Source organism: Vibrio sp. 10N.286.52.C3, from assembly GCF_041468865.1.
Classification (GTDB): Bacteria; Pseudomonadota; Gammaproteobacteria; order Enterobacterales; family Vibrionaceae; genus Vibrio; species Vibrio crassostreae_C.
The window spans coordinates 1-57671 of sequence record NZ_JBFRJM010000003.1 but is presented as its reverse complement, the minus strand read 5'-3'; the positions used below and the strand labels follow the sequence as shown (position 1 = coordinate 57671).

Sequence of the window (57671 nt, the reverse complement as noted above, 5' to 3'; positions counted from 1 at the left end):
TCTGTTACCCACGGGATGGATGCGGCATCAAATTCAGGTGAGCCGTAAGCCCCCAGTTTAAGAATCACCACGGAACAAGCCCAGTACACTAACCCCGCAATAAAACAGCCTGCAATGATGGCGATTGGGAAGTCACGTTGTGGATTTTTGAACTCCTCTCCCATGTGAGCAAAAGCTTCTATTCCGACAAAGCACCAAAACATAACAGCCAAAGCTGCGCCGATAGACCACATCGAATCGGACGAGATAGCAGGAAGAGCAACATCGGCTATCGTGATATCGGCTTTCCAAACAAAAGTGCTAACTAAGGCGAAAATCGACAACGCGATTACGGTTTGTAGGCGGCCAGAAGATTTACTGCCCATCAAGTTGACGGCAATCAGCAGGGCTACGGTAAAGGACTGAGCACCAAGCGGTGTGTCGAGTGGAGAAGGAAATAGTTGTTGAGCAAAGCCGCCAGCCAGTGCAATGGCCGCTGGAATACCGACAGGAATAACACTCACAAACAACCACGCCACGCTTGTTTCTAATCGCTCGCTAAACGCCTGGCGCACAAAATAGGCAGTACCACCTGCATTCGGGTAGCGTTTTCCTAATGATGCGAAGGTCAGTGCAATCGGGCAAATAGCGATAAACAGGATTAACCAAGCGAGAAGAGACAACTGTCCTGCAATGCCTGCTGCGATCGCAGGGATCATAAATAATCCAGTGCCTAGCAAGGTCGTCGAGAGTTGTCCGATTCCTGAAATAAGCGTGATTTCTTGTTTGAGTTGTGTCATTCGCTCTCCTAGCTATTTGATTCTGGTCACGGTCTTCCAGTAACTTTCTTCTGGTGTGTGAGAAGTTATGATTGAGAGCATACATTGTTGACATCAATAATACAGCTAGCGAAACGTCGTAAGACACCGTCATTTTAACGGTATTAATCCGATTCAGTGTGAAAGTGTCGGCTGTCAGAATGGCTGTTATAAGTAGGAAAGTTGTGTCAAATTAGGCGTTATAAATAGAACAATAAATGAAAAGAATCAGAAGCATGGATAAATTTGATCGCCAGATTTTGGATATTCTCAAAACCAATGCACGATGCTCAGTGAGCGATATCGCCCGAGATGTCAGCCTCTCGCGCTCAGCGGTGAACGCCAGAATCAAGAAACTGGAAAGCGACAAAGTGATTACGGGCTACTGCGCTCAAGTGGCAGAACCCAACCAAACGAAGAATGTGTGCGCTTATATTTTGCTGAAATTCGACATGTCGAGTAGTGACCATAGTTGTGAGTCTTACGCGAAACAAATCCAGAGTATTGATGAGGTGCAATGGTGCCACTCTATTAGCGGTGAGACAGATATGATGTTGTACGTGGAAGTGGAAAGCATGGAGAGCTTGAACCTAGTTCGCGATCAGCTGCAAAGTTACCCGGATCTTCGCCACTTAATGACTCATACGGTTTTGACCGAGTTTTTCAACAAACAGAATGCGACGGTGCATTCATGTTAGGCAATATCAACTTAAACCTACTGCGTTCACTGCATGTACTTCTTGAAGAGTGTCATGTGAGCCGTGCCGCCCAACGTTTGCATATCACACAATCCGCGGTGAGCCGTCAGCTCAGCCAGTTACGAGATTTGTGTGGTGACCCTTTACTGGTCCGTGATGGCAACAAACTGGTGCCGACCAACCGCGCACTTCTGCTTAAAGGCAAACTCGACGACCTGCTTGGCGAGTTTGACCACCTGTTAGATGATAAACCCTTCGAGCCGCAAGACTGGCAAGGTGAATTGGTGTTGTCCTCGAGTGATTATGTCGCTCAGTATATTCTTCCTGTGATTGTGGCAGAGGTGTCTGCTGAAGCGCCGAACATCAATTTGGCTTATCGCCTGTGGCAGCCAAACTACCTTGAAGCACTGAACGAGTCGGGTATTCACTTGGCTTCCAGTATGTTTCCCACAAAGCCTGAACATGTTTCAAGCATCAAACTTGGCGAAGATAAGTCGGTGTGTTTGATGCGCAAGTCGCACCCATTGGCTCAGCAAGCGGTTTTAAGTGCAGAAGATATTGTTCACTACTCTCACATCAAAGTGACGGGTGGTGGAGATAAAGACAGCTACGCGGACATAGCATTGAAGAAGCAAGGGCTGAAGCGAAGAGTAGCTTTGCAGGTCCCGTTCTTTTCATCCGCAGGTACTGTGTTAATGCAAGACGACTACTTGATGATCGTGCCAGAACATATCGCCTATAACCTAGGTCGACACCTCGATACTACCTACTTTTCGTTGCCATTTGATACGGAAATGCATACCTATTGGTTAATGTGGCACCCTAAATATGACAACGACTCTGCCCACAAATGGGCGCGAGAAAAAGCATTCCAAGCCATGCAAAAGTCGAGTTACAATATCAGTATGACTTGAAATCATAGGTGTGATGATAATCTTTGATTTCAAATAATACCTCCTGCGAATTATGGTAAGTGCCAAGTATTGAGTATTAAGCGTAGAGCGTGCAGCTGGAACGCTTTATTTTATTAGGAATGGAATGATGACAGTAACAATTTGGTTTTCTTTATTAGCGATTTGCTTGTTGGGTGCAATGTCTCCGGGCCCAAGCTTGGCGATGATCGCTAAACACAGTTTGGCTGGTGGACGTATGAACGGGCTTATCGCAGCTTGGTCACACGCTGCTGGCATCGGTATTTATGCGTTCGCAACCATTGTTGGTTTAGCTGTTGTGCTTGAGCAATCCCCAATGTTGTTTAAAGGTATTAGTTTAGCGGGTGCTGCTTATCTGCTTTATCTCGGCGTAAACGCGTTGCGTTCGAAAGGTGGTGTTGCCGCGAAATTAGAAGCAGGTGAGAAGATGAGTTACATGCAGTCTGCTCGTGAGGCTTTCTTGATCTCTATCTTGAGCCCAAAGATCGCGTTGTTCTTCATCGCTCTGTTTAGCCAATTTGTTGCGCTAGGTAATGAACTGACCAATCAGGTTATCATTGTCTCAACACCGCTGATTGTCGACGGTCTTTGGTACACCTTTATCACCTTGGTACTGTCTAGCCCGTTGATTGTTGAACGTATTCGCTCGAAAGCTCAGTTGATTGATCGACTATCTGGCGTGGTGTTGATCTTGCTTGCTGTTCGCGTGGTGTGGACGATATAGCAGTGCGTGATAAGAATAAGTAACTAGGGTCTGTTAACTTTTAGTGGTTAAATTTTGTTCGAGATAGAATCGTTTTAGGCGCAGCAAGGAGTATGTAGCCTAGTCATTCTAAGTTAATACTTCTTAACAAAGCATAAAACGATTCTAGCCGAACCCTTCGGGCAGCCTTTGTGGTTCATTTCTACTGCGTTATCGGCTTCTCATATAGGCTAGCTACACTTCAAAGCCTCTGCCTTGTAGAAATTTCCCACAAAGTGCTGCAAAAATCAGCTCTAAAGGTCAACAGACCCTAGACGTTCACCAGAAACGACACTCATTAAAAAAGGCTCACTAGACGTTATCTAGTGAGCCTTTTTGATTTCTCTGGATTAGCTTTTGGAAGACTTGAGCTTATTAGCCTTCAGAGTTCAGTACGGCATCTAGCTTCGCCATCGAGTCTGAGAAGTAGGGGTTGTAGGTCAAACGCGCATGGTTCTTCCCTTCTTCACGATAGCCCCAAGCTGAGTACCAAACCTCACTGGTTGCATTGCATTGTTCTTCAAACCCTTCTGCCTGACCATTGGAGCAAATCTTCTCGCTACCATTGATTCCGTAATAAGGGTTGTTTGGTGAGAACAGTAAGCCCATGTGAGAGCCGTTCGAGATGCGTTGCTCTGGGATCTTCATGCTGTACTGAACAGCGCGAGGATCCTCGAGAGTCGTCTCTCCTTGCCAGATCAACACATTGTTTGGGTTGGGCATCGATTCAGTAAACGCTTGTTGAACGAAACTGGTGTCAATCACGCTGTCGCCTTCACTCATCATAATAAAAACTGGTTTATCGAAGTGTTTATCTTGTAAGTCACCACGTACGACTTCTGATGTCTCGTAGTAAACCGATGCACCATTCATTGGCAACGAGTTGTAACGCAACACATTGTCTTCAGGATCTTGATCCGCCCAAGTGACAAAGTAGCTTGCTAGTCCCGCGTATTGAACGGCAGACGAGCTCGGTTGAAACGCAGGTGAGAACAGCAGTAACCCAGAGATCTTTGGATCGTTCATCGCCTGAGAAGTCACGAGGTTCGCGCCGGTTGAATAGCCGCCTAGCCAAACAGAATCATACTCTTGCTCAAGTAACTTCGTATGATGAGCCACCACACCTTGCCAATCTTCTAGGCTCGGCTGCATTAAATCACCCACGCGACTGCCGTGACCCGGAAGTAATACGGTTCTCACTAAGTAACCTTGCTCTGCCAAATGGGTAGCGATGTCTTTAAATGAGTAAGGTGAGTCGCCTAATCCATGAACCAATAATACCGCCTTGCCGTTTGGCGAGGTTGGTTGATACTCGGTTGGTGAATTGAGTTGGATCTCGAGTTGCTTGTCTTCCGTCATGAACACGCGGTTTTTCAATAACCAATCTTGTGTGTCATTGACGTAGGCATCAAAGCTGTCTTGCTGATAGCTAGGCAAGTCTGGAGATGTTTCGTAAGCGGGTATCGGTGTCTCGTTGGAACAACCAACGAGACTTAAAGTCGTTAAGGCCAGCAATGCTAGGAGGGGCTTTCTTTGCATTATGTAATCTTGTCTCTGTTGTGCTTTCACTATGTCTGAAACTAAAGTTTAGGTTACTTTTTGCTTGAAAGGTCTTCGTATTCACCTTCAATAACACCGGCATCATTGGTTGATGACTGACGAGTGTTCATATGAGCTGCGAAACCTTGTTTCTTCATTTGATTCTGAATGCGCTTGCCAGTAATTAAAGCTGCAATAGCTAAAGGAATAGCAAGGATCAAGCTTGTGAATAACGCCAAAAGGCCAGTAAACAATGCAACAATCGTAACTAATATATTTTTCATATTCATTCCTCTTTTTCTATGTTGTTACTTTATCGCTTCTATTCTGAACGAAACATGAACGCCGTTAATAAATCTCTGAGAGTCACTATGACACGGATGTGTGCTGTTAGGGAGTTTATATGTAGTCATAATCACGCACTAAAAACATGGAATAAAACTAAGTTTAATAAAATCAATATGTTAAAAGTTGGCACGCTTGATGCTCTATAGGGGTTGGAATAAGTCACTGTAAGCAAAGTACTTACAGTTAATAAAAATTACTGGAGCCCTTATATGTTCTGTATTCAATGTGAACAAACAATTCAAACCCCAACCGTAAAAGGCTGTTCTTTCGCACAAGGTATGTGTGGTAAAACTTCGGAAGTATCCGACCTTCAAGACGTGTTGGTGCATTCTCTTCAAGGTGTTTCTTTTTGGGCCAATTTGGGCCGTGCGTGTGATGTTATTGATACTGAAATCGACGAGTGGGCGCCAAAAGCGTTTTTCGCAACACTAACCAACGTTAACTTCGACCCTGCTCGTATCATCGAATTCGCACAACAGTCCCATGAATTCAAGCAGCGTTTAGAGCAACAGGTTCGCGCGGCAGCGACATTGATTGGTTTTGAGATCCCAGCGCTTTCTGCTGCTGCTCAATTCGACCTTCCAACGGACTCTTCAGAGCTATTGGCGCTTGCCCCTCAAGCGGCGGTAAACCGTGGTCACGACTCTCAACACGAAGATGTGATTGGTCTTCGCCTTCTTTGCCTATACGGTCTAAAAGGTGCAGCAGCTTACATGGAGCACGCACGTGTTCTTGGTCAAACTGATAATGCTATTTTCGCTGAATACCATGAAATCATGGCGTTCCTAGGTACAGATCCATCAGACCTAAAACAACTGTTAGATACGTCTATGCAGATCGGCTTAATGAACTACAAGGTCATGGAAATGTTGGATAAAGGCGAGACAGATACCTTCGGTCACCCTCAACCAACAACCGTGAATGTGAAGACGAAGCGAGGTCACTGTATCCTTGTTTCTGGTCACGACCTGCATGATCTAGAAAAGATCCTTCAACAAACGGAAGGCAAGGGCATTAACGTTTACACCAACGGTGAGATGCTACCTGCACACGGCTACCCTGAACTAAACAAGTACCCACACCTTGCGGGTAACTACGGCAGCGCTTGGCAGAACCAGCAAAAAGAATTTGCGAACTTCCCAGGTGCGATCGTAATGACATCTAACTGTCTGCTTAACCCAGATGTGGGCTCGTACGCTGACCGCCTATTTACGCGTAGCATCGTAGGCTGGCCGGGTGTTGCTCACCTTGAAGGTGACGATTTCAGTGCAGTGATCGATTGTGCTCTTGCGCAAGAAGGCTTTAAGCATGACGAGATCGAGCAAATGATCACTGTCGGTTTTGGTCGTAACGCCTTGATGGAAGCAGCGCCTGCGGTTGTTGAACAAGTGAAAGAAGGCAACATCAAACACTTCTTCCTAGTGGGTGGTTGTGACGGCGACAAATCTGAACGTAGCTACTACACAGATTTCACAGCTCAAGCGCCAGAAGATTCAGTAATCCTGACATTGGCATGTGGTAAATTCCGTTTCAACAAAAACCAATTCGGCGACATTAACGGTATTCCACGTCTGCTCGATGTTGGCCAATGTAACGATGCATACTCAGCGATTCAGCTTGCTCTTGCGCTGTCTCAAGAGTTTGATTGTGGCATCAACGAACTACCACTAACACTTGTTCTTTCTTGGTTCGAGCAAAAAGCGATCGTTATCCTGCTTACTCTGTTCGCACTGGGTGTGAAAGGTATCTACACAGGCCCAACAGCGCCTGCATTCCTAACTGAAAACCTACTAAAGATTATTCAAGACGAGTTCGATATGCGTTCTATCTCAACGCCAGAGCAAGATCTTAAAACAATCTTAGCGGCTTAATCTAAGCCCACTCCCAAGCTCCGTTGTTGCTGTTCTCTAGGAACGTGCAGCGGCGGGGCTTTTTAGATTTAATTCTTTAGTATCAGTGAGGTGTGTGAACTATGTATGCATGGTCGGATAGCGATTCAATCAATTTAGTGTGTTTAAAGAAATGGCACGAGACGCCAGATACGGTCAGCTTTGAGCTTGGCAGTATTCCACAAGATTTACATTTCAATTTTAAGCCCGGTCAGTTCATCACCTTGGGTTTAGATATGCCGACGAAAACGGATTACCGTGCTTATTCCGTGGCTTCTTGCCCCGAAGATAACCGCCTGAAGTTGACGGTCAAGCGTGTGGAAGGTGGCTTGGTTTCGAACTTTATTGTTGATGAGCTTGATGAAGGTGACGAGGTTTCTGTGTTGAAGCCGGCAGGTTCGTTTAACTGTATTGATTGCATGCCAACGGCAACAAAGAAAGTAACGCTAGTGAGTGCGGGCTGTGGCATTACACCCGTAATGGCGATGGTAAAATATTGGCTGTCTCAAGACAGTGACAGTGACATTGAGATTGATTTCGTCCACATGGCACGCAACAAGCTTGAGACTATCTACTTTCAAGAACTTCATCAGCTCGATGAATCACATGCGAATTTCAACTTAAAACTGCTGTTAAAAGACAACGAAGGAACAACCGCCCCTCAAGGTCGTTTAGATAAAAACTGGTTGGTGAAACTGAGCCCAGATATCTTAGATAGAACGGTTTACCTGTGTGGGCCTGTCGGCTTCATGCAAGATATTGAGAGTTATCTGAAAGAGCTTGAGTTCAACATGGATAACTTCTATCAAGAGAGCTTTACTCCTGCTACTCAGGATGCTCAATCAGAAGCGTCAAACGCCGAAATTGCTGACGATACGAATAGTGCTGTTAAGGTATTTGTGCCTGCGTTCGGCGCTGAAGTTGAAGCGGAAACTGGCACACCATTGGCGGATTCATTAGAAAAAGCAGGCGTTCCAATTATTATCGCTTGTCGTAGTGGGATTTGTGGTTCGTGTAAATGCAAAGTGACCAAAGGATCTGTGGAATCAAGCAGCCAAGAAACATTGACGCCAGAGCAGATTGAACAGGGCTACGTGCTTGCATGTTCAAGCTCGATTCAGTCAGATGTTGAGGTTGAGTTATAACAGACGTAAAGCTGTGCAAGAGTGATGAAGACAAGATCTTATTATAGCGATAAAAGTTAGGGCGCTAGATGTAAAAAGGCCACCTAGATCAGTTAGAGAGAGCAGATCTAAGTGGCAACCCTCTTGTTTATACGGGGGAGTAAAACAAAAGGGGTTGCGAAGTCCATACAGACTTCGCAGATATAGTTATTATGTTGTGGAGCTTGTTGCGATGGACGTATCTACAAGAGCGAAGTTAATTAAACTTCTGGGTATGTCTTGTAGCGTACACCCATCATCTGTTCCATACAGTGAACAACTTGGCAGCTGTAGCCAAACTCGTTATCGTACCAAATGTACAGCACGGCACGGTTGTCTTGTGCGATAGTCGCCACACCGTCAACCACACCTGGGTGACGAGAGCCAACCAAGTCGGTAGATACAATCTCAGTCGAGTCTGTGTAATCAATTTGTGCAGACAAAGCAGAAGACAGCGCCATTTTACGCAGGTACTCGTTCAACTCTTCTTTGTTTGTGCCTTTCTCAAGGTTTAGGTTCGCAACTGCCATTGAAACGTTTGGCGTAGGAACGCGAATCGCATTACCTGTTAGCTTACCTTCCATTTCCGGCATCGCTTTTGATACTGCTTTAGCAGCGCCAGTCGATGTCAGTACCATGTTCAATGATGCAGCACGACCACGACGATCACCCGAGTGGAAGTTATCGATTAGGTTTTGATCATTGGTAAATGAGTGCACCGTTTCGATGTGACCAGACAGCACGCCAAACTTGTCGTGAACCGCTTTCAATACTGGCGTGATTGCGTTAGTAGTACAGCTTGCTGCAGAGATGATGGTGTCTTCTGGCTGAATAACATTTTCATTCACACCAAATACCACGTTCTTGATGTCGCCTTTACCAGGTGCAGTCAGTAGCACTTTCTTCGCACCGTTACACGCAACGTGTTGGCTCAGGCCTTCCGCGTCACGCCATACGCCTGTGTTATCAACCACAAGTGCATTTTCAACACCGTAAGCCGTGTAATCCACTTCTTCTGGTTTGTTTGCGTAGATAACTTGGATGAAGTTACCGTTAACGATGATCGCTTTGCGTTCTTGGTCTACAACAATGCTGCCGTTGAATTGGCCGTGTACAGAGTCACGACGAAGCAGGCTTGCACGTTTTTCTAGGTCGCCATCTTTGCCGCCGCGTACAACGATTGCACGTAAACGCAGTGGGTACCCCGGGCCACTTTTCTCGATCAACAGACGAGTTAGCAGTCGGCCAATACGACCAAAACCGTACAATACAACGTCACGAGGTTCTGTCATTGCATCGCCTTGAAGCGATTCTACAAGTGCAGTTTGTAGGAAATCATCCAACCCGTGAGTGTCTTCGCGATCTTGCCAGAATGCATGGGCAAGGCGACCAACATCAATACGACATGGAGACAAGTCCATAGAGAGAAGGTGTTGAATGATTGGTTGAGTCTGTTCTGCTGTAAGAGGAGAACCAGTGTAACGTTTTGCGATACGGTGAGCTTTGATGATGTCGATAGTTGTCGCGTTAACCAGGGTCTTACCAAAGAGGATAACTTCTACGCCTTTTTGACGGTATAACTGACCTAAAGTTGGAGCGATGGATTCAGCAATAGTTTGACTAGTTTGCCAGTCTAGGAGGTGCTTTTCGGGACTCATCTTTACTCGGGACCTTTCACGTTAAGTTTCTGCATTCATGGCGGTTGTAGGGAAGCCAATCAGCATAGGGGATTTGAGGCATCAGGCTGTGGTCTATATTGCCACTTAAATGTGCTTGATATGCCTTGTGTGCAACTTGTAATTTTTATGTGGCAGGATTGTAAGGTACGACGGGTTATTCTGCTAGGAAAAATAAATGCAGACAAATTATCTGTAAGTTGGCTTTATATTAGCCATAAATCAAGTTTTTAGTGTCGATAAAGACTATTGACTTTAACAATCTGTAGCACTTATTTTTCGCCAAAAAATACTCAAATCAAAATATTATATGTAATAAAAGTCATAGTGTTCATTAAAGGTGTGATCGTTAGCTCAAGTTACACGTAAACAGTAAACGATAAATAAGGGAATTAACGAGTATTGATGTTTGACCTTTGAATAAGCCTAGCTTGAGTGTGAAAAGTGCATCACGCAAACGATTGGATGTCACAATTTTAACCTAACTATCCACTTTGTTAGCACGCAGAGTCATTATTCACAGTCTAGTTGAGCCGCAGAATGTGGATGTGTACTTGTTATGCCGGTGATAATAACTGGATAAAACGTCTTTTGTTTACATTTTGCTCACTAAAACCTCGCTTGCTTACATCTCATTTGTAGAAACCTCCTCGAGTAGACCTCTCTCACGTAACGTTCACTTGTCTAAAATCGGCTTGTCTCAATCTCACTTAGTAAAGCAGACTCCTCCGCTTTAAAGCCCTGTTTTGGATGCCTGTTGATTCTAATTTTTCGTTCTGGGCTCAGAGTATCATTTGTTCATATCCAATTTGATCAATAACCCCCTGTTAATGTCCTATTCTTAATTTGGGCTAGGTAAATTACTTTCGGGAAGGGAGTCGTTATAAAAATGATAAATATGTCAATTAGATGGCGTCTTATTTTTCTTTCCACGGTTTCTGTACTCATTATGTTCGGGTTTACAGTGAATGAAGTGCTTAAGAACGATGAGAAGATGAATCACCTTGAAACAACGCGTATTAAGGTCGAAGCGCTTCAATTTTTTAATACGGTTTCAAGTGATGCTTATCGATGGTTGGTGCTGTCTAATGATTCCCCTGAGAAAGGTCAGTTGCTTTTAACACTGCAATCAGAACTGGATAGACTGACTCAGTATGGAATGCGACTTCAACGGTTCGACAGCAATTGGAGTATTGACCCTCAGTTAGCTGAATTGAAAAAGTTGTTGATGATCCTAGCTAGTACACCTGAAACGACAGACAGCAGAAAATTGACAGAGCGCGCTTTCGACTTGTTAAAAGACGTGCTGATGGAGCTGTCCGAATATCGCATGGCTTTAGTCGATGCCAATATTGGTCAAGCGGAAGCGATGTTTATCAATCTTACGCATTATGTGTTTTGGACTCAGAGAGAAGCGTGGTTAAGCTTCAGTTTGTATCGCTCGCCCGAGCTAAGAAATCAATATTTATTGAGCTATGTAGGTGCGCTAGAGAGGCAGCAACAGTTGCTTGATACATTTTTCCGCTCTGATACTCGTTCACCTGAAATTAGGCAACTGCTAAACGCGGTCGCCAAAGATGATTTTCAAGACAAATTTATATCTCGAATCCTCAAAGGGGACTTTTCATCACCCGAAATATATCAACACTTGAAAAGCTTAGAGGTTAAAAAACGGGCTATTTCAAACGCGATTGGCGCTTACACCAATCAAATACAGTTTGAACTGACCAAGAATATCGCGTTGCAGAAAAGGCAAACCTTGGTCATGACGTTGCTTATACTCATCGCTTCTGGTGTTTTGATGTGGCTTGGGGTTGCGACATCTCTGCGCTTAAACAGAAACCTGTCGATTATCTTGAAAGGTGTGTCGGAATGCGCTGATAGCTACGGCCAGCCAAAGGTGATTCGTATCCAAGGGAACGATGAGCTTGCCGAGTTCACTGAAACCCTAAATCGAGTGATGGAACGCAACTATCTGCACAACAAAGAGTTGATAACAGCAAAAGAAGACGCGATTTCGGCTAACAAAGCCAAAAGCGCATTCTTAGCAAATATGTCACATGAAATACGCACGCCACTTAACGGGATCATTGGCATGGCTGAGATCTTATCTCAAAGCCAACTGAGCCCAAATCAACAAGAAGTACTGGGGGATATCGAATCGTCCTCTCACTCTTTACTGGTGCTGCTGAATGACATACTCGACCTGTCTAAAATCGAGTCGGGTAACTTGATGTTGTCACCACACAATGCTGATTTGCGAGAAGCGGTTTATGACTCTGTGAGTGTGATTCAGTCGAAAGCGATAAGTAAGGATATTGAGCTCGACATCAATATCGATTATCAAACGCCGTCACAACTGTTTTTCGATGAGTACCGCGTGAGACAGGTGCTGACCAATCTGCTTTCTAATGCCATCAAATTTACGTCTAAGGGCACAATTACAACTGACATTGCTTATACACCTATGTCTATGGGCAGGGGCAAGCTTGAATGCAGCGTGTCTGATACCGGGATTGGGATTGAGCCCGAGAAGTTAGAGTCCATATTTGAACCTTTCACTCAAGAAGATGGCAGCATTACCCGTCAATTTGGCGGTACGGGGTTAGGGCTTGCGATTTGTCGACAGCTTGTTGATCTGATGGGTGGTTACATTACCGCGCGTTCAGTGAAAGGAGAGGGCTCTACATTCACTTTTTGTTTGTATGTCGATGTTGTAGAAGCGCCTGTTCAAACTTTCGATAACCTGAGCCGAGCGACCATCATCTCGAACTCTTTCAATTACCTCGATCAGCTCGTTAAAGAGTGTGAGCGTTTGAATGTTCGAGCCAATGTGGTGTCATCCATTGCTGCCCTTAGTGAAAGTGTAAAAGAAAGTGACTTCATACTTTATTGTCATACCTTGCACCACTCTATGGAAAAAGATCTTGCGACGTTGAAGGTGATATATCCTCTTGCTCGCGTCATCGTTTGTCAGCATCACCTATTTAAAACCAACCTAATCAGAGAAACGGTCCACTCGACTCATACCTTGCCATTCTTGGGCCGACGTTTCTTAACCAGCTTACAATCTCTCGATGTGGGCGAAGAGCAAACGCCTCAAGTGGAAGCAAAAGATGAAGAAGTTCGCTCTCTGAATCGACGCATTTTGATCGTTGAAGACAATCTGATGAATCAAAAAATAGCGAGCTTCTTCCTTGAGCAAGCGGGTTATGAATATTTGATTGCCAGTAATGGCCAAGAAGCGGTGGATGTCATCACCCAGGGTGCTCAGTTTGATGCAGTCTTAATGGACTGCATGATGCCTGTTATGGATGGCATAACGGCGACTCGTGCGATACGTCAGTGGGAAGCCGATCAACAAGTCACACCATTACCCATCATAGCTTTAACCGCCAGTGTTCTAGAAGAAGACATCAAAGATTGTTTTGAAGCCGGTATGAACGCCTACTTACCTAAACCCTATAAATCTCACCAGCTGTACGATCTTTTCAGTAGCCTTGATATTGTCTAGGGCTCCCGTATCAAGGCTAGCGCGGCGCTACTTAACGAACTTCCAATCCAAGGTTGTATTGTGCAAGGCAACGACCGACATAGCTGATGTTCAGCAAGGCTGCGACTAAGATCGTGCTGATGTGGGCGACGATTTGAATTGGCAGTGAGAAGTGATCGGCCATTGGATAAGCAACAATAATACTGAGAAGCATAAGCAAGGTTGTGATAGCTAGACTGAAGTTTGAAACAGAAAGCAGAGTTTGAAAGCGTTGAGTCATCGTCTTCATATTGAATTCCTAATTGCTATTAATAATTATGATACTTGTTATTAATATCAATTAGCGTTCCAGTTTTAATTTACATTTAAAATCATAATCTTATGTAATTTCGCTTGTTTTTAGAGTCTAAGTGACACGTGCGAATTGCAGGTCTTTATGACTCGATCGTGTTTCTTTACCATTGTCTAAACCCACAAGTATCGATGTGGAATCGAACACCTGAATATAAACCAAGCCCAACATTATTTTTTTGCCCGAATTCCGAATGAATATTTTTAAGTTTCACGTGTAGATCTTCGCGAGTAATGTCATTTGCAGGCACTAGGTCTAAGGCACAAAACTCTAAGTGCTTACTTCGCAGTGCACCACCAGCTTGTTGATTGTAGATATCGGTTCGCTCTCCAGATACTGGTATAACAACACCGATTTCAGGCTCAATATATTGTTGTATGTACTTCAGGGTATTGATCATGTTTGGCACATGTTTCTTATTTGGGAGGGTAAACAAGGTTGTATTACTCATTGCCCAATCCGTCCCTTGCAATAGAACGAGATGCAGAGGCATGCTCTGAGTAACGCCATTGTCCTTGAGTTGTTGTCCGATTGCTCTCACTTGGTCTTGAGCGTGATTGAGGAGCATCCAACCTCGAAATGCTGATCGGGTCGGAACCTTGTAGCCATGAACATCGACCACGAGATCGTCATAAGTGATTTCGGTTTGTTCGGTATAAAGTTTCTCAAATTTTTCAGGGTAAGGTTGTGTCGTTGATAACGCCAAGGTTATCAGAATACTTCCGTACATAAAGTCTCTCCATCGCTAGTGTACACTCGTTATTTAGTTTGATACTGCTGTTGAGTTTCATTCATTTTGCTTAGGTACGCTTAAGCCTAGACGGTTAGGTTTAGATGCTTAAGTATAGACGCTGGAGTTTAGGTAAAAAAACCCACTACTAAGAGTGGGTTACTAACATTGTTACAAGTAAATTAGCGAGGTTAGATTACTTCTTACCTTGGATTTGCTTGTCTTCTTCTGTCAGTTCACGAATGCGACGGCTGATGTCACGGCGAGCTTTAGAAATCTCAGCGCTCTTGATGATGTGGTCATCAACACGGTCTTCGTAGTCAGCTTTCATATTTTTGATAATGCCTAGGATCTCGTCGTGGGTCATCTCTGGCTTGATGTAATCAAGTAGGTTATCAAGAAGGTCGACACGCTTACGGTTGTCACGAACTTTCTTTTCGTTGTCTAAAAGTTCACGCTTAAGTTTGTTCTTACGTCGTGCTTGGTTAACAATTTCAAATACGCTGCTCATAGATTCCTTTTCCTATTCGTCAAATACGTTGTCTGCTTCTGATTAAAGCACATCAATTGATGATGTAACAGTCTTTAGATCAAAGCAAAAGTAAGGTTGTTTAATTATTCGTCACTCTCGCTGATGTGTGATTGTTTTTATCTTACCGTTCAAGTTAATATCCCATGTAGATACTGCATTGATACGAAATGTGAAATGAATCAACAACAATTGGAAAACGAAGAATTGGACGACAATGTCACTGAATCTTCAGCAGAACAAAACAAGCTTCGTGATGCGTATGTACAAGAGCGTACTTATTTGGAAGTCGTGGAAATAGAGCTAAACCGTTCTAAGATCATAATGATTGATGAACAGGGCAGAAAGAAACGAGTACCAATTTTGTCTGAACACTAGTTACTGCATTGTTAGGTGTTGAGATGGAATTATCAAAATAATAAAAAGGAAAAACGATGAACACAGTACTTTCCCCAATTGAAGCGAGAATTATCGGTTGTTTGATCGAGAAAGAAGTCACTACTCCCGATCATTACCCACTGACACTGAACAGTTTAACCACGGCATGCAATCAAAAGAGTAACCGTGAACCTGTTCTCTCTCTTTCTGAGTCAGATGTTTTAGATGCAGTTGATGGTTTAATCGGACGTCGCATGGTGAGTGATGAGAGCAGCTTCAATAGCCGTGTTAATAAGTATCAGCATCGTTTCTGCAACACTGAGTTCGGCGATCTGCAATTTACAGAGCAAGAGCGTGCAATCATCTGCTGTATGTTACTGCGCGGTGCGCAAACACCCGGTGAACTTCGTACTCGAACGGGTCGCCTTGCAAACTTTAGTGATGTGAAAGAAGTAGAAGCAACATTAGACAAACTCGCTGCAAGAGAAGCAGGTGCCTTGGTTGTGAAGCTGCCACGCGAAGCGGGTAAACGTGAATCACGCTACCAGCATTTGTTGAGCGGTGAAGTGGACGTTGAAGCGTTTGCGATGGCATCAGTAAGCGCGGCTGCCCCCTCTGCAACGAGTGAAAAGTTTGAAGAGCTTGAGTCTGAAGTTGCAAGCCTACGAGCAGAAGTGGCAGAGCTTAAGGCTCTGGTTGAATCACTGCTTTAAATGTCAGATGCTGATAAAAATGCGGATTGGGTCGTGTACTTGATCCGCAATCGTCACAATGCCCTTTATTGTGGCGTGACGAACAATCTAGAACGTCGATTTGAACAACATCAAACCGGTAAAGGCGCCAAAGCTTTAAAAGGTAAAGGCCCACTTAAGCTGGTTTGGAGCTTTGGTGTTGGCTCAAAAAGTGAGGCGTTGAAAACCGAATACGCGATCAAGCAGTTGCCCAAATCCCGCAAAGAAAAACTGGTATCACTCAAACTGATTATTGAGTGGCAAAAAGACAAAATTCAATATATCGAAGTCTCATAATTCATAGCTAAAATGTTTGTTATTGATTAAATCTTAATAGTGTAAGGAGCTATATCGGCTCTAGCTAAGCTTATGAATTTAAATGGTAATTACTCTTACCGTGAATGGGCTGAAATCATAATTTAACTCGTTGTTCTTAATCTCCATTCCAAATTAACATATTGCTCATTTAGAATGTCGTTCTAATTAGTGTTAGACGCTATCATTTATCATCGTTGTCCTACATAATATCCATTAGCCATACAAAGAGATGGTGTCATGCTAGGTTAAAAAATGAGCCAAAGTAGCTCATATAAAACGAGAAAAATATGAAACGTTTATTGATGTTGTTTGGACTTGCCGTATTTTCTGCGTCCGCTCTTTCCCATGGTACTCATGTCCTCAATAGGTACTGGGAATACCAAGATTATCTTTCCACTTTTCCAGAACAAAGAGCATTGACCGATAAAATGGTCGAGGCTGTACAAAATCACCCTGTGCCACTGAGAAGAATCCAAGACGAACCAATTACGATTTCCGTGGTGTATCCGGGCCAACAGATCTCGGATTACTGGGTTCGTAATATTCAAGCTTTTGAGAAGCGTCTCGATAGGCTGAAGATCCGCTACCAAATAAATCAAGTATTTACCCGTATTAATGCCGATCTCGCGCAGCAGAGTATTTCGTTGCAAGAAGCGATTGAAAACAAGACGGATTATTTGATTTTCACGCTAGATACCACGCGCCACCGCAAGTTTATCGAGCACGTGTTGACCTCTACAGACACCAAACTGATTCTTCAAAATATCACGACGCCAGTGCGAGCTTGGGCAGATAGACAGCCATTTATGTATGTGGGTTTTGACCATGCGACAGGCAGCTTAAAACTGGCGGACTATTTTAAACAAGTAAGTCCGCCAGACAGTAAGTATTCTGTTTTGTATTACTCACAAGGCTATATCAGTGATGCGCGTGGAGATACTTTTATCCATGAAGTGAATACGGTTACCAACTTTACCCTTAAGTCTTCGTTTTACACAAAATCAAACAAAGACAGTGGCTACCAAGCGGCTAAAATCAGCATAGAGAACGATAAGGATCTAGACTTTATCTATGCATGTTCAACGGATGTCGCTCTCGGTGCAATGGAAGCGATTCGTGAATCGGGCCAAGACATCTTAGTGAATGGTTGGGGAGGCGGCTCTGCTGAACTTGAAGCCATTGCAAGGGGCGACCTAGATGTTACTGTCATGCGTATGAACGACGATACAGGCATTGCAATGGCAGAGGCGATCAAGTGGGATCTAGCCGGTTTGGAAGTGCCTACCGTTTACTCTGGTGAATTTGAAATTGTCACCAAGGAAGATTCCCCAGAACGTATTTCAGAACTTAAACAGCGAGCATTTAGGTACTCAGGTCACTAATGAAGAAAAGTTACGCCAGTACACCTAGAAACACTTTAGCTAGACTCATTACGCGTATCGTTATTTTGGTGATAGGCGTGATGGCACTTGGCGTGCTTATTCATAATTATGAAACCAGCAGTAATATCGTACAGCAAGAGACGAATAGAACGGTACAGCAAACCTCAAGCCTGATCCAAAACATGTTTGATTATCGTTTGTCGGTGCTGCAAATCCATCAAGACAGTAGCTCACACAGTGAAACTCTCAGAGAGTACTTTGATACGGGTAATGACGAGACTCTGAGCTACTTTTTCTTTGGTGTTGACCAACGTGAACCGGATCATGCACCAGATTTACGCTTTGTCTCAACCCACGATGGTTTGGCTTGGGAAGACGGCAACAGTCAATTTTATGGTTTGGATGAGTCCAACTTAAAGCATATTTCTGATGAGGTTTCGTTCAGCAGTAATTGGCATTTTATTAAACTGAGGACAGATATAGGTAAGCGTCACTTGTTGGCTCGCCGTACCCCTATTGTTGATAACGCTACTGGGGAAGTCCTTGGTCAACTCTATATCGCCATTGTGCTTGACAACAACTTCTCTTTGGCTGAGTCAATCCAACAGGGCAGTAATAGCGAAAATATCGTGATTGAAGCGCACGGTACACCGGTGACATCGACATTCAGTGGTGATGAAAGCTACACCATTACTGACATCCTCAATTACCAAATGTACGAACAGTTGCCGCGTCATTTCGTTACCATCGCAACCATTAAGATTAATGCTGTTGAAACTCCTTTAATCATTCGAGCTGTTCAAAAAAATAATAATTTCATTGCGTTAGAAGAGAATTATCAGCGTGCGATCATCGTGGTGATTGTGGTGATTGTGGTGATCATATTGATGTCTTTTTTTGCTCGAACTTGGATTCAAAAGAGAGTCTCAGCCGAGCTTGATAAGCTAATGGACTTTACTCGTTCGGCAAGTGCTAGCGAAAAGTACAACAAGTTCGATGGCTCTAACATTTTCGAATTTCATCATATTGGTTGTACTCTTGAAGACACCTTTGAGCGCTTATCTGAACAGAATCAAAAATTCCAAGATCTCTTTAACTTTGCTCATTCGCCTATCTTAGTTTGGTCTGAAAAAGGCGATTTGATTCAGATGAACCCCGCCGCTCGCATGGCGTTGTTCGATGCTGATGACAATTATGGTCCAATTGCCCAAGAGTTTGAGCAGCGAATGCTGCCTAATATTCAAATGGTGGTTCAGGGTTCTAAACTGACGGGTATTAACGTACCCATTGGTGAAAAGGTGTTTCGTTGGAACATGTCTGCTATTCGCGTGGAACACGGCATCACAGGAGTGGTGGTACAAGGGCAAGATATTACTAAGCTAATCGAGGCGGAAAGACAGGCTGATCGAGCAAGAGAAGAAGCTGAGCATCTTGCGAATGTGCGAGCAGACTTCTTAGCTAAGATGAGTCATGAGATTCGCACGCCGCTCAACGGTATTCTCGGTGTGTCTCAGCTGCTCAAGCGCTCTATGCACAATGAAGATAATCGCGAGCAGGTGGATGTACTGTGTAATAGTGCGGAACATTTACTGGCGGTACTTAACGATATCTTGGACTTCTCAAAGATTGAGCAAGGGCAGTTTAATATTCAAAAGAAAGACTTCCGTTTAGGGGAGTTAGTTAATACCTTAGACAGCATCTATCGACCGCTGTGTGAAGATAAATCCGTCGAATTTACCATTGTGAATCACTTGGTTGATGACATTGAAATCAATACCGACCAAGTACGCCTCAATCAGATCATGTTTAATCTGTTGAGTAATGCTTTTAAATTCACTCATCAAGGCGGTATCTCCGTCAGCTTTGAGCTCGAGAGTATCTTTAACTCCGATCACGCCAGCTTGATCGTTCGAGTGAAAGATTCTGGCATTGGTATTGATGAAAGCAAAATTGATGCTGTTTTTGAACCCTTTGTTCAAGCCGAAGAGACCACCACTCGTGAATATGGTGGCACTGGTTTAGGACTTACAATTGTAAAAAATCTGGTCGATATGCTGGAAGGGGACATTCAAGTCCGCAGCGTGATAGGTCAAGGCTCAGAGTTCACGATAGAAATTCCTGTAGTCGTACACGCCAAGCCGCTATTAGTCGATGCTAAGCAACAAGCTGAGGTTGAGCCAGAGGCGTTGTTTAGTCGACCTTTGAATGTGTTGCTGGTGGAAGACAATCACACCAACGCCTTTATTGCTCAGGCTTTCTGTAAGAAATATGGCATGGTCGTCACCTGGGTAAAAGATGGCTTAGAAGCGATTGAGATGGCTAAGACGATTACCTATGACTTGATCTTGATGGATAACCAACTCCCTAATCTCGGTGGTGTTGAAACCACTCAGCAGCTAAGAGGTGAGATTGGTGTGTCAGCCCCTATTTATGCGTGTACCGCTGATGCTCAAGAGTCAACTAGAGACAGCTTTATGGCCGCAGGGGCGAATTACGTGATTGTAAAGCCGATTAAAGAAGAGTCGCTCCACCAAGCGTTTGTTCATTTCAAAAACTCATACTGGAATGACACAGAGCACTAGGCTTTAACTTAGTGCTCTTTAATGGAGTCTGTTGAAGAGAAGTAACTAATTTTCTGCCTTTATATCGAGCCAGCGACAAAGGCTTGTTCCAATAGCAGCGTTTTCAACTCATCACTCATATCTAGGTGTTCAGGGAATTGGATACCTAGCAGCCAGCCTTGTCTTTGCCTTTTCTTACTTACCACCTTGTAGACAAGATCGTCATCTAAGTACTCATTTAAGTCAGAATTAACTTTTATCTTCCAGCCGACATCAATATCTGATTGCTGGGTAAGATAGATACCGCACCCTGACGCTGAAAAGTCGACTAGTGTGGCATCCAGCGACAAGGTATCAAAAGTGACTTCACAGCTGAGACGTACTTTATACCTTTCGTGTTCACGAATAGGCTTGGTTGCAAAGTTTGAGGGTGGGCGAAGGAAGATTAGATGTGCTGGAGAGGTGATATGAGCCAGTACATTGGTTTTGAACGCGACAATGTGCCCAAGTTCGGTGTCGGTAATCGCACGAACAATAATATCAACGTTTGTGAGCTTTCTCAGCGTCAGTGCTTCTGTCGCTTTTTGCGTAAGCTCTAGGATGAGGTACTGATCTTCTTTGTGTCCGATATAAAGTGTACTGATCTGGATTGAGTCGTCTGGGCCAAATTCCAATACACCTGCTGTTTTTGTACCTGGCTTTAGGTATCTGAACAGTTCTAAGTTTTTATCTTTATGCATATTCGTTACTGAACAATGTTAATCGTTTGATAAAATAATATAACGCCCTGATAAAACTATGTCATTAGTTTCATTGAAGTAATTAGCAGCGTACAACAAAAAAGTGAATCGCTATCTCAAGTAAACAACGGCTTACTCTTGTCGTAAAACAAGATACACTGCTGACAGATATATACTTGATGGAGAAATAGTAAATGGAACTGGAAACCTTATTGAATACTCTGGCTGAAACCCCAGAGGCCGTGCAATTTGAAGATACAATGCAAGTGATCGAAGCTCACTATGATTTTTCTGAGCGCGAATTTCGCAATGGTGAGGTAGTGAACGCTGCAGGGCAGAATAATGGTTCGTGTAAGATTTTTGCTTTTGGTTTAGAGCAAGGCCTATCAGCAGAGCAAACACTTGCTTGTTTTGGTCAATTTTATCGTAACGACGTGCTAGGTTTTCCTGAGAACAGCGACCATCAAAATATTCGTAACTTTATGGTTCATGGCTGGAATGGTATCCAGTTTTCTCAGCCTGCGCTGGTTGCAAAAGTGAAGTAGACACTAACCAGGTAACGATTAGGTCGAAATTTAATCTCAGTATTTTGAAGCGAGAAAACAACCTCTCGCTTTTTTTGTCTATGTTGAACTGGCTAGTAACTTGCTATCCAGTAACTTACTAAATGGGCTCTAAACTACTGAACGGGCAGGGCAGACAAGCACTTACGACACATACAAACTCCAGCCTTTGGAATATCGCTAGTATCTCGTTTTTCTAACTCAAAACACCAACACGTCTCTTTGCCCGCACTGATATCGCATTGAGCTGGCTCATTACACTGTGGACATTGGTGAGTCGAACTCGCGCCACTAAGATTATCCATAACCGACGTTTGCTCTTCTTCAGATAAGCCTTTCCAACCTATAATTTCATCCATTGTTCGAAAGCAGCCACTACACATTCCGCCATTATTTTTACAAGCCGCTCGGCAAGGTGTTTTCATTTCTCTAACCTGTGATTCATTTGGGCTGAAATGTAGCATATTTGTTTCTTCTTGAAGAGCCGTTAAGCTAAGAAATTACTCAGTTAAATTTAGAAATGACCTCGTAATTTTTAGGCTTTTCATGTAGCATCTCGCCCCTTTTGTTGAGTGGGGGGATATTATGTTTATTGGATTTGATTATGGAACAGCGAACTGTTCTGTCGCGGCGATGGTTAATGGAGATCCAAGCCTGTTACCGCTAGAAGGTAACAACCACTATATTCCCTCAACCGTGTTTGCGCCTACTCGTGAGAGTGTTTCTGAACATCTATTCCGCCACTTGAATATCAAGCCGAGTGATGCGATCGGTGAGCAAGTACTACGACGTGCGATTGCGCTGAACAGAGAAGAGAGTATCGACTTAGTGCCAGAAGACATGGCATTTGGTCAGGCTGCGTTGGACTTATATTTAGAAGACCCTCGCGATGTTTATTATGTTAAGTCCCCTAAATCTTTCCTTGGCGCGAGTGGACTGCATGATGTGCAGGTGAGCTTTTTCGAAGATTTAGTGTGCGCCATGATGGCAAATATCAAGAATCAAGCCGAACTCACGACTCAAGAGCAGATCAAGCAAGCTGTTATCGGCCGACCAATTAACTTCCACGGTCGAGGTGGTGAAGAGGCGAACAGACAAGCTGAAGACATACTGTCTCGCGCAGCTAAGCGTGCCGGTTTCCTTGATATCGCTTTTCAATTTGAGCCCGTAGCCGCAGGCCTTGATTACGAAAGCACATTAACTGAAAACCAAACAGTATTGGTTGTTGATATTGGCGGTGGTACCACCGATTGCTCATTATTAGAAATGGGACCAACGTGGTCTGGTAAAGCGGATCGTACCCAGAGCTTGTTGGCACACAGTGGGCAAAGGGTAGGGGGGAATGACCTCGATATCTATCTTGCATTCAAACAACTGATGTCACCTTTTGGTATGGGCAGCAAAGGCATTTCGGGTATTGATATGCCACTGACTCAATTCTGGAACCCAATTGCGATTAATAATGTTGAAGCTCAAAAGAACTTCTATTCAAGAGAAAACCTAGCGGCATTAAAATTACTTCGTAAAGAAGCGTCAGAGCCTCAAAAGCTAGAACGTTTGATGAAGGTTTATCACGACACTTTGGGTTACGGTATTGTGCGTAGAGCGGAAGAGGCCAAGATTGCGCTGGCAGAATCCCCTCAATATCGTGCTGCGATTAATGTTGCCTCTGAACTGGTCGAGGTAGCTATCTCAGTCGAACAGATGGTTGAAGCGATTGAAACACCAAAGTCTAAGATGATTGAGTTGGTTAAAGAAGCGATTCAACAAGGCCAGAAAAAGCCAGACGTAATCTACATGACGGGTGGTTCCGCTCGATCACCGATACTTCGTGAAGCCGTACAACAAGCTGTGCCGAATGTACCGATTGTGAGTGGTAATTACTTCGGTTCAGTAACTGCAGGTTTAGCTCGTTGGGCTGAGGTTTGCTTCAAATAAGAGTTCAATGATGAGTTATGAAGGGCAACCAGTCGCTGATTGGTTGCCCTTTTTTTGTTTTTCTCTAATGAACTTTCTATTGAACGATTTTTCCTAGCTCATATTGGGATTTGTTTCACAAAGCTAAATATTTCAGCTGAGCTCTACGTGTTACAAAATGTTTCAAAGGCAAAGGCGAGCCTCTCGATGGTCTGATGAGTTACCTTGGGTTTAGATTTTTAATGCTTTTTTAGTGATTATAAAATCAAAAATAATCAAAGTATTTATCTCAAAGAATGAAAGGAGATCTCAGCAATTGTCGTGTTAATCAACTGTTTTAAAGGGTATTTTTGTTTTTTATAGTGCGATTTTTTTTATTTTATATATTTTAATGCAACTTTCTTGTCATTCGTATATTAGGGTTTGCCTACTTGTTAAATGCAGGTAACAACTTCTCCGTAAGCACGAGGTTGTTAGTGAATAACTCACCCAGTTACATAATGGACATGACAAATGAATAAGAAACTTTTAGCGCTAGCAATTTCTGGTGCAGTATTTGGTACACAGGCAGTTGCAGTAGAACTTTACAACGAAGACGGCACAACATTCTCTGTTGGCGGCCACGTTTCAGTTGCAGTTGGTGATGTAAACAGCGATGACCGCCTTAACAGCGACGACATCGGTGTAGAAACTGTTTCTCCACGTATCAACTTCGGTGCAACTCATGAACTTGGTAACGGCTTTACTGCTGATGCTAAAGGTGAATGGGCGCTAAACATGCTAGACGGTGGTGATCAGTCATTCACAACTCGTCTTGGTTACGTTGGCCTTTCTCACGACGATTATGGCCGTGCAGCAGTAGGTACTCAATGGGCACCTTACTACAACGTTGCTGGTGTTGCAGATATGCCAATCGCATTCGCGAATGACTTCATCTACGACGATCACGGTAACCTAGGTACTGGTCGTGGCGAAGAGATGGTGAGTTACGGCAATGCTATCGATTTTGGTAACGCTGGTTCTCTAAACGTAGGTGTTGCATGGCAAGGCCGCAAGACTGATAAAGTTTCAGATACAAACACAAACAAATACGGTAACCGTGCTCAAATTGCATTGAACTACGCAATTGCTGATTTCACAGCAAACTACGCATACAACACTGGTGATGTTACATTTGGTAACATTGGCGGTGGTTCTAAAACCGCTGATTCTAACGTAGTGAGTGCTACTTACGGTTCTTACGGTTCTGAAGGTCTATTCTTAGCTGGTGTTTATGCTATGAATAACTACATGAACTCAAGCGCTGGTGTTGCTTTAGAAGAGACAGTTGCAGTTGAATTACTTGCTTCTTACGCACTTTCTAACAGCCTGAACTTAAGCGTTAACTACGAAGCGGTAGAAGACGACAAGATGAGTGAAACAGTATTTGCTACAACTGCTCTACAAGCTGAGTACAACTTCACATCTCAGTTCGTAGGCTTTGCTGGTTACCAGTTCGACCTACAAGGTTCTGGCGTGTACAAAGAAAAAGCTGACGACCAGTGGCTACTTGGTGCTCGTTACTACCTATAAGTCGCAGACTAATTTAGCATAGTGTTTACTCCTTAAACTTACCTTTTAGGATACTGTCCTAGACACCATGCTAAGCCCTCTCAAGCCTTTTGGTTTGAGAGGGCTTCTTTCGTTCTATACGTATCTGTTTTAGCTTTTCCTTCATGCTCCCCAACTATTCATTTTATCTACGTAGCTATGGCTCTTGTCATCAGTTCTTATATGTCGCGATCTTCGGATAAAAGTATTTAAATCATTTAATTGAGCTAAAGATCAGAATTTAGAGATCGGTAATCATCTTGTCGAAGACTCTCATTTTATGATGCGCTAAACTCTGTTCTCTAAAAATAGTTCAGGGATAAACTATGAGCAGTGTTGTCGATCAGGAACAGCTGATGAATTCGAGACGAACAGCAACCCCAACAAAAGTACTGTGTGTTGGGCGTAACTATGTCGATCACATTGAAGAACTTAACAACGCGATCCCTGACTCTATGGTGGTGTTTAATAAACCAAGCACCAGCGTGACTTCCTCTCTTTCTTCGTTTCATCAAGAAGCGCTGCACTACGAAGCAGAGATCTGTTTTATTGTTGAAAACGGTGAATACTCTGCTGTGGGATTCGGCTTAGACCTTACCAAGCGTGAGTTGCAAAGCAGTTTAAAAGCCAAAGGTTTACCTTGGGAGCGTGCCAAAGCCTTTGATGGTTCCGCTGTCTTTAGTCGCTTTGTTCCCGTTGATAATTTTGATCTCTCTGACTTAAACCTAGAATTATTTATTAACTGTGTTCGTGTTCAGAAAGGACATGTTGAGCAGATGCTTTACTCTCCAAAAACTATCCTAGAAGAGCTGTCTTCTTATACCACCTTACTAGACGGCGATGTTGTGATGACAGGTACGCCAAAAGGTGTTGGGGCCGTACATCGAGGCGATATCTTCCTTGGTCGCCTAAAGTGTGGCGATACGACATTGATTGAGATCGAATGGGTAGCAAGTTAATTAGTCTTTTCTATTTAGTTAATAAATTGGCTTTGTCGCTTAATTTTGGTTTTTAATTCGATTAAATAAACGTCGAACAACTGATTGCATCTGGAAGGGTGTTAGTAATTGATATAAAATCCGCCTCCGTTTTTATCAATGCTGACCCTCATGATCGACTTAACCATTTTACCTGTCTACCTGACTGCCGTTGTTGCACTTCTTCTTTTACCTGGCCCTGATATGTTACTGATTGCGAGTTCAAGCATGAGCTATGGCCGTAAGGTCGGCGTGTTTGCAAGCCTAGGTAATGCGACTTCTGGAATCATTCTGACAGTATTAGCGGCCATGGGTGTATCAGCGTTGATCGCAATGAGCCCAATAGCGCTTAAAGCTCTCCATTTGTTAGGCGGCGCGTACTTGTTGAAGATGGGTTGGGATTGCCTGCGAACAGAGCAGGGTAATGCGCCGGAGTTAAACGATAATTTTGCTGCAAAAGCCTATTATCAACGAGCGCTGATCAGCAACCTGCTTAACCCTAAAGCCTTGGTTTTCTTTGTGATGTTTCTGCCTCAGTTTGTGTCGACGAATATTGAAGCGACTTCCGGTCAGCAGATGCTTGTTCTGGGTTTATTACTGAATTTTCTCGGCTTAACGTTTAACTTTTTGCTGGTGGCGTTAGTGGGTACGATTGGTAAATCTCTCGTAGAAAACGCGAAGTTTCGTACCTATCAACAGAAAGTCATGGGCGGAGTTTTCATCGTGTTAGCTATCTGGATGTTGTCTTCTTTCTTTACTTCGTAGACGAATCAAATCAGACATCTTCTCGTGGTTAGCCGCTGAGACAAAAATGGACGCTACGAGCGTCCATTTTTTATATTTAACCGTTACATGTTGAACGCGCTAAATCGCTATGAATTCAACTCTTGTTGGTGTTGTTCAATCAGTTTCTCCATGTACTTCTCACCGCGCAGGCGAGTGTCTTCGTAGGTTTCTGTCCCTTCAAATTTTGTCACCGTCTCATAGTAGACCTTAACTTTTGGCTCAGTACCGGAAGGTCTTACGATAATGCGTGAACCATCTTCGAGATGATAGATGAGTACGTCACTTGCAGGCAGGTTAATGGCTTCAGTATTGCCTCCAATGACGAAGCGTAAAGAAGACTGCAAATCTTCAATTACAGAGATAGCGACACCGTTGATTGCTTTAGGCTGTGCCGAGCGGAGCTTAGAACCAATCGATGGTGAATCTGGGTCAAGCGCGATACTGCGTTGTGCGTTGGTGTGTACACCATGTTCCAACGATATCTGAGCAAGAAGATCCCAGACCGTTCGACCTTGAGATTTGAGCTCTTCAACCAGTTGAGCGAAAACAACGATGGCAGACAGCCCATCCTTGTCCCGTACTTGAGTACCAATTGTGTAGCCTAGCGCTTCTTCATAGGCAAACAAGAACTCGTTCTGATCATCTTCTAATTGCATGCCAATATTCGCCAACCATTTAAAACCTGTCAGCGTTTGGAAATAAGTCGCACCATGAGATTGAGCCACTTTTTCAAGTAAGGTTGAAGATACGATACTGTTACCAACTAATTGGTTTTTGGTATGCGGCTTTGAGAGTAGATAATGAGCGAATAGCACGCCGACTTGGTCACCTGTTAGCATTTTGTAAGAGCCATCATCTGTTCTCACTGCAACCGCAAATCGGTCTGCATCTGGATCGTTGGCACAAGCAATGTCGGCATCGACACTTTTGGCTAGGTTAACCACCAGATCCATCGCGCCTTTTTCTTCCGGATTCGGGAAGTTGACGGTCGGGAAGTTACCATCGGGCTCTCTTTGTTCTGCAACGCTGAATACCTTATGGAAACCAGAATCATGAAGTAGATCCTCAGCCATTTGTGCGCCGACACCATGCATTGCGGTATAGGTGATGGTGGTGTTCGCCGATTCGATCTCGTCACTCACGTATGGGCTCTGATTGATCGCAGCGCGGTAGGTTTGATAATAGCCTTCAGTTAACCACACCAACTTACCTTGCGTTTCAGCGTCACTTAGGCTCATTAAAGGGAGCGGCTTGGTTGATGCGATATCGATTTCAGCGGCAATACCCGCGTCGTGAGGAGGAATGATTTGAGCGCCATTCTCCCAGTACACTTTGAAACCATTGTATTCTGGTGGGTTGTGGCTGGCCGTCACCACAACGGCAGCTGCGGCGTTGAAGTGCTCAATACCAAAAGCAACGATAGGGGTCGCCGCGACGTTCGAGGTTAGATAAACCTTAATGCCTAAAGCCGTGAGTACGGAAGCGGTATCAATCGCGAACTGCTTTGAATCTAAACGGCCGTCATAACCGACGACCACACCGCGGATGGTCGCATTAGCGATATGTTCGATTAAGTAGTGGCCGAGCCCGGTTGCTGTTTCCTGTATGACTAAACGGTTCATTCGATTTGGGCCGCATCCAACTTTGCCTCTAAGTCCTGCCGTTCCGAACTCTAATCGTTGAGTAAAGCGGTCTTCAAGTTCGTCGTGCATTCCCTCATCGATGAGGTGTTGAAGTTCTTCACGAGTTCTTGGATCTGGGTCTCTCGCTAACCAATTCATTGCATCTTGCATAATCACTAAACCTATTAATGTCTGTATGACTTACCGTTGATTTAATTTAAGTGATATTAATTCTCATTTCCATGAAAGCAATCGTAAAACTCGATATAAAATAAATTCCAACGGCACGAGGGCACGTAGATTAAGCCACTTCAAATAATTGACTGTTTAGTAAGTAAACTTACCTTGAATAATTGGATATCACTAACTAGCCTTTTACATAAATATAACAAAATTTAACAAATTCGCCGTTTTTGAATCTTTCATGGAAACCTCCAACGCTTTTGAACCGTATTAGTTCTTGGGTTTATATGAGGTCAGTAGCCTGCTCACAGGCTAGTTCCATGTGAGTTGTAGATTGAGATTCAGCCTTTTCATGTGTAGCCGGAATAACAATGAATGTTGTCCAGTTCGCAACGACATTTAGGTCGCAAGTATCTAATTAGGAAGGACAAGGAGAGATCTTTTGAAAAGATTACTGGTTAGGCTAGCGTGGCTTTTGAAGAGTTTTGTTGTGCTTTTAGTATCGCCTTTAGTGCACGCTAGCAGTGATTACAACATGACTCAAGGCGTCACTGAGATCAGTGGTAAGGTGTATGAACTTCATATGCTGATCTTCTACATCTGTTGTGCGATTGCCTTTGTTGTTTTTGGTGTGATGTTTTATTCGATTTTGAGGCACAGGAAATCGAAGGGCGCAGTTGCTGCCCATTTTCACGAAAGCACGAAAGTCGAAATTCTTTGGACCATCATCCCTATCATCATTCTCATCGCTATGGCGATACCCGCCACCAAAACCTTAATAGCGATGGAAGATACCTCCCAATCAGATCTGACCGTTAAAATCACCGGGTCACAATGGAAATGGCATTACAGCTATTTTGGTGAAGACGTCGAATTTTTCAGCCTTCTAGCGACCAGTGACAAAGAGATTGAAGGCCTCGAAGTGAAAGGCGCGCATTACCTGCTAGAAGTTGATAAGCCGCTGGTACTGCCTGTAGACCGTAAAGTCCGTTTCTTGATGACTTCCGATGATGTGATTCACTCATGGTGGGTGCCAGCATTCGCCGTTAAGAAAGATACCATTCCGGGCTTTATTAATGAGGCTTGGACTAAGATAGATGAGCCCGGTGTGTACCGAGGGCAGTGTGCAGAGTTGTGTGGTCGTGCCCATGGTTTCATGCCGATCGTGGTGCATGCCATGGAAGAAGATGAGTTTGACGCATGGCTAGCGGAGCAGAAAGAGTTAGCGATAGCCGAACAACAAGCCGCAAAAGATGCATTAGATGCGTCACTTTCCTTGGCGGAGTTGAATACCATCGGTGAAGAGGTTTACAAAACTCGATGTGCGGTTTGTCACCAAGCAAACGGTGAGGGCATTCCTGGAGCATTCCCTGCCATCAAAGGAAGTCCTATTGCCCTTGGTGATGCGGATGTTCATATCGACACCATTGTTTATGGTCGTGGCGGTACGGCGATGCAAGCGTTCGATAATCAGTTAACTGAGAAAGAGATCGCAGCGGTAGTGACTTATCAACGAAACGCTTGGGGTAATGACACCGGCGATATTGTTCAGGCTTCAGATGTGAACGCTTATAAAGCCAAGCAAGAAGGCAGTTCTGAAAGCTCAACGGATGATGCACAAAATGATGCTAAGGATCAGTTATGAGTTCACCAATCAATAAGCCGGTGAAATCGGCTCCAGCAGAAGATCAAGTACTGAGCCATTCTGTGGAAGGCACCTTGGGCAATAATGATTTGCCTGTTGATGATCACGACTCACATGCGGCACCTAAAGGTTGGGCTCGTTGGCTGTATTCAACCAACCATAAAGACATCGGTACATTATATCTTTGGTTCAGTTTTGCAATGTTCTTAACCGGTGGCGCCATGGCGATGGTGATCCGTGCGGAGCTGTTCCAACCGGGTTTACAACTTGTTGAGCCAGATTTCTTCAATCAGATGACTACCGTCCATGGTTTAATCATGGTGTTTGGTGCCGTGATGCCAGCATTTACGGGTTTGGCTAACTGGATGATTCCGATGATGATCGGTGCACCAGATATGGCGCTGCCTAGAATGAACAACCTCAGTTTCTGGATCTTGCCTTTTGCGTTTCTAATCTTAATCGGATCTTTGTTTACAGAAGGGGGCGGCCCGAGTTTTGGTTGGACCTTTTATGCGCCACTCTCGACAACTTATGGCCCAGACAGTACCGCGCTATTCGTATTCTCAGTTCATATTATGGGGATCAGTTCGATCATGGGGGCGATTAACGTGATCGTAACCATAGTGAACATGCGCGCACCGGGCATGACTTGGTTCAAGCTACCGATGTTCGTATGGACTTGGTTAATTACCGCTTTCTTGCTGATAGCCGTGATGCCCGTGCTCGCCGGGGCTGTGACTATGGTACTGACTGACAAATACTTTGGGACTAGTTTCTTTGATGCCGCTGGTGGTGGGGACCCGGTGATGTTCCAGCACATATTCTGGTTCTTTGGGCACCCCGAAGTGTACATCATGATCTTACCGTCTTTTGGTATTGTGTCAGCCATCATTCCAGCATTCAGTGGTAAGCGCCTGTTTGGTTATCACTCGATGGTTTATGCGACCTGTAGTATCGCACTGTTGTCATTCTTGGTTTGGGCGCACCACATGTTCACCACGGGTATGCCAGTATTTGCTGAACTGTTCTTCATGTATTGCACCATGTTGATAGCGGTGCCGACCGGTGTGAAAGTCTTCAACTGGGTGGCGACCATGTGGCGGGGGGCTTTGACCTTTGAAACCCCAATGCTGTTTGCGATTGCCTTTATTGTTTTGTTTACGATTGGTGGGTTATCTGGATTGATGCTCGCTATCGTGCCAGCTGATTTCCAATATCACGATACTTATTTTGTTGTGGCGCACTTCCATTATGTTCTGGTAACAGGTGCCGTGTTCTCGATTATGGCTGCCGCCTATTATTGGCTGCCTAAGTGGACAGGGCATATGTACGACCACAAGCTCAGCCTATGGCACTTCTGGACGTCGGTGATTTCAGTCAATGTACTGTTCTTTCCTATGCACTTTTTAGGGCTAGCGGGTATGCCGCGTCGTATTCCTGATTATGCGATTCAGTTTGCTGACGTTAACCAAGTCGTGTCGATTGGTGGCTTTGCCTTTGGGTTGTCTCAGCTGATTTTCTTATGGCTAGCGATTAAGTGCGTAAGAGGGGGAGAACCTGCACCAAGCAAACCTTGGGATAGAGCTGAAGGTCTTGAATGGACAGTACCAAGCCCTGCGCCTCACCACACCTTTACTCACCCACCGAAAGTGGATTAGAGGACAGGACCATGAATGATAAGCAAAGCGATCAAGATAAAACCCAACCCAAGCGCCTGTCTAATAAGCGATCGACCAAAAAGCTGACGGGCTACTTGGTGTTGAGCGTGGTTGCGATGTTTGGCTTCGGTTTCGCTTTGGTGCCGCTCTACGATGTGATGTGTGAGGCCTTAGGGATCAATGGCAAAACTAATACTGTTTCAGCGGTGCAACCTCAGGGAATGCAGCCAGACTACTCTCGTTCGGTTCGAGTCGAATTCATGTCCCACATCAAGCCAGATATGCCATGGCAGTTTTCGCCTGAGGTTCGAGTGTTAGAGGTTCATCCTGGTGAGGTGGTTCAAACTAACTACATTGCCAAAAACCTTTCTGGATCCTCATTGGTCGGCCAAGCCGTACCATCGGTTTCTCCAGGTATGGGGGCAACTTATTTCAATAAGATGGAATGCTTTTGCTTTAATCAACAGCCATTGGACGGGCACAAGAGTGCCGAAATGGGATTGATATTTTACATTGAGCCAGATATTCCAGAATCGTTACATACGCTTACGCTCTCTTACACGTTATTCAATATCACGAATGAGGTGGGTGCAGCGGCCAATAAATCTGAGCCTAACGTACTCGCAAGTAACTAGGGATTTACAGAACCAGTATCAACATAAGGAGTTGAGCGATGAGTTCTAAAAAGGAAGTTTATTTCGTTCCACATCAAAGTCACTGGCCATTAGTGGGTGCTGTAGCGCTGTTTTTGGTCGCGGTTGGCGCTGGCTTGACGGTGCAAAACATGGGCACCGACGCCGCAGGTGGAGTATTTGGCAAAGCGGTGTTGTTAGTCGGGTTTGCAGTGCTGCTTTACATGCTCGCAGGTTGGTTTAGCAACGTGATCACAGAATCATTGAGTGGTCTCTATTCTGAGCAGATTTCTCGTTCTTTTAGACAAGGAATGAGTTGGTTTATTTTCTCCGAAATCATGTTCTTCGGCGCTTTCTTTGGCGCGCTTTTCTATGCTCGAATGATTTCTGTGCCTTGGATTGGTGGCGCGGGTAATAATGAAATGACCCATGAAGTATTGTGGCCGATGTTCCAATCAATATGGCCACTAACGACTACCCCTGATGGCGTAACGACACAAGCCATGCCTTGGCAAGGTATCCCGCTTAAGAACACCATTATTCTGCTGCTTTCCTCTGTGACGCTGCACATGGCACATATCAGTCTTGAACAAAATAAGCGTATGGCTTTGATCGTCTGGTTGGAGATAACCATTGTTCTGGCAGGCTTCTTCCTGTTCTTCCAAGTTGAAGAGTACCTTCACGCTTATCAAGAGATGGGGCTGACACTTCAGTCTGGTATCTATGGCAACACCTTCTTCTTGTTGACCGGATTCCATGGCTTGCATGTCTGTTTAGGAACGATCTTTTTGATTGTGTTGCTGGCAAGGGTTGCGAAAGACCATTTCACTCCGAAAGACCACTTTGCGTTTCAAGCGGGCAGTTGGTATTGGCACTTTGTTGATGTTGTTTGGTTAGGCCTGTTTGTATTTGTTTATGTGCTTTAACGGTTGAGCCTATAGGGGATTAATAGGGGCGAGGGTTGGGAGTTATCACTCCTGATCCCAAAGCAAGTAATAAAAGTAGCACGACAACGGCTGACCACATGACACGACGCCCCAAGAAGTGACTGAGCCTTTTTCCATTGTGTTTGCCCGAGGCGATTTGGATTAGACCTTTCATCAAATTGAAAGCGATAAAAAGCAGCAAAGCGACCAATACGACTTTAAATAACAGAACAAAGGTAGATGACGCCATAGTGATAACTCCAAACCGATTGATTGATGATGAACACAAGTTCCGCAGTAAAGGTTTTTGGATTGCGGTTGTTTTAACTGTGGTTTCAGTCGGCGCTTTAATCAAGTTAGGTTTGTGGCAACTCGATCGTGGTAACGAGAAATTACGTTATGAACAGCAATTAACAGAGAGAGCACAGCTATCGTCACAACCTTTAGGTGTCGTTATTTCTGAGTTGCGAGAGCTGGGTTTATCTGGTCAAGAGTCATTAAATCCTCAAACCCTAAACGGGGTGAAGGCTGATGTTGAATTAGTCAATACGAGTGGCTTGATACTCTTGTTAGACAACCAGATAAACCAAGGAACGGTAGGGTATGTGATTTACATGTTGGGTAAGGTTCGTCTTGAAGATGAAAACCAGTCCTTAGTGGCTGAAAAACAGTTGTTGATCGATCTTGGGTTTGTTCCGGCAAGTAATGACAGAAGAGAACTGCCGCAATTAGGAAGCATCACTGTACCAACCAAAATGTCAGGGCGCTTGTATACACGCTCAGTTAATCCTTTAAGTCATGAGTTGGGTTTAGAAAACACGGCACCGAATAGAATCCAAAACCTAAACATAGCAGCGTTATCAAAGTACACAGGGCAAGAAGTGCTGCCTTTTGTCTTCCAACCTCAGAGCTTAGATTCCTGGCCTTATGAGTTGTTATGGCGACCGACGGCGATGAAATCTGAGAAGCACTTTGGTTACTCGTTTCAATGGTTTGTAATGGCTGCTGTACTTCTGTTTTTGATGTTGTTGATTGGGTTCCAATATTTTAAGAAAAATAGCCACATCAATAAGAAGTAGGCACTTGAAATAGCGATTGAAAGGCAGCGCCTACAACAAGGAAGAAAGATGGATAAATCTCAAGTACAAATGAACAGGGAAAGTACCGATGCAAACATGGCCGAGCTTAAAAACCGAAGAACTAAGGGGCGTCTGGTATTAATCGGATTAGTTTTGATTTTTGCTTTGCCTGCGATTATTGCCAAAACCGTGTTGGACCAGAATTGGTACACCTCAGGTGTCACTAACTCCGGCGAATTGGTCGAACCAAGAACCACACTAGCGGATTTCGGCGTAACGGTACCCATGGCAGGAGAGGGTTGGGTTGTGGGTTATATCGCACCGATGGAGTGCGAAAGCTTGTGTGAACAACAGCTTCATTATTTGAATCAAAGCTACTTAGCGTTAGGGAAAAACAAAGAGCGAGTGACCGCCGTTGTTTTCGTCTCAGAAGGTAACTCGTTGTCGGGTTCGCTCAACAAGCCTGATTTATCTTTGTTAGCAGGTGGTGATCAATTAAGTACTGAGTTTGCACCAGCTTCCATTGTCATAATTGACCCACTCGGGCAATTGGTTATGGAATACAAAAGTGTTTCTGATCCTTCGCAGCTAGTCAGCCAATCTAAAGGCATGATTCATGATTTAAGAAAGCTACTCAAGCTGTCACGAGTTGGGTAGTTAATCAGCTTAAGTTGATAAGCTTGAGTTGATGAGCTTTAGCAGATTGCGTTAATGCTGAGTGTTGTTAGCGAAAAGGGAATAAGTATAGGGAGATAAACGATGCAGAATAAAGCCCCTGATTTACTCATGCACATGATGAGATTAACTATCTTGTTAACCCTTACCGTGATTGTGCTCGGCGCTTATACCCGTTTGTCTGATGCTGGCCTTGGCTGTCCTGACTGGCCGGGTTGTTACGGTAAGACCACCGTTCCGTCTGATGCCCAAGCGGTGAGTCAAGCCAATCTGCAATTTCCAGAGCGAGCTCTTGAAGCAGACAAAGCGTGGATAGAGATGATCCATCGCTACTTTGCAGGAACATTAGGGTTGCTTATCTTTGTCGTTGTAGCTTGGTGTATTAAAAAGAACATCACACCAGTTGGTCTTCCATTACTTATCTCTGCCACTGTGATTTTTCAGGCTTTGCTTGGAATGTGGACGGTGACTCTTAAGTTGATGCCCGTTGTGGTTATGGCGCATTTGATGGGGGGCTTCACGTTGCTGTCACTGTTGTGTCTGCTCTACTGCCGTTTGTCTCAATTCCAAAGCCGTTTTGGCGAGGCTTCTTATTCTCCAACACTTAAATTTTGGGCGTTGTTTGGGTTACTCATTGTGGTTGGGCAGATACTGCTTGGTGGTTGGACATCGTCAAACTATGCCGCTTTGGTGTGTACCCAATTGCCTATTTGTGAAGGTAACTGGATGAGCTACCTCGATTTCAAAAATGCGTTCGATTTTGCTCAACACGGACACGATAACTATGAGTTTGGTGTGTTGGAGTATCCCGCGAGGCTTACCATACATGTCATGCACAGGTTCGGGGCTATTGTGGCGACATTAACGGTGCTGATGGTCGTGTACCAGTTATGGAAGTTTGGCCAAGTGCCTCACCAAAAGCTGAGCATGATTGTCGCAATAGTGTTGTTTACTCAAATCAGCCTTGGGATCAGTAATGTATGGTTTCACCTGCCAATCTCAGTTGCGGTTTTGCATAACCTAGTCGCAGCAATGTTGCTCATCAGCATGGTTGTAACCAATTTTGTGGTGTGGCAACGCAAACCGAGTGAGAGCTTGGTGAAGAACAGTGTATTACAAGGAGGTAATCATGGTCAGTAGAACGTCAACACAGTATGAAGTGGTGGCTCAAGACGCAGCCTTAACTCATAAGATAACAGCCAATAATGACATAACTTTAAGTAACGAAAAGGCTGAAAAAAACAAAGCCACTTGGAAAGTTTATTTAACGCTGACTAAGCCTAAAGTGGTGGCTTTGATGTTGCTGACAGCATTGGTTGGGATGTGTTTGGCCGTGCCGAATGGATTGCCTTTGCAACAAACTCTGTTCGGAATGATTGGGATAGGGTTAATGGCAGGTTCAGCGGCTGCGTTTAACCATTTGATCGATAAAAAGATCGACGGCCAGATGACTCGAACAAATCGACGCCCTTTACCATCCGGTGAGCTGAGTAGTGTGCGTGTGTTTAGCTTTGCAGCAGGTATCGGCTTATTTGGGTTCGCTACGTTAGTGGTGTGGGTCAATCAACTCACGGCTTGGCTAACCTTTGCAAGTTTATTGGGCTATGCGGTCATCTATACCATGTACTTGAAGCGAGCGACGCCACAGAACATCGTAATTGCAGGGATAGCTGGCGCAATGCCACCGTTATTGGGCTGGACGGCAGTCACCAACGAGCTGCATTCAAATGCTTGGTTGTTGGTGATGATCATCTTTATTTGGACACCTCCTCATTTCTGGGCGTTGGCAATTCATCGTCGTGATGAGTATGCCAAAGTGAACATCCCCATGTTACCTGTGACTCACGGAATCGAATACACCAAGACGTCTATTCTTCTGTATACCTTTTTGCTTAGCATCGTGTGTATATTGCCTGTATTGGTTGGCATGAGCAGCTGGATATATCTGAGCGCTTCATTGGTGCTCAACGGCGGGTTTGTTTATCACGCTTGGGTACTGAAATATCGTGATGAACCCAATATGGCCATGAAGACCTTTAAGTTCTCCATCTATCATCTCATGATCTTGTTTGTGGCTCTGTTGGCAGACCACTATCTACTTTGATAACCGCATTTCTGCTGTTGCTGAATAAGAAAACGGATGCTCTGGGCATCCGCTTTTGTTTGGTTGATGACTAAAACTCACCCAATACAAAGTAAGTATCTAGCGAGTACTTAGTCCACTTTGTTCCAAGCACTTTGCCAGTGTGAACCGACACCTGGTTCGTACTGAGTTGCTGTTGGAGCCCATTGAACACAGTAGCCAGAGTATGGGAACTCTTTACACTGATAAACGCCACCATCGCTGCTTAGAACCTTTGTTCCTGCTGTGTAAGACTCAATGCTTTCTGGGAACACGAAGTCGTAGTCGCCTGCTGGTGGCGGTGTTTGCTCGTCCATTAGGTGGAAATCAAGCGTGTTCTGATCCACTAAGTTACCTTGGTCATCTTTCGTCACAACCACAAGCATGTGGTGACCAGCTTCAGACTTAGAAAGAGTCAGTTGAATATCTTCAACTTGTCCGTCTGTTAGGTCCGATTTCTGAGAGGCAAGTGCTTCACGGTGATGGTTGTACACGGTAAGCTCAGCTTGAATATCGCCTGTTGCCGCTAGCGTAAGGTCAAGCTGAGTAGGTTGGCTCTCATCGATAATGTACTCTGATTCTAAGCCTGTTACTTCTAGCTCATGCTCTGGTTCTGGAGTGTCAATCTTGTAGCCGATTTCCACACTGTTAAAGCCAGAACCTGCTCTTAGATAAACAGGGTTCGTGCCGTATACTGGCGCAAAATCGCCTTGGTCGTTCAATTGACCTGCTTTGATTTGCGTCTGCTCTTGATTGATTTTAGAAGAAAGAGCGTAAGACCAGTTATTGGCTTTGCCTTGCTCAGTACTTTCAATCACAAGCTCAGTGCTGTATGAAGCGTTCTCACCGGATTGGTCGAATACGCGAGTATAAACAGCATCACCAACATTCAGGTCTTGTGTTGGGTTGATTTGACCGCCTTGATCCCAATCCGGGATGATAGGGCCGTCGCCATCAAACTTCACATCGATAACGTTGTAGAAAGCCATTGCAGTATCACCCACATCCCATACGGCAAGGATCACTTGATAACCTTCACGCTCTGGCACATTACACAAGTGACTGACTTGCATCGGTGGCTGTTCCATATTGCCTTCAACAACACAGAATGGCGTTAAGTCAAAAGAGCTGCGAGCCAACGGCTGGTTTGGATTCCAGTCGGGTTGAGTAATGTAATATTTCCAATCGCGAGTCTTGTGGTTAGCTGTGAATGTCCACTCGAAGTATTGAGAACCAGACTTGATAGGGCGTTTAACCCAGCGGTCTGCCTTTTGTTCGTCTAGTGCTGCTGCTAAAGAAGATTGCGCACTGGCGATTTTCCCATCAGCAGGGCCAACTTCTGGGAAGCCTTCAGGGCCTTCTACACTTTGTGGTTCGTATTGGATACCACCACAGTTGGTGTTTCTCTCTTGCGTATCACTCGCAGGGAACTTACATAGGGCAACACGGCTCTCAGCTACGCCATTGTTGTATGCCGAGACATAACCGTGACCGAAGCTTGCACCGCTTACGCTAAGAAGCGATAGCGCGATGAGTGATTTTTTTTGGAGTTGTTTCATTATTTGTCCTTACTGTATTTGGCCGACAAAAAAGAGAACACCCCGGCATGCATTTACACTTAGATTCTATTAAGTGGCGGCCCCGCTATCATAGACAGAATATTTGTCGACAGACCGGTGGCTTTGCGTCCTATTCTTTCAAATAGTTTGCCAGAAGTGCGTTTGAGCAATCGAAATGTAGCCAACCAGTTTTATAAATGCGAATCAATCGATTGAAATGTGGAATGCCAATCTCGAACTTTTAATTCTTGATACAAATTAACTTGCTATATGTTTAGTTCGTTAACGTATAAATTATTGATATAAATAAAGAAAGCATTTGATCTAATCGTTTTAGTGAATGACTTTGGGTTGTTTCGCTTCGCTCTGTACAACAATTGTGCACATATCAAAACCAAACCTTTGGTTTCCACTAACCGAACCCTGACACGCCATGTATGAAAAACCGGACAATTGATTGGTATGAATTATATAAAGGAGCTGGTATGGAATTCACAGAACTAGACAGAGACGCGTTGTATCAAACGTGGATGTCACAAAAATCGAGAATGCGAATTACGCAGATGGAGTTTTCAAAAAAGCTAGGCATGAACCAGCTTGATTTCTCAAGAGTGCTAAGAGGGGAGACGCCATTAACCATGTCTTTCATTAGTCATTTTTGTCGTTTACTTCATTTGGAACCAAGGAATGTATTCCCCTCGCTAAAAGAGGTCAATGAATCGGTGCCTAAAGTGGTCTACCTGAAAAGTAGAATGAGTGTTGATGGTGAGATCCAAAATGCTTATATTGAAGGAAATCAGGTAATTGTAGAGTACGCACACACTGTTCAACATGATTAATTTTAGAGTTAGCTCTGATTTTTAACCCCCTTTTTCTACAACCTTTTCACATAGGGTATGTCATACTTAATTAGATTCCTTAATTTTGACTAAGTGCGTTATGAACCCTTTAAAAGTCCTTTTGCTTGTTGCAACCAGCATTTTCTTGCTTGGTTGTGCAGGCGGCCCAATTAGAACCGCTACTAAATTTACCAGCTACGAAGATTTTCAGGCTGGGCCTGACGGAGGCGTCGACTTGGTTTGGGCAAGGGTTGGGCTACGTGACGCGCAGCGTTTGAAATCCAAGTTAGATGACTACGATTCTGTAGTGATCGACCAAATTTTTGTTTTAGCAGAAGAAGGTTCGTTGGATCAGGAAGAGATTCAGGAACTCACTGAGCACATGGTTGCGCGCTTGGAAGATAAAATATCGCCTCATAAAACGATTGTCGATGAACCGACAGGAAAAACGCTCCGCTTGAGTATCGCTCTGAGTAACGTTGAAACGCCCAATCCGATCTTAGCTGTAACGAGCAGCGTTCTGCCGTTTGGCCTTGCGATGTCAACCATATCTAAGGTCACGACTGGTGAGCACACCAATGTTGGGAGTGCGAGTGTAGAGTTATTGGTCAGTGATGCTCAAGAGGGCACACCACTGTTTGCAGCCATCGACCGTGAAGCGGGTAACAAAGATTTTTCAACCATGATTGATTCGCTGGATGATGCCAAAGACGCGATCAACTATTGGGTTGAACGTTTAGGTGATACTCTACACAACATAGATGACGCATAGTAAAGACCGAATAATGCTAGAGAAAGAGAACCTGATTAAGTTGGCTCGAATGCAGATGCCATTTGGAAAGTACGCGGGTCGTACACTGATTGACTTACCTGAAGAATATTTGCTGTGGTTTGATAAAAAGGGATTCCCGTCTGGTGAACTCGGCGATTTATTGAAACTGTGCCTTGCTCTGAAAATTGAAGGGCTTGATAGTGTCGTCAAGCCATTGAAAAGAATGTAATTAAATAAAAGCTCACGCTGATCACGTGAGCTTTTTTGTTTTTGAGTTCGACACAATTTTACATGCATGATGTAGCTTGAAGAATGGCTCTTCTTACCTTGCTATAAAATACGCAATCGATAGCGTGTAAATAATGGTATACAGGGTGTTTTAAATATAAAACACAAAAAAAATTGCGTTTATTTTTAATTAGTGATTGAAACTAGAGTTTTTACTAGTTAAGTTACAGGGAACAAGAAGATTAGTGCTGATAGAAAGTGACGTGAGACAACGTACATTCAGCTCAAGGATAGAAAAAAGGAAGAAGTAAGCAATGTTCCAGACTGATGATGTAAGAATTAACAAAGTAAAAGAGTTATTACCCCCTGTTGCTGTTTTAGAAAAGTTTCCAGCGACAGAAGTTGCTTCTTCTACAACCTTTGAAAGCCGCAAAGCGATCCACAATATTTTAGAAGAGAGCGATGATCGCTTGCTTGTTATTGTCGGCCCATGTTCTATTCATGACACAGAAGCTGCTCTTGAGTACGGTAAACGTTTGAAAGTGTTGCGCGACGAACTTGGTGATAACCTTGAAATCGTAATGCGTGTTTACTTTGAAAAACCACGTACAACTGTTGGTTGGAAAGGTCTAATAAATGACCCGTACATGAACGATACGTTCAAGCTAAATGATGGCCTTCGTCTAGGACGTAAGCTACTGCTGGACCTAACTGACATGGGCATGCCAACGGCAAGCGAATTCCTAGACATGATCACGCCTCAATACGTTGCTGACCTAATCAGCTGGGGTGCAATCGGCGCACGTACTACAGAATCTCAAGTTCACCGCGAACTGGCTTCTGGCCTATCTTGCCCAGTTGGATTTAAGAATGGTACTGATGGCAACATCAAGATTGCAACAGATGCTATTCGCTCTGCTAGCGCTTCTCACCACTTCTTATCAGTAACTAAGTACGGTCACTCAGCTATCGTTGAAACAGCAGGTAACCCTGATTGTCATATCATCCTACGTGGTGGCAAAGAGCCAAATTACAGCGCAGAACACGTTGGTAAGATTAAAGAAGAGCTAGCAGCTTCTGGTCTTCCACAAAAAGTGATGATCGATTTCAGCCACGCAAACAGCTCTAAGCAGTTTAAGCGTCAAATGAACGTATCTGATGACGTAAGCGCACAAATTTCTGGTGGCGACAAAGCTATCTTTGGTGTGATGATTGAATCTCATCTTGTTGAAGGTCGCCAAGACCTGGTTGAGGGCAAAGCTGCAACGTACGGCCAATCTGTTACTGATGCGTGTATTGGTTGGGAAGACACTGAAACAGTACTTCGCCAGCTGGCAGATGCTGTTGAAGCTCGTCGTAACAAATAGACTAATTACAGTCAGCGATTAAGCTACTGAAAATTCAAAGCCCTTAGTTAGCAACAGCTAATAAGGGCTTTTTTGTGGATCTTAGTTGAAAACTGGAAGTGTCTGTATTCTTAAATGAGAAAAGACAGTAACTCGTCGACTTTAAGTGACAGTAAAGCTTTATCTTGTTTGGTTTCAACGTTAAGGCGTATTAATGGCTCGGTATTGGACTTTCTTAAGTTGAAGCGCCATGAGCCCATATTCATGCTGATTCCGTCTGTGTGATCGATCTCAACGGCATGATCTTGGTAGTGCGATAACACGCAAGCCATGACCTGCTCTGGGTCTGAGACTCTTCGATTGATCTCCCCGGAAGAGGGGAATCTATCTATACTAGTACTCGTTAATTGGTGAAGAGATTGTTGAGTTTTCGACATCAGCTCGATAACCAATAGCCAAGGAATCATGCCTGAATCGCAATATCCAAAATCACGAAAATAATGGTGTGCGCTCATTTCGCCCCCATAGACGGCATTCGTTTCACGCATCTTCTCTTTGATCAGTGCGTGTCCTGCTTTAATTCCAATCGCTTTTCCACCATGCGTTTTTGCGATTTCAATTGTGTTCCAGGTCATGCGCATATCGTGCAATACAGTCGTGTTAGGCTGTTTGACCAAGAATGCTTCAGCAAGCAACCCTACAATGTAATAACCCTCGATGTAATCGCCTTGCTCATCAAAGAAAAAGCATCGGTCGAAGTCTCCATCCCAAGCAATTCCAAGGTTGGCAGAATGCTCTAAAACGGCATCTCGAGTGGCTGCTTGGTTCTCTCTAATCAAAGGGTTTGGAATACCATTTGGGAAGTTTCCATCAGGGTTATGATGAACTTTGATGAAGGTGATAGGGACACCGAGTTCGTTAAATTTATTATCTAAAGCATCAATGATATGTCCTGCAACACCGTTCCCAGCATTAACCACAATCTTCATCGGTGACAGCTTTGATGGGGTTATGTACGAGAGTAGGTGCTCGACGTACGGAGCAAGAATACTGTTCGATCTACTAGAGTTACTTGGTTGTGCATGAACGAACGGTAAATTGCAGTTCAGCTCTTGATTAAGTTCTTCAATGCGTCGTTTGATTTCATCTAAACCACTGTTTTTACTGATAGGGCTAGCGTCTACACCGACCATTTTCATGCCGTTGTAATTGATTGGGTTGTGGCTGGCTGTGATTTGTATTCCGCCAATCGCTTTTAGGTAACGAGTCGCAAAGTAGACCTCTTCAGTGCCAGTCATACCTAGATCAATGACGGTAATCCCTGACTCGATTAAGCCTTTGGTCATGGCTTCTTGTAATGACAGGGAGGTTTTGCGGTTATCACGACCAATCACTACCTGCGCCAAACCATCGAGTGAGGTTTCAGGCTTAGCGGATAGGACGTATTCGCCAAATGCCTTACCGAGCAGGTAGGCGAGTGGCTCATTGATTTGTTTACCAATGACGCCGCGGATATCGTTGTTCTTAAAGCAGTTTAGGTCTAATGTTGGTTTCATCGATTTGTCGCTGCTTTATTTCGTTTGGTTGTGCTTTGATGAGTGGACTTGTTGCTTGCGCACGTCTCGCCCATAACTGTCTTGATATCGAATGATGTCGCCTTCACTTAAATGACTGCCTGTTTGTACTTCAATCATCTCGAGTGGGAGATCCCCTTGGTTCTCTAGGCTGTGAATATGACCTAAAGGGATGTAAGTGGATTGATCTTCTTCAACCAGATAGGTTTTCTCATTGTTGGTCACTTTCGCAGTGCCAGCTACTACTACCCAATGTTCCGCTCTATGATGATGCATCTGAAGTGAAAGCTGATGACCCGATTTTACGGTGATACGCTTAACTTTGTCTCGCTTTCCTAAATCAATCACATCGTATTTACCCCAAGGTCTAAATACCTCACGGTGATGAATATGCTCTGTTCTACCTGCTTGACTTAGTTGACTAACAATCGATTTAACACCCTGAACCTTGTCTTTATCTGCGACCAATATAGCGTCTTTGGTCTCGACAATAATCAGGTTATCGACACCTACAGTAGCAACTAGCTTGTTTTCAGCATGAATGTAGTTGTGTTGAGAGTCGACGGTTAACACGTCACCTTCAATGACGTTGTTATGCTCATCTTTGTCGCTTACATCCCAGATAGCAGACCATGAGCCAATATCATTCCAACCGACATCCATCGGGATCACAGCTGCGTGCGAGGTTTTCTCCATCACGGCATAATCGATGGAATCGCTTGGGCTGCTTTTGAATGCTTCAGCGTCGATACGGATAAAGTCGAGGTCGGTATTTTGCTTTGCAAGAGCGAGTTTACAAGCCGCTAATATCTCGGGGTGGTGTTCGGCGAGTTCTTCAAGATAGCGTGATGCCTTAAACATGAACATGCCACTGTTCCATAGGTACTGTTCTGAGCGGATGTATGCTTCTGCGGTTGCTTTATCGGGCTTTTCTACAAAGCACTCAATGTCGTAAGCATAATGGGTTGGTTGGTCTGTAGTGTTGGTTTCTAGTTGTAGACTAGAGACAAGAGGTTGCCCTTGTTTGATGTAGCCATAGCCAGTCTCTGGAGCATTTGGGGTTATACCGAATGTCACCAGTTTGCCTTGTTTTGCATAATCAACACCACGGTTAATCGATTGTTGAAATTCAGAGGTTTTAGCGATGTGATGGTCGGCAGCAAGCACTAATAAGATTGGGTCAGCCGTTTCTCCTTTAGTGCTATGAGACTTGGTCAAAGCTTGCAAGGCTGCAAGTGCGATGGCTGGCGCAGTATTTCTACCGACAGGTTCTAATAGAATGCCACTGTGCAGGACGTTAGTTGAGCGAATTTGTTCAGCAGCGATAAAACGATGCTCTTCATTACAGATAATGAATGGCGCATCGCAGCTGCTATCCGTTAGGTGTGCGTCGATACCTTGCAGGCGTTGAAGTGTTTGCTGAAGCATCGATTGTTCGCCAGCAATATTCAGGAATTGCTTAGGATAGAGCTCTCGAGACAGTGGCCAGAGGCGGCTTCCAGAGCCGCCAGCTAGGATGACAGGTAAAATCATAGAGTGGTAATTGTGTGCATTAGAATACTGCCATCATATTACCACGCTTCACGCTTATTACTTATCGATAACCAAGAAGGATGTTGACTATCGATGACCTTCCGTAGGGGAGTTCAACATATCTTTGGGATCGCTAACATTCTGATTATCAACTCGGCTTTGAACGCTGTTATGACCTTGAACATTAGAAAAGTCTTGAGGGTCAATCTTGAGTGTCTGTGTTGGGAACGCGATGTCTGCATTGTGTTTATGAATAATCGCCAGAACCTGTAACAGAACGTCTTGCTTCACTTTGTGGTACCTGATCCAGTTGACCGTTTTTGTGAAGGTATAGATAAAGAAGTTCAGTGTTGATGGCCCAAATTTGTCAAAGTTAACGATCAACGTCTGTTTGGCATCAATATCTGGGTGGTTCTCGAGCATGGTTCTTACATCATCAACAATGAGCGCCAATTTGTCTGCATCTTGATAACGAAGACCAAAGGTTTCATTGATTCTACGATTCAACATTCTCGATGGGTTCTCTACCACAATACTACTGAACACCGAATTTGGAACGTACAAAGGACGCTTATCAAAAGTGCGGATAATCGTCATGCGCCAGCCAATGCGTTCGACAGTACCTTCGATTTGACGATCGGGAGAGCGTATCCAATCACCGACTTTAAAAGGGCGGTCGAAGTAAATCATCATGCCGCCAAAGAAATTCGACAGTAGATCTTTAGCGGCTAAACCGACGATTAAACCACCCACACCACCAAAGGTAAGTAAGCCGGAAAGGCTGAGCCCAAACGCCTGCATGATGGTTAGGCCGCCCATCACCATAAAGAACAAGCGAGCGACTTTCGCTATCGCTTGTACTGTGGTTTCGTCTCTGGTTTTTTGCTCTAAGACATAGGCTTCTGTGTTAGTGATCATTCGTAAGGTAAACCAAACGAAGGTACAGATAATTAATATGTGCTTAAGTGTTTTTAACCAGTTGATTTCATTGCCAAACTGGTCTTGAAGGATGAGCCCGACAGATACAGTAGCAGGCCAACACCAAAGTAACGTGCTGACAGGGGTTTTTAGTGCTTCTAGCAGTAGGTCGTCCCAGTGGAATGGGGTTTTCTGAACCAGAATTTCTAAGCGATTATGGATAATTCGCCAAGCTACCCAAGCGAGAAAACTCGCAATAGTGATGAATAGGACGCTGTTTGCCCAATCACTATGGCTCTGGTTGATGTAGGTTTGTACTTGGGTTATGAATTCATTCATTGTGTGTGCTGCCGCAGAAATTATGAATTGGAAATTAGCAGAAACTCGAGTTGTTCTCTACCTTTATAAATCAAGCGATTATGACAATAGTATAACCTTATTCTTGCAGAACTAACTTTTTTTGAGATAGAAACTAATGTAGGTTTGGCTATCCCGTGTAATTAAAATTTCTAAACAGGATTTCAAATGAGCGACAAACAATATGCAGTTATCGGTTTAGGGCGATTTGGTTTATCTGTTTGCAAAGAGCTACAAAGTTCAGGCGCACAGGTACTGGCCGTCGATATTGATGAAGAGCGAGTGAAAGAAGCAGCGGCTTTTGTTTCACAAGCGATTGTTGCGAACTGCACGAGCGAAGAGACGGTGAAAGAGTTAAGACTCGATGATTACGATATGGTGATGGTATCGATAGGCTCTGACGTTAACTCAAGCATTCTAACGACTTTGGTGGTGAAAGAATCTGGAGCAAAAGCAGTCTGGGTTAAGGCGAATGATAAGTTCCACGGCAAGATCCTCTCTAAGATTGGTGCTGACCATATCATCATGCCCGAGCGCGATATGGGTATTCGTGTTGCTCGTAAGATGCTGGACAGACGCGTTCTCGAATTTATCGACCTTGGCAGTGGCTTAGCGATGACGGAGATTGTTATTGGTTCTAAACTGTTGGGTAAGAAACTTGGCGATCTTAAGCTGTGTAAAGAAAATGGTGTTGAGGTACTTGGCTTCAAGCGAGGGCCGAACCTCACTAAAGCACCAGAATTGGATGTGAGTTTAGAAATTGGGGATGTGGTGATCATCGCTGGGCCGAAAGAGACCTTATCTAGAAAGCTACGCAATTGGTAATTGGCAATAAGGTAACAGTATGAATTCGTTAAAACGAAAAGGTACTTTCTACACGCTTAAGAGTGATAAAAAGCCACGTAAAGGCTCTGAACCTAAGATTATCCTTACGAGCTTCTTAGGCGTACTTATCCCCTCTGCAATATTGTTGACGATGCCTGTATTTTCTGTGACAGGCCTAAGTTTTACGGATGCACTGTTTACAGCAACCTCGGCGATCAGTGTGACAGGATTAGGTGTTGTCGATACCGGTGAGCATTTCACCTTGGCGGGTAAAATCTTACTGATGTTCTTGATGCAAGTCGGCGGGTTAGGGCAGATGACTCTATCTGCGGTACTGCTTTACATGTTCGGTGTTAGGTTAAGCCTTAAACAACAAGCACTCGCGAAAGAAGCGCTTGGCCAAGATCGTAAGATTAACCTTCGTAAATTGGTTAAGAAGATCATCATCTTTGCATTAGTGGCTGAATTTATCGGTTTTGTATTGCTCTGCTTCCGCTGGGTACCTGAGATGGGATGGTCAACGGGCAGTTTTTATGCTCTATTTCATGCGATATCTGCATTCAATAACGCAGGTTTTGCACTGTTTTCAGACAGTATGATGAGTTTTGTTGATGATCCGCTGGTGATCTTCACCTTAGCTGGCTTGTTTATTTTCGGTGGGCTAGGCTTCACAGTCGTCGGCGACCTATCGAGTAACTGGCGTAAAGGTTTTCGACATCTTCATTTACACACCAAGATTATGCTAACCGCCACTCCGACTCTATTGTTGGTAGGTACGGTATTGTTCTGGCTGCTAGAAAGAAATAACTCAGCAACCATGGAAGGGTTATCGACTCAAGGACAGTGGCTAGCCGCATTTTTTCAGTCGGCAAGTGCTCGTACTGCTGGCTTTAATAGTGTGGATTTGTCTCAGTACACACAGCCTGCGTTGCTGGTAATGATTGTACTGATGTTGATTGGTGCAGGTTCTACCTCAACAGGTGGTGGTATTAAGGTTTCGACCTTTGCAGTAGCCTTTGTCGCAACGTGGACCTTCCTCCGTCAGAAAAAGCACGTGGTGATGTTTAAGCGCACTGTGACTTGGCAAGCGGTAACAAAGTCATTGGCCATTATTGTGGTAAGTGGGGCGTTATTAACCACCGCGATGTTTTTGTTAATGCTTACTGAAAAGGCAGCGTTTGATCGAGTCATGTTTGAGGTGATTTCAGCCTTTGCAACGGTTGGCTTAACCGCTGGCTTAACCGCGAACCTGACTGAGCCAGGTAAATACATCATGATTGTTGTTATGGTGATTGGACGTATCGGTCCTTTGACCTTGGCTTATATGCTAGCTCGCCCAGAACCTTCCTTGTTGAAATATCCAGAAGACACGGTGTTGACTGGTTAATTAGGTTCACGGGCTGATAAATAAAGCTCTGTAAATAAAAACAAAGCCAGCGATATGCTGGCTTTGTTGTTATAGGCTGTTCGTTAAATGCTGAATGCTTAGCCCTCAAACATCTCAACGTATTCCTCATAGCCTTCTTCTGCTAATTTATCCGCTGGGATAAAGCGCATTGCGGCTGAGTTCATGCAGTAACGTAAGCCTGTTGGTTTTGGACCATCTTTAAATACATGTCCCAAGTGAGAATCACCAAACTTACTGCGAACCTCTGTTCTTGGGTAAAGCAGTTTGTAGTCAGTAGTTGTGACGACATAAGCCTCGCTGATTGGCTGTGTAAAGCTCGGCCAGCCTGTGCCTGACTTGTATTTGTCTTTTGAAGAGAACAATGGCTCCCCAGTTACGATATCAACGTAAATACCTTCTTGCTTGTTATCCCAGTATTTGTTGTCAAATGGGCGCTCAGTAGCGTCTTCTTGCGTTACATCGTATTGAAGTGCTGTAAGCTTCGCTTTGATCTCTGCATCAGACGGTTTTACGTATGTTTTAGCATTCGCTGTCGCATTCTTACTGTCGATGATCTGACGTAGTGTTTTAGGGTTGTCCTTTCTATCATCACCGAAGATCTTATCTAGGTACTGATCGCGGCCAGAAGCATAGCGGTAGTAGTTATAACGAACCTTACTCTTCTTGTAATAATCTTGGTGGTAATCTTCTGCTGGCCAGAACTTCTCAAATTTTATCAGTTCTGTTTTTAGTGGTGCACCAAAGATATTAGCTTTGTCGATCTCCATCATGAAGTTCTGAGCAACATCTTTTTGTGCTTGGTTATGATAGAAAATAGCCGGTCGATAATGACGGCCTCGGTCTACAAAAGAGCCTTTGTCATCGGTTGGATCGATGTGTCTGAAGAATTGGTCAAGAACCTGTTCATAGCTAACAACATCAGGGTTATAGGTCACATTGATTACTTCGATGTGACCCGACTTGCCTGAGGATACTTGTTTGTAGGTTGGGTTTTCTAGTTCACCGCCAGAATACCCAGAGATAACGTCGGTGACGCCTGTCAGCTTTTCTAGGTCGGATTCTGTACACCAAAAACAACCACCAGCCAGTGTCGCGATTTCACTATTACCTGAATTAGCTGTTTTATCCATTGTATTGGCAGTGCCAGTCTGGCTTACAAACAGCGAAATCAGTGGTAGCGCAACCACGAGTGATACCAATATTTTAGATAATTTATTCATAGATACCTCATCTTGACGTTCTTCTCATTCGATTTTGAATGTACGAATAGAGACAGGTTTTAGATGGAAAAAATTGCATCATTCACAAAAAAATATGTCGCCGAGAAAATCTTGCTCATAAATGCCGCCAGTAGTAGGGTGTCAGTATTGATATCCAATAATAGACAGCGATGGCGGTTATCGTACATCTAAGGAACAACATGCAAGCAGAAGTTAAATGGGTCGAAGGCTTTAAATTCCTAGGTCAATCTCAATCTGGCCACTCTGTAGTAATGGATGGCAGTGGTGGTGCAACCGCGCCAAGCCCAATGGAAATGGTCCTTATGGCCGCTGGTGGTTGTAGCTCTGTTGATGTCGTCGATGGTTTGAAATCTGCAGGCCAGAACATCACAGGCTGTAACGCAAAACTTGAAACGACACGTCGTGAAACAGCACCAAAAATCTTTACTGTGATTAACATTCACTTTGAAGTGTCTGGTGACAACCTTGATCCTGAGCAGGTCGCTAAGGTGTGTGCGGATTCATTAGAAAAGTACTGTTCTGTATGTCTAATGTTAGGTGCTGGCGTAGAAATGACTCACAGCTGGGAAATCGTCTAGTCTTCTGATTGTACAGCTTGGCGGTAGGCTAATCTTTACGGCTTACGGCTTACGGCTTATCGCTTACGGTTTTTAGGCATAGCCAGACAAAGAAAAGGGCGGAGCACTTTAAAGTGCTCCGCCCTTATTATTTTAACCAAGGTAGAGTGCTATTATTCAGCAGCTTCTACGATAACTTCTTCAACTTGTACTTCTTCTTGGTATTCGAAACCAGGGATCGTTGCGTCAACACGACGGTTTTGAGCACGACCTTCAGCTGTAGCGTTTGATGCAATTGGATTCTCTTCGCCTTCACCTGACGCTGTAATACGGTCTGCTTCAATGCCTTGCTCTTCGATGTATGCGGCTACAGCAGCAGCACGTTTCTTAGAGATCATTAGATTATACTCAGCTGCACCTGTTGAGTCGGTGTGACCAACAACATCAACTGATGATTGAGGGTGAGCTTTAAGTACTTCAACTAATGGCATTAATGCAATTTTACCATCTGTAGACAGTTCAGTACTGTTTGTCTCAAACATACCTTGAGAGAAGCTCTCAGTTTGCGCTTTAGTAACAACCACGGTTGTCTTCTCTTCAACAACAACTGCTGGTTCTGTGATTGGCTCAGATGGCGCTTGAGTCACTGCTACTGCAGAAGCTGTTGCAGCCGCCGCTGATGCTGTTGTGTTGCCAGTACCGAAGTTGTAGCTAACACCAACTGATAGTAGGTTCGAGTTCAGGTCTTGAACGTAGTTGTCGTCGAAATCATCAAAGTATTGGTATTCAACACGTAATGCCCAATCAGAAGATAGTTGCTTCTCTACACCGATACCAGCAGAAAGAACGACGTCATCCTCGCCACCGTGTGAAATGTAAGCAGGACCTGCTTTAAAGAATACGTCAAACTCTTGTTGTACTGCTAGGCGGTACATTGGAGTTAGCGAGATTGCGATCAGTGGATCGCTGAACGCAGCTGTTGTGCCGTTCTTTGAAAAGCTTGTCTTGTAGTCGCCAAGGAAGTCTGAGCTTAGCTCAATACCAAATTTGTCATTAAAATTGTAACCAGAGTAGATGCCTGCACCAATTGCATCATCATCACATTTAGCACCGGCTACACATGCGCTGTCTAGCCAGCCCATACCCACTTTTGCACCTACATAAGTGGTTGCAGCAATAGAAGGCGCTGCTGCTAGGCCTGAAGCGGCAACAACAGCACACATGATTTTTGACAGTCTTTTCATAATCTTATCCTTGGATTAGCTATTATTGTTATCTGAACTTACCAGTAAAACGATCACTTATTGGGTTACGACACTGCTTATAATAAGTAAATCAAGGTGTTGGTTCAGGTGAACCTGTTTCTTTCTCAGTACTTATATTGTTAATCTGATTGCGTATTGGAGTCAATGAAATTGTTAAATATTATATATTTAAGATGCCTTTATTGTTGATTTTATCATTTGTTGGAATGTTTATGTTTAAGCTATAGCCTAGCCTCGTCTATTTACCAGTGGCGCTACGGGTAATAAGTAAAAAACTTGCGCTTTATCATGCTTATAAAACAAAAATCCCCACCCAATATGTATAACTCGAATGAGTACATGATTGGATAGGGATTTGAATTAAAGCGATTAGAGATGTTTTTCACGTACTTTACGTCACGTGAACGTCTCGCTTTTGCTTATGGGCGCTCTCCTGCCAGTAAACGCTGTTCAATATCTGCAATGACGCCTGGTAGGTCTGCAATGGTATCGATCAAGTAGTGCGGGTTTGATTCGTTTAGCCTAACGCTTGCTTTTTCACGTGCAGCTGTAAGTGTTGTCTCGTCTGCATCTAAATATTCTTGATACGTTAAGCCTGCTTCGTTACCTGATAGTACAAGGCCTACTGTCCACATACCTGCGTTGTGACCTTCATCGATCCCAGGTGCTGCATCATCCACTTTCACACATGCTGAAACGCTGGTTACGCCAAGGTCGATTACGTTTTTAAGTGCCATAAATGGAGCAGGGCGACCGCCTTGAGGTAGGTCATCGGTTGCTACGATGTTGTCTGGGTGGTAACCGTAATCTGCAGCAGCAGGGATTAGCACATCCATCACTTCACGTGGGTAACCTGAACAAGATCCGATCTTCACGTTCTTCTCTTTTAGGTTATTGACCACTTCTATCGCATTCAAAATAGGTGCTGCGTGATCGGCTACTTTCGCTTTTTGAAGAGGCATGAATGCCGCGTAGATCGCGTCAACGTCTTCACTTGTCATTGAGCGTCCGAACTGAGCTTTCCAACGAGCGTCAACAGCAGGGATTCGACCCACCGCTTGGATGTGATCCCATTTACCGATACCCATAGGTTCACGAGCTTCAGCTAAGTCGATGTCAAAGTCGAAACCTTGTTTGAATGCTTCAACGAAGATGCTAGTTGGAGCAAACGACCCAAAATCAACGATAGTGCCGGCCCAGTCAAAGATAACCGCTTGGATAGGTGATGTCGTGTTCATAATAGTGTCCTATTTTTGTGTCACTCCCAGTTCAAAGTTCTGGGAAACAAATGGTTGTTTAAGGTTATTGGTTTAAATGTTGATTTCGAGAATTAAAGGTATTCAAAATCTTTGCAGACTTTGGCTATCGCTTTTTCGAATACAGACAGAGCGACTTCTAGCTCGCTACGGCTGATGATCAATGGTGGGCTCAACTGAATCACATTACCTTGTGATACCTTAAAGCTCAGGCCATCGTTTAGACATTGGTAAAGCACGGCTTCTGCTTCATCGAAAGCTCGGGTTTTGGTGATATGATCGGTGACCAATTCCACCCCCCAGAGCAGACCGATGCCGCGAACGTCACCAATGACTGGGTACTTCTCTTTCATTTGAAGCAGCTGTTCACGCACGAATGCGCTGTCCGCTTGTACTTTTTCAAGTAGGTTTTCTTGCTCAATCACTTCCATGGTGGCGAGTGCTGCCGCGCAACCAATTGGGCTTTTTTCGTGGGTGTAGTGACCAAGAGAAACTTGCGCTGCCGTGTTGTATTTGTCTTTAGTGATCATGGCTGCGATTGGTACTAAGCCGCCGCCAAAACCTTTACCGATACAAAGAATGTCAGGTTCGATATCAAAAGCTTGGTGAGTGAACCATTCGCCACTGCGACCCATACCGTTTGGAATGTCGTCGATGATCAACATGACGTTATGCTTATCGCAGATCTCACGGATACGTTTCCAGTAAGCTTTGCTTGGTACTTGAACGTCTGTGTTACGCACTGCTTCCGCAATGAAGGCACCAATGCCACCTTCTTTTTCAATCACATACTCAAGGTAATCGGCATAGTGCACATCACATGCCGTCTCATTGTTATCGCCTGAGTTTTGCCCGCAACGCGATAAAGAGACATTAAGCGGAAAAGCACCACGATAGGAAACCGCTGGTGGAATGCGTTCTACGCCAGCCATTAATGGCCCCATGCCTTCGCGGAAACACGCTTCGCCACCCACTGAAATCGCATCAAGTGACGCGCCATGGAATGAATCCCACAATGACACTACTTTGAAATTATTGGTGACATGTCGAGCTAGTTTTAGCGCCATGCCGATCACTGATGTGCCACCGGGAGCAAACAACACGCGATTCAAATCACCACCGCAGATCTGTGTGAGTTTCTCAGCACACTGAACGGCCGTCTCATTGGTAAAGCGACGCGGTGAAAACGGCAATGACGCCATTTGCTGAGTCACTTTATTGATGATGTGTGGGTGACCATAACCTAGCTGGTGAACATTATTGCCGTGAAAGTCCATGTACTTCTTGCCCGTCGCATCTTGAATGTAGATGCCTTCAGCTGCTTCAAGTGTGTCTAGACAAGGCGTTGACATCGCTTGATGAAGAAATACGTCAGAGTCACGTTTTAACATCGCTTGAGTCGCATCATCGTTTAGCGACTCGTTCCATTTCTCACGCGCTGGCGTGGTGTTCACATCGCCTTCGCTTCGAAAGTGTGTCGCCTTTAGAACAGAATCTTGATTGGCCATCGTCATTATTTGATGTCCCAGTACATAGCATTCTTAATTGCGCCAATTAGAGCTTCAATGTCTGACGGATACACTTCACCGATGTTACCGATTCGGAAACAGTCGGCGTTTGAAACCTTGCCCGGGTAAATCACAAAACCTTGTTCTTTCAAACGGTCATAGAATTCCTTGAATTGGTAATCGCTATGAGTTGGAGAATAGAAAGAGGTAATGATAGGTGAATGAAGATCATCATTAAGCAGTGGCTCAAAGCCAAGAGAGCGCATACCTGCAACCAAGGTAGTTTGGTTGGTTTGGTAGCGATTATGACGAGCTTCGATGCCACCTTCTTGCTCCAATTCAAGTAGAGCTTGGTAGAAAGCTCGCACTGTATGAGTTGGAGAGGTGAAGCGCCATTTACCATGGTTGCTTTCCATGCAGTACCATTGGTCAAACAGGTCAAGGCTTAATGAACGAGCCTGGCCTTTGCATTTTTCCAGTTCCGATTGCTTCGCAATAACAAAGCCGAACCCCGGTACACCTTGAATACACTTGTTTGCTGAGCTGATCATGTAATCGACACCTAAGTCAGCGATATCCATAGGGATGCCACCAAAGCTCGACATTGCATCGAGAATGACGGTTTTGTTGTGCTGTTTTGCCAATTTGGCAATGTCTTCAATTGGATTCAGCATGCCTGTCGTGGTTTCACAATGCACAATCGCAACGTGAGTAATGTCTGAATCCATGGCCAATGCCGTTTCCATTTCGTTCAAGTCAGGCTGTGATGTTTCACCTGGGGAAACGACATGGCATGGAATGTTTAAGTATTCTGCGATTTGAGCAATACGAGCGCCGTACGCACCGTTATCAACAACAAGAAGCTTACCGTTGTTAGAGATAACGCTACCGATTGTTGCTTCTACCGAAGCGGTGCCGCTACCTTGCATTAATACGCTTGTATATCCCGCTTGCTTAGTCGCTAAAGTCACTAGCTTGCTACGAATCACTTCAACAACGTCTTTGTTGTATTCATCATCCCAAGTACACCAATCTTTTAACATCGCTTGGCGAACGGTTTCAGAAGTAGATAAAGGGCCCGGTGTCAGCAGTAAGTATTCGTTTCTCATGTTCAACTCTCGTGATTTTAATTTTGGACTATACCAATATTTAGAGTTACTTTAACAACCAATTTAAACGGTCGTAAATAGCCCAAACATCATTTTCACAAAAGCTTCATATTAAAAATGGTCACTTGTCTTGAGAAAGTTTTCGATCTTTAAATTGCCATTTTTCGTTCATTTAATCGTCACAAAAGCCAGTTAGCTTAATAATCGAAATCTGGTACATACCAGTGTGAGGGGTGTGTGCCAACAACTGGAATGAATTTTTGAATATAGGTGCCTCTCGATAGGGCTTCTAGCTTTAACAACTTTAACTTTGGCAATTTTTAATTTTGGCAACTTCTCACTCTAGAGTTGGGCCTGACTGGAGAAAATGATGAAAAACCGTTTTATGAAAGGATCACTTGCAGCATTAGTCACACTATTAGCTGGTAACGCTTATGCGGCACAGGAAGTGACGGTTTATACCGCTTTTGAAACTGACATCTTAGCGAAGTACAAAAATGCTTTTGAAAGCGAAAACCCAGACATCAACATCAAATGGGTTCGTGATTCAACAGGAATCATGACGGCAAAATTATTGGCTGAGAAAAACAACCCTCGTGCAGAAGTGGTGTGGGGCCTTGCGGGTTCTTCAATGGCTCTACTTAAGGAGGAGGGCATTCTTAAGCCTTACACTCCTCAAGGTGTAGAAGCGCTGCGCTCAAACCTCAACGATCCGCAATCTACTCAAGCTTGGTATGGCAACGATGCATTCTTCAATGCGGTTTGTTTCAACGAAGCGGTAGCGAAACAACTTAACCTACCAGCACCTAAATCTTGGGATGACCTAACCAAGCCTATCTACAAAGGTCATATTGCGATGCCAACCCCAGCGTCTTCTGGTACGGGTTATATGCAAGTGTCTGCTTGGCTACAAAACATGGGTGAAGACCAAGGTTGGAACTACATGCAGAAGCTAGACCAAAACATCGCTCACTACACGCACTCTGGTTCTAAGCCATGTGTTCAAGCGGGCATGGGTGAAGTCGCTATCGGTATTTCTATGGCGAGCCGTGGCGCTAAGCTGAAAACTCAAGGCGCGCCACTTTCAGTGATTACGCCTGAAGGTATCGGCTGGGAATCTGAAGCGGTAGGTCTTGTTAAGCCTTCTGATGCAGCACAACGTGTTATCGATTGGTCTATTTCTAAAGCGGCAAATGAGCTTTACATCGAAATGTACCCAGTTGTTGGTCACAAAGATGTGACAGGCAAAGCAGAGAACTTCCCTAATGTAGAAAAGAACATGGCAAAAATGGATTTCGCTCGCATGGGCAGCGAACGTGCCGACGTTCTTAAAACATGGTCTGACAAGTTTGACGCTAAATCAGAGCCAAAATCTTAATCTGACGACCTATTCAGTTACTTAACTACTTAACTATTTAGTTCATTAGAAGTTAGAAATCAGTAAAGGAAGGCTTCGGTCTTCCTTTTTTAGTTTTACGCCTTTAGGTTTTAAGTAAGGTACAACAAATGACAAAGCACTACTCATATTGGTTCAAGCAAGCGTTGGAACAAGAGTTTGGCAACATCCATGCGGGGCTAGATTCGGCTAAGCCGCTCCAAAAAGACGTCAACTGTGATATCGCCATTGTTGGCGGTGGCTATACGGGTTTATGGACGGCGATTTTAATCAAACAACAGCAACCAGAAAAGCATGTTGTCGTGATTGAAAAAGGCCTATGTGGTAGCGGTGCTTCTGGTGCGAACGGCGGTTGCATGCTGACGTGGTCAACTAAGTATCCGACGCTGAAAAAGCTCTATGGAAAAGAACAAGCGAAATGGTTGGTTAAGGAGTCGGAAAAGGTTATATACGAGATCGAAGCCTTCTGTAACGAACACAAGATTGACGCGCATCTATATCGAAGCGGTACTTACTACACGGCGACTAATGAAGCCCAAAAGGGTGGAATGGAGCCTGTTGTTAATGAGCTGGTTAAGCAGGGTATCAATCAGGGCGGGATCGCACT

The 57671-nt window shown here is 44.2% G+C and carries 53 protein-coding genes and 1 riboswitch (1 of these 54 running past the window's edge); of the genes, 33 read left to right on the top strand and 20 right to left on the bottom strand.

What is annotated here, in order from left to right:
* Window positions 1-779 carry the 5' portion of an L-methionine/branched-chain amino acid transporter gene (gene yjeH, locus AB4138_RS01450; RefSeq protein ID WP_372138906.1) on the bottom strand. Its footprint begins 490 nt before the window's first position, so 779 of the gene's 1269 nt are visible here — the first part of the coding sequence; the start codon lies at window positions 777-779; its stop codon lies off the left edge, out of view.
* Between the two features lie 254 nt (window positions 780-1033).
* Here yjeH and AB4138_RS01445 point away from each other — a divergent pair, with 254 nt between their 5' ends.
* The 3 genes from AB4138_RS01445 (at window position 1034) to AB4138_RS01435 (ending at window position 3151) form a co-directional block, all read left to right on the top strand.
* Window positions 1034-1495, top strand: a complete 462-nt coding sequence (locus AB4138_RS01445; RefSeq protein ID WP_372138908.1) for an Lrp/AsnC family transcriptional regulator — start codon at window positions 1034-1036, stop codon at window positions 1493-1495.
* A complete protein-coding gene (locus tag AB4138_RS01440; RefSeq protein WP_017070979.1) occupies window positions 1489-2409 on the top strand; it encodes a LysR family transcriptional regulator in 921 nt (306 codons plus the stop codon). The genes AB4138_RS01445 and AB4138_RS01440 overlap by 7 nt, the downstream gene beginning before the upstream one ends.
* A gap of 127 nt (window positions 2410-2536) precedes the next feature.
* Window positions 2537-3151: a LysE family translocator gene (locus AB4138_RS01435; protein ID WP_017061779.1), complete on the top strand. Its 615-nt coding sequence runs from the start codon at window positions 2537-2539 to the stop codon at window positions 3149-3151.
* Window positions 3152-3544: 393 nt separating this feature from the next.
* Here the strand turns inward: AB4138_RS01435 and AB4138_RS01430 are convergent, their stop codons facing one another.
* Together AB4138_RS01430 and AB4138_RS01425 are read right to left on the bottom strand one after the other, a co-directional pair.
* Complete coding sequence (locus AB4138_RS01430) at window positions 3545-4708, bottom strand: alpha/beta hydrolase (RefSeq protein WP_372138909.1); 1164 nt, start codon at window positions 4706-4708, stop codon at window positions 3545-3547.
* A 53-nt stretch (window positions 4709-4761) separates the two neighbouring features.
* Window positions 4762-4992 (bottom strand): hypothetical protein, encoded by a 231-nt coding sequence (locus AB4138_RS01425; protein WP_017061777.1) that lies wholly within the window; start codon window positions 4990-4992, stop codon window positions 4762-4764.
* Window positions 4993-5265: 273 nt separating this feature from the next.
* Between AB4138_RS01425 and hcp the strand changes: the two genes are divergently transcribed.
* Together hcp and AB4138_RS01415 are read left to right on the top strand one after the other, a co-directional pair.
* On the top strand, window positions 5266-6927 hold the full coding sequence (hcp, locus tag AB4138_RS01420; RefSeq protein ID WP_017068651.1) for a hydroxylamine reductase: 1662 nt from the start codon (window positions 5266-5268) through the stop codon (window positions 6925-6927).
* Between the two features lie 101 nt (window positions 6928-7028).
* A complete protein-coding gene (locus tag AB4138_RS01415; RefSeq protein WP_136982710.1) occupies window positions 7029-8090 on the top strand; it encodes a hybrid-cluster NAD(P)-dependent oxidoreductase in 1062 nt (353 codons plus the stop codon).
* Window positions 8091-8329: 239 nt separating this feature from the next.
* Here the strand turns inward: AB4138_RS01415 and AB4138_RS01410 are convergent, their stop codons facing one another.
* A complete protein-coding gene (locus tag AB4138_RS01410) occupies window positions 8330-9766 on the bottom strand; it encodes a glyceraldehyde-3-phosphate dehydrogenase (RefSeq protein WP_372138910.1) in 1437 nt (478 codons plus the stop codon).
* A 967-nt stretch (window positions 9767-10733) separates the two neighbouring features.
* Between AB4138_RS01410 and AB4138_RS01405 the strand changes: the two genes are divergently transcribed.
* Entirely contained in the window at window positions 10734-13298 is a 2565-nt protein-coding gene (locus AB4138_RS01405) for an ATP-binding protein (RefSeq protein WP_372138947.1), read from the top strand.
* A gap of 31 nt (window positions 13299-13329) precedes the next feature.
* Here AB4138_RS01405 and AB4138_RS01400 read toward each other — a convergent pair whose 3' ends face one another.
* The 3 genes from AB4138_RS01400 to AB4138_RS01390 form a co-directional block, all read right to left on the bottom strand.
* Complete coding sequence (locus tag AB4138_RS01400) at window positions 13330-13566, bottom strand: hypothetical protein (protein WP_017061772.1); 237 nt, start codon at window positions 13564-13566, stop codon at window positions 13330-13332.
* 166 nt (window positions 13567-13732) lie between these two features.
* The gene (locus AB4138_RS01395) at window positions 13733-14359 is read right to left on the bottom strand and encodes a D-Ala-D-Ala carboxypeptidase family metallohydrolase (protein WP_372073555.1); all 627 of its coding nucleotides are present in this window, start codon (window positions 14357-14359) and stop codon (window positions 13733-13735) included.
* A gap of 196 nt (window positions 14360-14555) precedes the next feature.
* A complete protein-coding gene (locus AB4138_RS01390; RefSeq protein WP_004742367.1) occupies window positions 14556-14870 on the bottom strand; it encodes a DUF496 family protein in 315 nt (104 codons plus the stop codon).
* Window positions 14871-15065: 195 nt separating this feature from the next.
* Between AB4138_RS01390 and AB4138_RS01385 the strand changes: the two genes are divergently transcribed.
* The 5 genes from AB4138_RS01385 (at window position 15066) to luxQ (ending at window position 20279) form a co-directional block, all read left to right on the top strand.
* Complete coding sequence (locus tag AB4138_RS01385; RefSeq protein ID WP_017068647.1) at window positions 15066-15266, top strand: hypothetical protein; 201 nt, start codon at window positions 15066-15068, stop codon at window positions 15264-15266.
* A gap of 56 nt (window positions 15267-15322) precedes the next feature.
* Complete coding sequence (locus AB4138_RS01380; RefSeq protein WP_017061769.1) at window positions 15323-15979, top strand: YceH family protein; 657 nt, start codon at window positions 15323-15325, stop codon at window positions 15977-15979.
* The gene (locus AB4138_RS01375) at window positions 15980-16294 is read left to right on the top strand and encodes a GIY-YIG nuclease family protein (protein WP_017061768.1); all 315 of its coding nucleotides are present in this window, start codon (window positions 15980-15982) and stop codon (window positions 16292-16294) included. It begins immediately after the preceding gene.
* A 308-nt stretch (window positions 16295-16602) separates the two neighbouring features.
* The gene (locus AB4138_RS01370; RefSeq protein ID WP_029235787.1) at window positions 16603-17697 is read left to right on the top strand and encodes an autoinducer 2-binding periplasmic protein LuxP; all 1095 of its coding nucleotides are present in this window, start codon (window positions 16603-16605) and stop codon (window positions 17695-17697) included.
* On the top strand, window positions 17697-20279 hold the full coding sequence (luxQ, locus tag AB4138_RS01365) for a quorum-sensing autoinducer 2 sensor kinase/phosphatase LuxQ (protein ID WP_372304747.1): 2583 nt from the start codon (window positions 17697-17699) through the stop codon (window positions 20277-20279). The genes AB4138_RS01370 and luxQ overlap by 1 nt, the downstream gene beginning before the upstream one ends.
* Window positions 20280-20338: 59 nt before the next feature.
* Here luxQ and AB4138_RS01360 read toward each other — a convergent pair whose 3' ends face one another.
* Complete coding sequence (locus AB4138_RS01360) at window positions 20339-20998, bottom strand: PilZ domain-containing protein (protein WP_017066093.1); 660 nt, start codon at window positions 20996-20998, stop codon at window positions 20339-20341.
* A gap of 194 nt (window positions 20999-21192) precedes the next feature.
* Here AB4138_RS01360 and AB4138_RS01355 point away from each other — a divergent pair, with 194 nt between their 5' ends.
* Window positions 21193-21543, top strand: coding sequence for a HopJ type III effector protein (locus AB4138_RS01355; protein WP_017061764.1), 351 nt, complete (start codon window positions 21193-21195; stop codon window positions 21541-21543).
* Window positions 21544-21677: 134 nt separating this feature from the next.
* Here AB4138_RS01355 and AB4138_RS01350 read toward each other — a convergent pair whose 3' ends face one another.
* Window positions 21678-21986, bottom strand: coding sequence for a DUF1289 domain-containing protein (locus tag AB4138_RS01350; protein ID WP_080582242.1), 309 nt, complete (start codon window positions 21984-21986; stop codon window positions 21678-21680).
* 160 nt (window positions 21987-22146) lie between these two features.
* On the opposite strand from AB4138_RS01350, the gene yegD reads away from it, so the two are divergent.
* The 4 genes from yegD to AB4138_RS01330 all read left to right on the top strand — a co-directional run bounded on the left by yegD (window position 22147) and on the right by AB4138_RS01330 (window position 26810).
* On the top strand, window positions 22147-23499 hold the full coding sequence (gene yegD, locus AB4138_RS01345; protein ID WP_372174464.1) for a molecular chaperone: 1353 nt from the start codon (window positions 22147-22149) through the stop codon (window positions 23497-23499).
* Window positions 23500-23991: 492 nt separating this feature from the next.
* Window positions 23992-25050, top strand: a complete 1059-nt coding sequence (locus tag AB4138_RS01340) for a porin (protein ID WP_372175055.1) — start codon at window positions 23992-23994, stop codon at window positions 25048-25050.
* Between the two features lie 344 nt (window positions 25051-25394).
* Window positions 25395-26027, top strand: coding sequence for a fumarylacetoacetate hydrolase family protein (locus AB4138_RS01335; RefSeq protein WP_017071641.1), 633 nt, complete (start codon window positions 25395-25397; stop codon window positions 26025-26027).
* 150 nt (window positions 26028-26177) lie between these two features.
* Window positions 26178-26810: a LysE family translocator gene (locus tag AB4138_RS01330; RefSeq protein WP_372175056.1), complete on the top strand. Its 633-nt coding sequence runs from the start codon at window positions 26178-26180 to the stop codon at window positions 26808-26810.
* A 107-nt stretch (window positions 26811-26917) separates the two neighbouring features.
* Here the strand turns inward: AB4138_RS01330 and AB4138_RS01325 are convergent, their stop codons facing one another.
* Complete coding sequence (locus AB4138_RS01325) at window positions 26918-28624, bottom strand: phospho-sugar mutase (protein ID WP_372304744.1); 1707 nt, start codon at window positions 28622-28624, stop codon at window positions 26918-26920.
* A 454-nt stretch (window positions 28625-29078) separates the two neighbouring features.
* On the opposite strand from AB4138_RS01325, the gene coxB reads away from it, so the two are divergent.
* From coxB to AB4138_RS01305, 4 genes are read left to right on the top strand one after another with little or no spacing between them, the layout of a single operon-like run.
* Window positions 29079-30281 (top strand): cytochrome c oxidase subunit II, encoded by a 1203-nt coding sequence (gene coxB, locus AB4138_RS01320; RefSeq protein ID WP_372129994.1) that lies wholly within the window; start codon window positions 29079-29081, stop codon window positions 30279-30281.
* Window positions 30278-31939 (top strand): cytochrome c oxidase subunit I, encoded by a 1662-nt coding sequence (ctaD, locus tag AB4138_RS01315; protein ID WP_048612910.1) that lies wholly within the window; start codon window positions 30278-30280, stop codon window positions 31937-31939. The genes coxB and ctaD overlap by 4 nt, the downstream gene beginning before the upstream one ends.
* 11 nt (window positions 31940-31950) lie before the next feature.
* Window positions 31951-32574: a cytochrome c oxidase assembly protein gene (locus AB4138_RS01310; RefSeq protein WP_372304742.1), complete on the top strand. Its 624-nt coding sequence runs from the start codon at window positions 31951-31953 to the stop codon at window positions 32572-32574.
* A 38-nt stretch (window positions 32575-32612) separates the two neighbouring features.
* Window positions 32613-33497, top strand: a complete 885-nt coding sequence (locus AB4138_RS01305) for a cytochrome c oxidase subunit 3 (protein WP_009845661.1) — start codon at window positions 32613-32615, stop codon at window positions 33495-33497.
* Between the two features lie 19 nt (window positions 33498-33516).
* On the opposite strand, the gene AB4138_RS01300 is transcribed toward AB4138_RS01305, so the two are convergent.
* Window positions 33517-33747 (bottom strand): DUF2909 family protein, encoded by a 231-nt coding sequence (locus AB4138_RS01300; RefSeq protein WP_372304740.1) that lies wholly within the window; start codon window positions 33745-33747, stop codon window positions 33517-33519.
* Between AB4138_RS01300 and AB4138_RS01295 the strand changes: the two genes are divergently transcribed.
* The 4 genes from AB4138_RS01295 (at window position 33635) to cyoE (ending at window position 37355) form a co-directional block, all read left to right on the top strand.
* Window positions 33635-34576, top strand: coding sequence for an SURF1 family protein (locus AB4138_RS01295; protein WP_372304739.1), 942 nt, complete (start codon window positions 33635-33637; stop codon window positions 34574-34576). The two genes, AB4138_RS01300 and AB4138_RS01295, sit on opposite strands and share 113 nt — an antisense overlap.
* Before the next feature lie 48 nt (window positions 34577-34624).
* A complete protein-coding gene (locus AB4138_RS01290) occupies window positions 34625-35233 on the top strand; it encodes a hypothetical protein (RefSeq protein ID WP_372304737.1) in 609 nt (202 codons plus the stop codon).
* A gap of 102 nt (window positions 35234-35335) precedes the next feature.
* The gene (locus AB4138_RS01285; protein WP_372304735.1) at window positions 35336-36391 is read left to right on the top strand and encodes a heme A synthase; all 1056 of its coding nucleotides are present in this window, start codon (window positions 35336-35338) and stop codon (window positions 36389-36391) included.
* Window positions 36381-37355 carry a heme o synthase gene (gene cyoE / locus AB4138_RS01280; RefSeq protein ID WP_017066082.1) on the top strand — a complete coding sequence of 325 codons (975 nt, stop codon included), beginning with the start codon at window positions 36381-36383 and terminating at the stop codon, window positions 37353-37355. The genes AB4138_RS01285 and cyoE overlap by 11 nt, the downstream gene beginning before the upstream one ends.
* 110 nt (window positions 37356-37465) lie before the next feature.
* Here the strand turns inward: cyoE and gbpA are convergent, their stop codons facing one another.
* A complete protein-coding gene (gbpA, locus tag AB4138_RS01275) occupies window positions 37466-38932 on the bottom strand; it encodes an N-acetylglucosamine-binding protein GbpA (protein ID WP_372304733.1) in 1467 nt (488 codons plus the stop codon).
* A 72-nt stretch (window positions 38933-39004) separates the two neighbouring features.
* A riboswitch (cyclic di-GMP riboswitch) is annotated at window positions 39005-39094 on the bottom strand.
* Window positions 39095-39417: 323 nt separating this feature from the next.
* Between gbpA and AB4138_RS01270 the strand changes: the two genes are divergently transcribed.
* The 4 genes from AB4138_RS01270 to aroG all read left to right on the top strand — a co-directional run bounded on the left by AB4138_RS01270 (window position 39418) and on the right by aroG (window position 42138).
* Window positions 39418-39771, top strand: a complete 354-nt coding sequence (locus AB4138_RS01270; RefSeq protein WP_372304731.1) for an XRE family transcriptional regulator — start codon at window positions 39418-39420, stop codon at window positions 39769-39771.
* Between the two features lie 100 nt (window positions 39772-39871).
* Window positions 39872-40543 (top strand): DUF3313 domain-containing protein, encoded by a 672-nt coding sequence (locus AB4138_RS01265; RefSeq protein ID WP_102332021.1) that lies wholly within the window; start codon window positions 39872-39874, stop codon window positions 40541-40543.
* Window positions 40544-40556: 13 nt separating this feature from the next.
* Entirely contained in the window at window positions 40557-40772 is a 216-nt protein-coding gene (locus AB4138_RS01260) for a DUF3820 family protein (protein WP_004730103.1), read from the top strand.
* A gap of 313 nt (window positions 40773-41085) precedes the next feature.
* On the top strand, window positions 41086-42138 hold the full coding sequence (aroG, locus tag AB4138_RS01255; protein ID WP_017061746.1) for a 3-deoxy-7-phosphoheptulonate synthase AroG: 1053 nt from the start codon (window positions 41086-41088) through the stop codon (window positions 42136-42138).
* Between the two features lie 110 nt (window positions 42139-42248).
* Here the strand turns inward: aroG and AB4138_RS01250 are convergent, their stop codons facing one another.
* From AB4138_RS01250 to AB4138_RS01240, 3 genes are all read right to left on the bottom strand, one after another.
* Window positions 42249-43673 (bottom strand): phosphomannomutase CpsG, encoded by a 1425-nt coding sequence (locus tag AB4138_RS01250; protein WP_372123037.1) that lies wholly within the window; start codon window positions 43671-43673, stop codon window positions 42249-42251.
* A gap of 15 nt (window positions 43674-43688) precedes the next feature.
* Window positions 43689-45224, bottom strand: a complete 1536-nt coding sequence (locus AB4138_RS01245; RefSeq protein ID WP_372304729.1) for a mannose-1-phosphate guanylyltransferase/mannose-6-phosphate isomerase — start codon at window positions 45222-45224, stop codon at window positions 43689-43691.
* Between the two features lie 87 nt (window positions 45225-45311).
* On the bottom strand, window positions 45312-46481 hold the full coding sequence (locus AB4138_RS01240; protein WP_372304727.1) for a mechanosensitive ion channel family protein: 1170 nt from the start codon (window positions 46479-46481) through the stop codon (window positions 45312-45314).
* Between the two features lie 186 nt (window positions 46482-46667).
* Between AB4138_RS01240 and AB4138_RS01235 the strand changes: the two genes are divergently transcribed.
* Window positions 46668-47324, top strand: coding sequence for a TrkA family potassium uptake protein (locus AB4138_RS01235; RefSeq protein WP_019820412.1), 657 nt, complete (start codon window positions 46668-46670; stop codon window positions 47322-47324).
* 19 nt (window positions 47325-47343) lie between these two features.
* The gene (locus tag AB4138_RS01230; RefSeq protein ID WP_017065604.1) at window positions 47344-48711 is read left to right on the top strand and encodes a TrkH family potassium uptake protein; all 1368 of its coding nucleotides are present in this window, start codon (window positions 47344-47346) and stop codon (window positions 48709-48711) included.
* A gap of 98 nt (window positions 48712-48809) precedes the next feature.
* Here the strand turns inward: AB4138_RS01230 and msrB are convergent, their stop codons facing one another.
* A complete protein-coding gene (gene msrB / locus AB4138_RS01225) occupies window positions 48810-49952 on the bottom strand; it encodes a peptide-methionine (R)-S-oxide reductase MsrB (protein WP_017061740.1) in 1143 nt (380 codons plus the stop codon).
* A gap of 200 nt (window positions 49953-50152) precedes the next feature.
* Here msrB and AB4138_RS01220 point away from each other — a divergent pair, with 200 nt between their 5' ends.
* Window positions 50153-50551: an OsmC family protein gene (locus AB4138_RS01220; RefSeq protein ID WP_017061739.1), complete on the top strand. Its 399-nt coding sequence runs from the start codon at window positions 50153-50155 to the stop codon at window positions 50549-50551.
* Between the two features lie 152 nt (window positions 50552-50703).
* Here the strand turns inward: AB4138_RS01220 and AB4138_RS01215 are convergent, their stop codons facing one another.
* From AB4138_RS01215 to phnW, 4 genes are all read right to left on the bottom strand, one after another.
* A complete protein-coding gene (locus AB4138_RS01215; protein ID WP_017059500.1) occupies window positions 50704-51774 on the bottom strand; it encodes an OmpA family protein in 1071 nt (356 codons plus the stop codon).
* 440 nt (window positions 51775-52214) lie between these two features.
* Window positions 52215-53033: a phosphonoacetaldehyde hydrolase gene (gene phnX / locus AB4138_RS01210; RefSeq protein WP_372174817.1), complete on the bottom strand. Its 819-nt coding sequence runs from the start codon at window positions 53031-53033 to the stop codon at window positions 52215-52217.
* A 92-nt stretch (window positions 53034-53125) separates the two neighbouring features.
* Entirely contained in the window at window positions 53126-54565 is a 1440-nt protein-coding gene (locus AB4138_RS01205; protein ID WP_372304724.1) for an aspartate aminotransferase family protein, read from the bottom strand.
* Window positions 54565-55668, bottom strand: a complete 1104-nt coding sequence (phnW, locus tag AB4138_RS01200) for a 2-aminoethylphosphonate--pyruvate transaminase (RefSeq protein ID WP_136999165.1) — start codon at window positions 55666-55668, stop codon at window positions 54565-54567. The genes AB4138_RS01205 and phnW overlap by 1 nt, the downstream gene beginning before the upstream one ends.
* Window positions 55669-56035: 367 nt before the next feature.
* Here phnW and AB4138_RS01195 point away from each other — a divergent pair, with 367 nt between their 5' ends.
* Window positions 56036-57046, top strand: coding sequence for a putative 2-aminoethylphosphonate ABC transporter substrate-binding protein (locus AB4138_RS01195; RefSeq protein ID WP_372304722.1), 1011 nt, complete (start codon window positions 56036-56038; stop codon window positions 57044-57046).
* Window positions 57047-57174: 128 nt separating this feature from the next.
* Window positions 57175-57671 (top strand): FAD-dependent oxidoreductase (locus AB4138_RS01190; protein ID WP_372304720.1); only part of this gene is annotated, 497 nt, incomplete at its 3' end.

Excerpts from the sequence above, each read along its gene's own strand:
- AB4138_RS01425 (WP_017061777.1), bottom strand. The coding sequence starts at position 4,992 with ATGAAAAATATATTAGTTACGATTGTTGCATTGTTTACTGGCCTTTTG.
- AB4138_RS01270 (WP_372304731.1), top strand. The coding sequence starts at position 39,418 with ATGGAATTCACAGAACTAGACAGAGACGCGTTGTATCAAACGTGGATG.
- phnW (WP_136999165.1), bottom strand. The coding sequence starts at position 55,668 with ATGAGAAACGAATACTTACTGCTGACACCGGGCCCTTTATCTACTTCT.
- AB4138_RS01240 (WP_372304727.1), bottom strand. The coding sequence starts at position 46,481 with ATGAATGAATTCATAACCCAAGTACAAACCTACATCAACCAGAGCCAT.
- AB4138_RS01285 (WP_372304735.1), top strand. The coding sequence starts at position 35,336 with ATGCAGAATAAAGCCCCTGATTTACTCATGCACATGATGAGATTAACT.
- AB4138_RS01440 (WP_017070979.1), top strand. The coding sequence starts at position 1,489 with ATGTTAGGCAATATCAACTTAAACCTACTGCGTTCACTGCATGTACTT.
- AB4138_RS01370 (WP_029235787.1), top strand. The coding sequence starts at position 16,603 with ATGAAACGTTTATTGATGTTGTTTGGACTTGCCGTATTTTCTGCGTCC.
- ctaD (WP_048612910.1), top strand. The coding sequence starts at position 30,278 with ATGAGTTCACCAATCAATAAGCCGGTGAAATCGGCTCCAGCAGAAGAT.
- yegD (WP_372174464.1), top strand. The coding sequence starts at position 22,147 with ATGTTTATTGGATTTGATTATGGAACAGCGAACTGTTCTGTCGCGGCG.
- AB4138_RS01230 (WP_017065604.1), top strand. The coding sequence starts at position 47,344 with ATGAATTCGTTAAAACGAAAAGGTACTTTCTACACGCTTAAGAGTGAT.
- AB4138_RS01195 (WP_372304722.1), top strand. The coding sequence starts at position 56,036 with ATGATGAAAAACCGTTTTATGAAAGGATCACTTGCAGCATTAGTCACA.
- AB4138_RS01265 (WP_102332021.1), top strand. The coding sequence starts at position 39,872 with ATGAACCCTTTAAAAGTCCTTTTGCTTGTTGCAACCAGCATTTTCTTG.
- hcp (WP_017068651.1), top strand. The coding sequence starts at position 5,266 with ATGTTCTGTATTCAATGTGAACAAACAATTCAAACCCCAACCGTAAAA.
- AB4138_RS01430 (WP_372138909.1), bottom strand. The coding sequence starts at position 4,708 with ATGCAAAGAAAGCCCCTCCTAGCATTGCTGGCCTTAACGACTTTAAGT.
- AB4138_RS01360 (WP_017066093.1), bottom strand. The coding sequence starts at position 20,998 with ATGCATAAAGATAAAAACTTAGAACTGTTCAGATACCTAAAGCCAGGT.
- AB4138_RS01410 (WP_372138910.1), bottom strand. The coding sequence starts at position 9,766 with ATGAGTCCCGAAAAGCACCTCCTAGACTGGCAAACTAGTCAAACTATT.
- AB4138_RS01290 (WP_372304737.1), top strand. The coding sequence starts at position 34,625 with ATGGATAAATCTCAAGTACAAATGAACAGGGAAAGTACCGATGCAAAC.
- AB4138_RS01385 (WP_017068647.1), top strand. The coding sequence starts at position 15,066 with ATGAATCAACAACAATTGGAAAACGAAGAATTGGACGACAATGTCACT.
- AB4138_RS01245 (WP_372304729.1), bottom strand. The coding sequence starts at position 45,224 with ATGATTTTACCTGTCATCCTAGCTGGCGGCTCTGGAAGCCGCCTCTGG.
- AB4138_RS01375 (WP_017061768.1), top strand. The coding sequence starts at position 15,980 with ATGTCAGATGCTGATAAAAATGCGGATTGGGTCGTGTACTTGATCCGC.
- AB4138_RS01300 (WP_372304740.1), bottom strand. The coding sequence starts at position 33,747 with ATGGCGTCATCTACCTTTGTTCTGTTATTTAAAGTCGTATTGGTCGCT.
- gbpA (WP_372304733.1), bottom strand. The coding sequence starts at position 38,932 with ATGAAACAACTCCAAAAAAAATCACTCATCGCGCTATCGCTTCTTAGC.
- AB4138_RS01260 (WP_004730103.1), top strand. The coding sequence starts at position 40,557 with ATGCTAGAGAAAGAGAACCTGATTAAGTTGGCTCGAATGCAGATGCCA.
- AB4138_RS01335 (WP_017071641.1), top strand. The coding sequence starts at position 25,395 with ATGAGCAGTGTTGTCGATCAGGAACAGCTGATGAATTCGAGACGAACA.
- AB4138_RS01235 (WP_019820412.1), top strand. The coding sequence starts at position 46,668 with ATGAGCGACAAACAATATGCAGTTATCGGTTTAGGGCGATTTGGTTTA.
- AB4138_RS01395 (WP_372073555.1), bottom strand. The coding sequence starts at position 14,359 with ATGTACGGAAGTATTCTGATAACCTTGGCGTTATCAACGACACAACCT.
- luxQ (WP_372304747.1), top strand. The coding sequence starts at position 17,697 with ATGAAGAAAAGTTACGCCAGTACACCTAGAAACACTTTAGCTAGACTC.
- AB4138_RS01400 (WP_017061772.1), bottom strand. The coding sequence starts at position 13,566 with ATGAAGACGATGACTCAACGCTTTCAAACTCTGCTTTCTGTTTCAAAC.
- AB4138_RS01350 (WP_080582242.1), bottom strand. The coding sequence starts at position 21,986 with ATGAAAACACCTTGCCGAGCGGCTTGTAAAAATAATGGCGGAATGTGT.
- msrB (WP_017061740.1), bottom strand. The coding sequence starts at position 49,952 with ATGAATAAATTATCTAAAATATTGGTATCACTCGTGGTTGCGCTACCA.
- cyoE (WP_017066082.1), top strand. The coding sequence starts at position 36,381 with ATGGTCAGTAGAACGTCAACACAGTATGAAGTGGTGGCTCAAGACGCA.
- AB4138_RS01250 (WP_372123037.1), bottom strand. The coding sequence starts at position 43,673 with ATGAAACCAACATTAGACCTAAACTGCTTTAAGAACAACGATATCCGC.
- AB4138_RS01325 (WP_372304744.1), bottom strand. The coding sequence starts at position 28,624 with ATGCAAGATGCAATGAATTGGTTAGCGAGAGACCCAGATCCAAGAACT.
- AB4138_RS01305 (WP_009845661.1), top strand. The coding sequence starts at position 32,613 with ATGAGTTCTAAAAAGGAAGTTTATTTCGTTCCACATCAAAGTCACTGG.
- phnX (WP_372174817.1), bottom strand. The coding sequence starts at position 53,033 with ATGAACACGACATCACCTATCCAAGCGGTTATCTTTGACTGGGCCGGC.
- AB4138_RS01205 (WP_372304724.1), bottom strand. The coding sequence starts at position 54,565 with ATGACGATGGCCAATCAAGATTCTGTTCTAAAGGCGACACACTTTCGA.
- AB4138_RS01445 (WP_372138908.1), top strand. The coding sequence starts at position 1,034 with ATGGATAAATTTGATCGCCAGATTTTGGATATTCTCAAAACCAATGCA.
- AB4138_RS01435 (WP_017061779.1), top strand. The coding sequence starts at position 2,537 with ATGACAGTAACAATTTGGTTTTCTTTATTAGCGATTTGCTTGTTGGGT.
- AB4138_RS01390 (WP_004742367.1), bottom strand. The coding sequence starts at position 14,870 with ATGAGCAGCGTATTTGAAATTGTTAACCAAGCACGACGTAAGAACAAA.
- AB4138_RS01220 (WP_017061739.1), top strand. The coding sequence starts at position 50,153 with ATGCAAGCAGAAGTTAAATGGGTCGAAGGCTTTAAATTCCTAGGTCAA.
- AB4138_RS01330 (WP_372175056.1), top strand. The coding sequence starts at position 26,178 with ATGATCGACTTAACCATTTTACCTGTCTACCTGACTGCCGTTGTTGCA.
- AB4138_RS01340 (WP_372175055.1), top strand. The coding sequence starts at position 23,992 with ATGAATAAGAAACTTTTAGCGCTAGCAATTTCTGGTGCAGTATTTGGT.
- AB4138_RS01405 (WP_372138947.1), top strand. The coding sequence starts at position 10,734 with ATGTTCGGGTTTACAGTGAATGAAGTGCTTAAGAACGATGAGAAGATG.
- AB4138_RS01415 (WP_136982710.1), top strand. The coding sequence starts at position 7,029 with ATGTATGCATGGTCGGATAGCGATTCAATCAATTTAGTGTGTTTAAAG.
- aroG (WP_017061746.1), top strand. The coding sequence starts at position 41,086 with ATGTTCCAGACTGATGATGTAAGAATTAACAAAGTAAAAGAGTTATTA.
- AB4138_RS01215 (WP_017059500.1), bottom strand. The coding sequence starts at position 51,774 with ATGAAAAGACTGTCAAAAATCATGTGTGCTGTTGTTGCCGCTTCAGGC.
- AB4138_RS01355 (WP_017061764.1), top strand. The coding sequence starts at position 21,193 with ATGGAACTGGAAACCTTATTGAATACTCTGGCTGAAACCCCAGAGGCC.
- AB4138_RS01380 (WP_017061769.1), top strand. The coding sequence starts at position 15,323 with ATGAACACAGTACTTTCCCCAATTGAAGCGAGAATTATCGGTTGTTTG.
- AB4138_RS01310 (WP_372304742.1), top strand. The coding sequence starts at position 31,951 with ATGAATGATAAGCAAAGCGATCAAGATAAAACCCAACCCAAGCGCCTG.